Here is a 48,320-nt window from a genome sequence, read left to right on the forward strand (position 1 = left end):
CGAACGGATCCGGTCGGCCTTGGCGTTGGCGTCGGCCACGATGTCCTCGGACTGGCGCTGCGCCGTCTCCACGGTCTGACGGGCCCGGCGCTCGGCGTCCGTGCGCAGCTTCTCCGCCTCCAGGCGCAGCTGCTCCGCGCGGTGCTCGATCTCCGCGAGCCGCTTCTCGGCCTTGGCCTGACGGGAGGCCAGGTCGCGCTCGGACTGCTCGCGGCGCTTGGCGAGGTTCGTCTCGAAGTCGGCGGCGGCCTGCGCGGCCTTCGCGCGGGTCTCCTCGAAGAGGGCGTCGGCCTCGTCCCGCTTGGACTGCGCGTCCTTCTGCGCCTCGGAGCGCAGCTGGGAGGCGTCGCCCTTGGCCTTCTCGACGATCCGGACGCCCTCGTCCTCGGCCTTGGCCTTGCGCTCGGCGGCGTACGACTCCGCGTCGTTGCGCACCTGCTGGGCGGCCGACTCGGCCAGCTCGCGGTGCTGCTCGGCCGCGCGCCGGGCCTCCTCGCGCAGGTCCTTCGCCTCTTCCTCGGCGAGCCGCAGGATCTTCTCGACCCGGGCACCGAGACCGGCGTACGACGGCTCGGCGTCGTTGACCTGGGCCTGGGCGTTCTGAGTCTCGAGGTGGAGCTCCTCGATGCGCTTTTCCAGAGCGGTGATGCGGGTGAGAGCGCTGTCACGGTCGGAGACGAGCTTGGAGATGCGTTCGTCCACCTGAGCGCGGTCGTACCCACGCCGCACAAGCTCGAAGCCGTAGGGGGAAGTGTCGCTCATGGGGTTCCTGTCGAAAGAGACCGGGTGAGGTGATAGAGGGAATCCTAGGCGCCGATGCGGTGTGTCATCGAGCGGATGCGCGTTTGATACGGAGAATGACACCTCTTTTGGGTGGCTCACCCGTGGATGGCTTGCCAAAGCCGGCGCGGAGGAGCCCGCCGTGATCCGGTCAAAGATCTCCAGCAGACACCGAATCCGCGCCGGACGCTAGCTCTCTGACGACTTGCCACCCGAACGTGGGGCGCCCACCGTCGCTCCGGCCTTCACCCCGTTGTCCTTCGCGCCCCCGGGCGCCTCGAAGGACTCCAGAGCCTCCAGCACGTCCTGCACCCGGGAGATCTCCGCGTTGATGTCCTCGCGGCGCCTCACCAGGACCTCCAGCTCGCGCTTGCCCTCGTCGACCGTGCGCCGGGCCTCGCGGACCGCCTCGGCCTTCAGCTCCTCGGCCTCGCGGACCAGCGTGGCCTTCTTCTGCTCGGCCTCCTTGAGCAGTCCCTCGGCCTTCTTGACGGCGGCGATGCGCACCTTGCCGGCCTCGGAATTGGCCTCCGACACCAGCTCCTTGGCCTTGGCCTCCGCCTTGGCGAGCTGCTCCTCGGCCGCCTTGACAAGTGCGTCGCAGCGGTCGCCGGCCGACTTCATCGTCTCGGCGGCCTCGCGGCGGGCCCGCTCGTGCAGCTCCTCGATCTCGGAGGTGAGGCGCTCGCGCAGCTCCTCCGCGCGCTCCCTGATGGCGGTCGCGTCCCGGCGGGCACCCACCAGCAGCTCGTCGGCGTCCGTGCGGGCCTTCTCCACCCGGGTGTTGCCCTCGACGGTCGCCTCCGAGACGATCCGGTCGGCCTCCGTGCGGGCCGCGCCGACCATCGTGTCGGCCTGCGACTCGGCGTCCGCGGTGGTCTTCTGGGCCTGCTGCCGCGCCTCGGACAGCAGCTTGTCGGCCTCCGCCGCGGTCTCCGTGATGAGCTTGTCGACCTGCTCGGCCGCCTCCGAGCGCCGCTTGTTGGCGTCCTTGCGGGCCTCGTCCAGGGTGCGCTCGGCCTCCTCGCGGGCGGCCGTGGTGACCCGCTCGGCCTCCGCCGCCGCCTCGGTCCGCACCCGGTCCGCCTCGGTGCGCAGCCGCTCCGCGTGCTGCTGGGCCGAGCCGACCGTGTCGGCGGCCTCGGCCCGCAGCCGCTCCGCCTCCCCGGTGGCGTCCGAGACCAGCTGGTCGGCCCGGGCGCTCGCCTCGGCCCGTACCCGGTCGGCCTCGGCGATCGTCTCGGTGCGCAGCCGCTCCGCCTCGGTGGCCGCCTCGGACCTGACCCGCTCGGACTCGCTCGCCGCCTCGGCGGTGACGCGCTCGGCCTCCGCGAGCGTCTCCGTGCGGATCCGGTCGGTCTCGGCCGCCGTCTCGGTGGTGAGCCGCTCGGCCTCGGAACGCGCCTCGGTGATCAGGGTGTCCGCCTGCGTCGCCGCGTCGGACCTGATGCGGTTGGCGTCCTCACGGGCGTCGGCCCGGGTGCGCGCCGCGGACTGCTCGGCCTCGGCGATGGCGTCGGAGGCCTCGGTGCGCACCCGCTGGGCGTGCTCGGACACGTCCGCGCGGATCCGGTCGGCCTCCGTGATGGCCTCGGACACCGTGCGCTCGGCCAGCGACTTGGCCGCCTCGGTCTCCTCCTGCGCCTCGCGCCTGAGGCGTCCGGCGTCCTCGCTCGCCCGCTCCCGCTCGGCGTAGGCGTCGGCGCGGACCCGGTCCGCCTCCTCCTGGGCCTCGTGCCGGGTGCGCTCGGCGGCGTGCTCGGCGGCGCTGCGCAGGCCGGTGATCTCCTCCTGGGCCTGCTCGTGCAGCCCGGCGACCGACTCGCGCACCTGCGCCGCGTGCTGCTCGGCCGCCGACACCATCTCGGTGGCGCGCCGGTCGGCCTCCTCGACCAGCCGTACCGCCTCGGCCTGCGCCTCCTCCACGCGGTTGCGCGCCGAGGCCAGCAGCTCCTCGCTCTGCTCGCGGGCCCGCTCGCGCTCCTGGTCGGCCTCCTGCCGGGCGGAGCCGAGCAGCTCCTCCGCCTCGCGGCGGCGCCGGGCGGCCTCCTCCTGGGCGGCGGCCAGCGCCTCGGACGCCTCGGCCGCGATGCGCTCGGCGGCGGACTGCGCCTCCGCCCGCACCCGGTCGGCGCTCTCCTGCGCCTCCGACCTCAGCCGCTCCGCCTCGCTCGCGGCCTCGGAGCGCAGCCGTACGGCGACGTTCTCGCCCTCCGCGCGGAAGGCGGACGCGTCGGCGGCGGCCTCGGTGCGCAGCCGCTCGGCCTCCGTCTCGGCCTGCTGCTGGAGGGTACGGATCCGCTCCGCGGCCTCGGTGCGCAGCCGCTCGCTCTCCTCGGCGGCCTCGCGGCGGATCCGCTCGCCCTCCTCGCGGGCCCCGCTCAGCGCCTCCTCGGCGGCGGTACGGCGCTCCTCGGCCTCGGTGTGCAGCCGCGTCAGCTCCTCGGCGGCCTCCGCCTGCCGGGCCTCGACGGCGCGCTCGGTCTCCTCGCGCAGCTCGCGGGCGGCGCGCTCGGCCTCCGCCTGGAGCTCCTCCACCCGCTCGGCGGCCTCCGCGCGGTGCCGCTCGGCCTCCGCACGGGTGCGCTCCAGGGTCTCCTCGGCCTGCCGGCGCAGGGTCGTCGCCCGCTCGATGGCCTCGGTGCGGACCTTCTCGCTGTCCGCCGTCGCGCTCTGCCGCAGCTCGTCGGCGTCCGCCTTGGCCTTGGCAAGCAGCTCCTCGGCGGTCTTCGCCGCCTCCTCGATCTGCGCCACGGCCTCCTTGCGGGCCTCGGCGCGGATCTTCTCGCCCTCTTCGACCGCGTCGGCCCGCAGCTGCTCGGCCTCGCCGCGCAGCCGGCGCGCCTCCTCCTGCAGCTCGACCGTCTTGGCGCGGTACTCCTTGGTGTCGTCCTTCGCCGCGCCCTTGAGCTGCTCGGCGATGTCGTGCGCCTCGCCGCGCAGCCGGTCCGCCTCGGCCTCGGCCTCGGTGCGGATCCGCTCGGCCTCCTCGGTGGCGGCCTTCGTGGTCCGCTTGGCGTCCTCGGCCGCCTTGTTCAGCACGTCCTCGGCGGTCTTGGCCGCCTTGGACAGCTGGGTGGCCGACTCCTCGGCGGTGATCGTGCGGGCCTTCTCGGCGGCCTCGGCGAGGAGCCGCTCGGCCTCGGCGCGGGCGTCCGCGACCACCTGCTCGGCCTCGGACCTGGTGCTCTCGGCGTCCTTGGTGGCCTCGCCGACCAGCCGGGCGACCTGCTCCTTGGCGGTACGGGTGCGCTGCTCGTTGGTCGCCTCGGCGCTCGACAGCGCCTTGGACGCGGCCTCCTGGGCCTCGGCGACCACCTTCTCGGCCTCGGCCTGCGCCTTGCGCAGCGCCTCCTCGGCCTCGGACATGCGCTGCTCGGCGGCCCGGCTCAGCTCCTGGGCCTCGCGGCGGGCGGACTCCGCCTCGGTGGCGGTGGAGCTGCGCAGCCGCTCCGCGTGGTCGGTGGCCTCCTGCGCCTGCGTGGAGGCGGCGTTCAGCAGCCGCTCGGCGTCGGTGCGGGCCCGGCGCAGGATCTGCTCGGCCTCCGTGCGGGCGCTCTCCGCGTCGCTGCGCAGCCGCTGACGGGCCTCGGAGGTCAGCCGCTCCGCCTCCGCGCGGGCCGCGCTCAGGGCCTGCTCGGCCTCCGCGCGGGACTCGTCGAGGAGCCGGCGGGCCTGCTGCTCGGTGCGGGCGCGCAGCTGCTCGGCCCAGGCCACGTTCTCGTTGACGTGCGACTCGACGGTCTGCCGGCGCTCGGCCAGCTCCTGGTCCAGCTGCTGGCGGCGGGTCACCGCCTCCTGGTGCAGCTCGGCCTGGAGCCGGGCGGCCTGCTCGGCGTGCTCCTGGAGGATGCGCTGGGTCTGCGCCCGGGCCTGGCTCAGCTCACGCTCCGCGTCGGCGCGCAGCTGGTCGGCCTGGGTCTGCGCGTTGCGCAGCAACTGCTCGGCCTGGTACCCGATGTCGCCGCCGTCGAAGGCGGGCCGGGACATGATGGTGCGCCGCGCCTCGTGCAGCTTGGCGCGCAGCACCTCGACCTGGTAGCCGAGGTCCTCGGCGTGCTGGATCGCCTTTTCCCGCTCGGTCTTCAGCCGCTTCATCTCGGCCTCGAACCGAGAGAGGTGGTCGACGTCAGCCGCCGGCTCTCGCTCCTGGCTCTCGTAGCCCCGCACTGCGCGGTCCCATCCGTCCCCTGGTCGCAAATCTTCCCGAACGAGCTCCGTCCGTACGCCGGACGGTGCCCCCGGGGAATGGTGTCAGATCAACGGCGGAGCATGTGCTGCTGCCCCGTCGCCGACCCCCCGAAACACGACCCCGGCGGTCCCGTCGTCGCACGATGACAGGACCGGGTCACCCTGGACTGAGCGGCGACCGCACCCAACCCTACCGGCCCATATGTACGAGGGTCAGTGCTCAGGTGACTCAACAGCCGCCGATGTGACCAGTTCTGTCAGTACGCCATGGCAGTCCTTGGGGTGCAGGAAGGTGATCCGCGACCCCATCGAACCGCGCCGGGGCTCGTCGTACAGAACGCGTACGCCCTTCCCGCGGACGTCCGCGGCGTCCGCGTCCACGTCCGCCGTGCCGAAGGCGATGTGGTGGACACCCTCGCCGTTCTTCGCGAGCCACTTGCCGACCGCGGAGTCCTCGCGGGTCGGTTCGAGGAGCTGCAGGTACGAGGCGCCGCCGTCCGAGGTCTCGTTGATCTTGAGCATGGCCTCCCGGACACCCTGCTCCTCGTTGACCTCGGTGTGGAACACCTCGAAGCCGTAAGTGGCACGGTAGAACTCGACGGTCGTGTCGAGGTCGTGGCAGGCGATTCCGATGTGGTCGATTCGCGTCAGCATGGATTCAGTGCAGCGCCCCGGAGGTGGTTACGCAACGTGCGCGCGATCACACCGACCGCCGGGTGACGGGCGGCATACCGCTCAGTACATTCGAGTAAACCCTCGTTCACTCCGCGGCCTGTGCGGGCCGGAAAAGGGGATCGCAGCCCATGTCTTCTGCAGCTTCTGGAAAGTCCGGAACCTCTGGTACGAACGGCACCACGTCCGTCATCGTCGCGGGTGCCCGCACCCCGATGGGGCGGCTGCTCGGCTCCCTGAAGTCCTTCTCCGGGGCCGACCTCGGCGGCTTCGCGATCAAGGCCGCCCTCGACCGCGCGGGGATCGGCGGCGACCAGGTCCAGTACGTGATCATGGGGCAGGTGCTCCAGGCCGGTGCCGGGCAGATCCCCGCGCGCCAGGCCGCCGTCAAGGCCGGCATCCCCATGAACGTCCCGGCCCTCACGATCAACAAGGTCTGCCTCTCGGGCCTCGACGCCATCGCGCTCGCCGACCAGCTCATTCGCGCGGGTGAATTCGACGTGATCGTCGCCGGCGGCCAGGAGTCCATGACCAACGCCCCGCACCTGCTCCCCAAGTCCCGCGAGGGCTACAAGTACGGCGCCGTCCAGATGATCGACGCCATGGCCTACGACGGCCTGACCGACTCCTTCGAGAACGTCGCCATGGGCGAGTCCACGGAGAAGCACAACACCCGGCTCGGCATCGACCGCGCCGCCCAGGACGAGATCGCCGCCCTGTCCCACCAGCGCGCCGCCGCCGCTCAGAAGAACGGCGTCTTCGACGCGGAGATCACGCCGGTCGAGATCCCGCAGCGCAAGGGCGACCCGGTGCTGTTCGGCAAGGACGAGGGCATCCGCGGCGACACCACCGCCGAGTCGCTGGGCAAGCTCCGCCCGGCCTTCGCCAAGGACGGCACCATCACGGCGGGCTCCTCCTCGCAGATCTCCGACGGCGCGGCCGCCGTGGTCGTGATGAGCCGGGCCAAGGCCGAGGAACTGGGCCTGGAGTGGATCGCGGAGATCGGCGCCCACGGCAACGTCGCGGGCCCGGACAACTCTTTGCAGTCGCAGCCGTCGAACGCCATCCAGCACGCCCTGAAGAAGGAGGGCCTGGAGGTCGGCGACCTCGATCTCATCGAGATCAACGAGGCGTTCGCGGCCGTCGCCGTCCAGTCAATGAAGGACCTCGGCGTATCCACCGAAAAGGTGAACGTCAACGGCGGCGCCATCGCCCTGGGGCACCCGATCGGCATGTCCGGCGCCCGCCTGGTGCTGCACCTGGCGCTGGAGCTGAAGCGGCGCGGCGGCGGCATCGGCGCGGCGGCGCTGTGCGGCGGCGGCGGCCAGGGCGACGCGCTGATCGTGCGGGTCCCCGGCGCCTGAGGGCGCGGCAGGCCTGAGAACGTCGCGGCAGGCCTGAGAACGTAGCGAAACAGAGCTGAGCGGAGCTGAACGGAGCTGTGATGCAGGACGTCTCCTCACTGGTGGCCCAGGCCCGGGAAGGCCGGCCGCGTGCCGTGGCCCGGCTGATCTCCCTGGTGGAGGGGGCGTCCCCGCAGCTCAGGGAGGTCATGGAGGCCCTCGCACCGCTGACCGGCGGGGCCTACGTGGTCGGTCTGACCGGCTCCCCGGGCGTCGGCAAGTCGACGTCCACCTCGGCGCTGGTGACGGCGTACCGCAAGCAGGGCAAGCGGGTCGGGGTCCTCGCCGTCGACCCGTCCTCGCCCTTCTCCGGCGGTGCGCTGCTCGGCGACCGCGTCCGGATGTCGGAGCACGCCTCCGACCCCGGCGTCTACATCCGCTCCATGGCGACCCGGGGCCACCTGGGCGGCCTCGCCTGGGCCGCGCCGCAGGCGATCCGGGTGCTGGACGCGGCCGGCTGCGACGTGGTCCTCGTCGAGACGGTGGGCGTGGGCCAGTCGGAGGTGGAGATCGCCTCCCAGGCCGACACCTCGGTCGTCCTGCTCGCCCCCGGCATGGGCGACGGCATCCAGGCCGCCAAGGCCGGAATCCTGGAGATCGGCGACGTCTACGTCGTCAACAAGGCCGACCGGGACGGCGCCGACGCCACCGCCCGGGAGTTGAACCACATGCTGGGCCTCGGCGAGGCGCGCGCCGCCGGTGACTGGCGCCCGCCCATCGTCAAGACGGTCGCCGCGCGCGGCGAGGGCGTCGACGAGGTCGTCGAGGCGCTGGAGAAGCACCGGGCGTGGATGGAGGAGCGGGACGTCCTCACCGAGCGCCGCCGCGCCCGCGCCGCCCGCGAGGTGGAGACGATCGCCGTCACCACGCTGCGCGAGCGCATCGGCGACCTGCACGGCGACCGGCGGCTCGGCGCGCTGGCGGAGCGGATCGTCGGCGGCGAGCTGGACCCCTACGCCGCGGCGGACGAACTGGTGGCGGGGCTGACGGAGGGGTGAGCGGGGCGGGGTGGCGGTCCGCGGGGAGTTCTCCGCCCCCGCCGCCCCTTCCCTTCCCGTCCCTGGGGGCCGTGCCCCCAGACCCCCCTCCGGCCTGAACGGCCTCGTCCTCGAACGCCGGACGGGCTGGGGAGCCTCGGGCGGGCTGGGACGCTTCGGGCGGGCTGGGGAGCCTCGGTCGGCTGGAGAGGCTCAGGCGGCTTGGGGAGCTTCGGGCGGGCCGGAAAAGGCCGCGCCGCCGGACGGGCCGCGCTGTACATTGACCCGCATGTTCCTCCTCTTGGCATAGGGCCCGCCCCGCACGCGACCGCCGCATCCGGCCGTCGCGCGCTTCGGCGTCCCCTTGTCGCCTTCTTCCGAGGAACCCTTCCGTGTCCACGCCATCGCCGCGGCCCTCGTACGCCGCCGTGCTCCGTGTCCCCCATGCCCGCCGTACCTTCGCCGCCGCCCTCGTCGGCCGGCTGTCGTACGGCACGGTCTCCCTTGCCCTGATGCTCTCCCTGACCCGGTCCACCGGGTCGTACGCCGTGGCCGGCCTGGTCATGGCGCTCTTCGGTGCGACGAGCGTCTTCCTGTCGCCCTGCCGCGCCTCCCTCGTCGACCGGCTCGGTCCGCGCCGGGCCCTGCTTCCCATGGCCACGCTGTACGCCGTCCTGCTCTGCGCGCTGGCGGCGGCCTGCCGGCAGCCCGGCACACCCGAGGCCGTCCTCGCGGTGACCGCCGCCTGCGCCGGAGCCTGCACGCCGCCCCTCGGCCCCACCATGCGGGCGCTGTGGGCGGAACTGCTGCCCGACCGGGCCCTGCTTCAGCGCGCCTACAGCCTGGACGGCGTCGCCGAGGAACTGCTCTTCGTCTCCGGCCCGCTCCTGGTCGGCGGTGTCGTCACCGTCGCCCCGCCGACGGTCGGTGTCGTGCTGAGCGCGGTGCTGGTGGCGGTCGGCACCCTCGCCTTCGCCACCTCACCGGCGACCGCCGCGCTGTGTCCTGCGCCACGGCGGAAGGACGCCGCCCCCGCGACCCGGGGCGGCACCGGACAGGCCCGGTCCCTGCTCCAGCCCGTCGTCGTCGCCGCGGCCGTCGGCGTCTCGGTGAGCGCCGTCGACCTCCTCGTCGTCGCCTACGCGGGGGAGCGCGACCTCGGGGACGGAGCCGTCGCCTGGGTGCTCGCCGCGCTGTCGGTGGGCAGCGCGGTCGGCGGTCTCGTCAACGGCGCCGTCGCCTGGACTTCGTCCACCCGGACCCGGCTCCCGTTCTTCGCGGCCGGTCTCGGTGTCTGCCTGGCCGCCGCGGGCCTCACGCCCGGACTCGGCACGCTGCTCCTGGCCGTCGTGTGCGCCGGGCTGTTCGTGGCCCCGGCGCTGACCACGGCGTACCTGATCGCCGACGAGAGCGTGGAACCCGGGTTCCGGGTCCGGGCGGGTGCCTGGTGCAACACCGCCGTGAACGCCGGGGGTTCCGCCGGGGCCGCCGCCGTGGGCCTGCTGGTGGAACGGCTGCCCCTGCCGGTGTGCTTCGCGGTGTCCGGCGCGGTCGCCGCGGCGGCGGCACTGGTGCCGGGGCGGCGCCGCGGGCCGGCCCGGTCCGGCGGAGGGGCCGCTCAGTCGTCGTCGGAGGTGCCGGAGTCGTCGGCGTCGTCCGCGTCGTCCGGGTCCTGAGAGCCCTGCGCGTCCTGTGCGCGGTCGGCCGTGACCTTGCCGGTCCCCGGGTCGACCCGCCAGTCCTGCCCGTCCTTGCCGGCGGCCCGCGTCTCGACCTCCCAGGCGGGCTTGCCGTCGCCGTGGTGGCCGTCCTCGTCCAGTTCGACCGAGAGGACGGTCCCGTGGCGGGCCGCCGCCTTCGCGGCCTCGGCGGCGTCGACGGAGGTGCCCTTCAGCGCCGCCCGCACCTCGGCCGTCTCGTCCTCGTCGTCGTCCCGCTCCGAGCCGAGGACCTTGCCGGTGGCCGGGTCGACGCGGACGCTGTGCCAGGTGCCGCCGCCGGAGAGGACGTCGACCTCCCAGGCCGCGCGCTCCCGGCCGCCGTCGTCGCCGTCGTCGTCGTCCGAGGCGTCGTCCCCGTCGTCCAGCTCGGCGGCGACGGCGGTGCCCGGGGTGTCCGCGAGGGCGGAGGCGACGGCCCCGGCGGCCGTCACCTTCGCGGCGGCGGCCCCGGAGTCCTCCGACGCCTCGCGCCGGTCGTCGTCCGCCGTCGTCGCCAGCGCCGTCGCCGTACCGCCTCCGATCAGGGCGGCGGCGGTGACGGCGGCGATCACGATGTTGCGCTTCATGCGGTGTCCTCCGAGTCGTCCAGAGTCCGGCGGTTTCCGGTGACCTCACTGTCGCGGACCGACGCTGAGGCCAGGCTGAAGCCGCCTGAAGGGATCTTCAGCCGGGCTTTGCCACTCTTGACGCATGCGCCCACCCGTCGCCCACCACCCCGCCCGAGGCGCTTCGCGCCGCCCCTGCCGCATCCTGATCGTGGAGGACGAGAAGCGCCTCGCCGTGTCGCTCGCCAAGGGCCTCACCGCGGAGGGATACGCCGTGGACGTCGTCCACGACGGCCTGGAGGGACTGCACCGGGCGAGCGAGGGCGGGTACGACCTCGTCGTCCTCGACATCATGCTGCCCGGCCTCAACGGCTACCGGGTCTGCGCCGCCCTGCGCGCCGCCGGGCACGACGTGCCGATCCTGATGCTCACCGCCAAGGACGGCGAGTACGACGAGGCGGAGGGCCTGGACACGGGCGCCGACGACTACCTCACCAAGCCCTTCTCCTACGTCGTCCTCGTCGCCCGTGTGAAGGCCCTGCTGCGGCGGGGGCAGGGCGCCGGGTCGCCGCCCGTGCACGTCCACGGAGACCTCAAGGTCGACGCCGCCGCCCGCCGGGTCTTCCTCGGCGAGGACGAGGTCACCCTCACCGCCAAGGAGTTCGCCGTCCTGGAGCAGCTCGTGCTGCGGGCCGGGCAGGTGGTGTCCAAGGCGGAGATCCTGGAGCACGTCTGGGACTTCGCCTACGACGGCGACCCCAACATCGTCGAGGTGTACGTCAGCGCGCTGAGACGCAAGCTGCGCGCCGAGCTGATCCGCACCGTGCGCGGCGCCGGCTACCGGCTGGAGACCGGGCGGTGAGCCGCCTCTTCGGCTCGGTGCGGGCCCGTGCCACGCTCGCCGCGACCCTCGTGGTCGCCGTCGCCCTCGTCGCGGCCGGCACCGCCGTACTGCTGTCCCTGCGCTCCAACCTGCTCGGCGAGGCGGGCACCCAGGCGGAGCGCTCGGCGCGGGAGGTGGCGACGGAGCTGGCCGTCGGGACGCCGTACGCCGACCTGTCGCTGGACGTGGACGACCGGCCCGTGCAGGTCGTCGACGACGACGGCGTGCTGGTCGCCGCCAGCGAGGACCTGGAGCGGATCAGCGGCACCGGCACCGGGGCGGTCAAGCCGCGGCCCGCCGCCTCCCCGAGCACGGAGGACGACGACGACGCCGACGCCGACGACGACTCAGGCGAGTCCCTCGACCCCGGTGAGATCGGCGACCGGATCACCGTCAGCGACGGCTCGGCGACCGTCGGCGGGGACACGGAGGACTACCGCTTCGCCGCCGTCCCGGTGGAGACCGACGACCGGGGCCGGCTCACCGTCTACGCCGGTGCCCCGCTGTCCGCCGAACACGGCGCCGTGAACACCGCGCTGACCGTGATGCTGATCGGCTTCCCGCTGCTGCTCGCGGTCGTGGCGTGGGTGACCTGGCTGGTCACCCGGCGTGCGCTGCGCCCGGTGGAGGGCATCCGGCGCGAGATGGCCGCGATCACCGCCAGCGAGGACCTGGCCCGCCGCGTCCCGGTGCCGGGCACCCACGACGAGGTGGCGAGGCTCGCCTCGACCACCAACGAGACGCTGGCCGCGCTGGAGTCCTCGGTGGAGCGGCAGCGCCGGTTCGTCGCCGACGCCTCGCACGAGCTGCGCAGCCCGATCGCCTCGCTGCGCACCCAGCTGGAGGTGGCCGCCGCCCACCCCGAGCTGCTGGACCTCGACGGCGCCGTGGAGGACACCGTCCGGCTCCAGCGGCTCGCCGCCGACCTGCTGCTGCTGGCCAGGCTGGACGCGGGGGAGCGGCCCGCCGACGGCCGGGTCGACCTCGCGGCGCTCGCGCGGGAGGCCGCCGAGGGCCGCAGCGGGGTGAGGGTGCGGGGCGAGGCCGCGGTGGAGGTGACCGGGTCGCGGGGGCAGCTGGCGCGGGTGCTGGCCAATCTGCTGGACAACGCCCAGCGGCACGCCCGCTCTGCGGTGGAGGTGTCCGTGCGGCGGGACGGGACGGCGGCGGTGGTCGCCGTGGCCGACGACGGCGAGGGCGTGCCGGCGGCCGACCGGGAGCGGATCTTCGAGCGGTTCGTACGGCTCGACGCCGCCCGCAGCCGGGACGACGGCGGGGCCGGTCTCGGGCTGGCCATCGCCCGCGACGTGGCCGTACGGCACGGCGGCACGCTCACGGTGCACGACGCACCGGCAGGCGGCGCCCGTTTCGAGCTCCGCCTGCCGAGTGCCTAGGCCCTGTCGTCACCTTCCCGTCCCCGGGGCTCCGCGCCCCCCGAGGACGTGATCAGGAACGTCCCCGCTGGGTGCGCAGGTGCTCCGCGATGGGCCTGAGCGCCTTGTCCAGCTCCGTCAGGTCCTCGGGGGCCAGCAGGTCGATGAAGTGCCTGCGCACGGAGGCCACGTGGTGCGGCGCGACCTTCCGCATCGTCGCCATGCCGTGCTCGGTCAGCACGGCGAAGAGCCCGCGGCGGTCGGACTCGCAGTTCTCACGCCGGACCAGGTTCGCGTTCTCCATGCGGGTGATCTGGTGGGAGAGGCGGCTCTTGGACTGCATCGTGGCGGTGGCCAGGTCGCTCATCCGCATTCTCTCGCCCTCCGACTCGGAGAGGTTCACCAGGATCTCGTAGTCGTTCATTGTCAGGCCGAACGGCTGCAGGTCCTTCTCGAGCTGGTGCGTCAACAGCCTGTTGACCTCCAGGTGGGTGCGCCAGGCACACTGCTCCGTATCGGTCAGCCAGCGAGTGGCCGTCTCGGTCTCCATGAATGAAGTCTACCTAAAATGTTGAAAGGCGAACTAGTGAGGGGTTTGCCGTGACGGTGACGGTGCGCACGCGTTCGATGTCACACTCCGCAGGTTACCGCTCACAGCCCGAAGCGGCGTTGGAGGTCCCCCAGCTGTCCGGGAAGCCCCGGTACCCCGGAGCGGCCCGCCGGCGCTCCGGGAGCCCCGCCGCCGGGCACCCCCGCCTGCTGCGGAGGAGCCCCCGTGTCCTGCTCGGGCATCAGTGCCTCGCTGGACTGCAGCAGCACCGTCCCCGCGCCCACGAACTCGAACTGGTGCTCCTCCCCGGAGGCCCCGCCGAGCCCCGTCATCGCACGTAGACCGCCCAGGAGGCCGGTCATGTACCCATGGTCGTAGTGGTGGCACGGGGACGGGCAGTCCGCCCAGCCGACCAGGGCCTGGGGGTCGACCCGGATCGGCGGTTCCATGAACACCACCGGACCGTTCGACGCGGCCACGAACTTTCCGGTTCCGATCAGTGTCAGAAAGCCCGGCACGATCGACTGCTTGAGTGCGAGGCTTGGCTGAAAAGCGAGCAAGTTGCCCGAGCGAATGGTCAGGTTGCCGTCTTCGAGGTCGTACGAATTCACGTCGAAGGCCCGGTCGGCGAGGAGCATCTTGCCCGAGCCCTCCGCCACGACCCAGTCGCTCGCGTGCAGAGGCGAATGGAACGAGGTACGCATCAGACGGTCCAGCCGGCCGTGCCCGATCCCGTTGAAGTCGATCGTCCCGTAGTAGGCGATCATCTTCCCCTTCTGCAGGAACCACTGGCTGCCCTTGAGCTCCACGCAGAAGGTGTACGCGTTGACGTTGTCGTCGGCCGGCAGCGTCGCCGGGTCGTGGTGGACCGTGCTCACAGCTTCTCCTCCGAGGCCTGGACGAACACCGTGCCGCTGCCGCTCAGCTCCAGCTGGAACGCCTCGCCGGAGCCGCGTCCCACCATGTCCCGCCAGCCCACGGCGGTGGACAGCTTGTTGCGCACGTCGCCGTAGTGGGCGACATAGGCCTGCGGGTCGACGCGCACCGGCCGCTGCGGGGTGACGGGCACCTCGAAGACGCCGCCGTGGGCCATCACCGCCACCGAGCCGTGGCCCTTGAGGGACGTGGTGAACAGCCCCTGCCCGCTCACCTGGCCCCGCACCATGCCCATGACCCCGCCCTGCGAGCCCAGGAACACGGTGCTCTGCTCCAGGGTGCCCTCGAAGGCGAGGAGGCGGTCCGCCTCCACGTACAGGGTGTCGCCGGCGAGGCTGATCACCTGGACGTGGTGGCCGCCGTGCCCGAAGAACACGGTGCCGCTGCCCTCGACGGTCATCAGCGGCGTGTCCTCGTTCGCCACCCGGCGGCCGATCATCGACACGATCCCGCCCTGTCCGCCCCGCAGGTTCGGGGTGAAGGACACCTCGCCCTGGTAGGCGAGCATCGCCCCGCGCTGGCTGAACAGCCGCTGCCCCGGCGCGACGGTCGCCCGGACCATCTTGGAATTGATCTCCTCGAAGGCCATCTCACACATCCCCCGCGATCGTGTTCCGCTCGCTCGGCTGCACGTACACCAGTCCGTCGCCCTCGAAGCGGATCTGGAAGGCCTCCCCGCCGCCCTCACCGAAGAGGGTGCGGAAGGTCACACCCGACTGGAAGGACTGCCGCAGGTTCCCCTGGTGCGCGACGTACGCCCCCGGGTCGACGGTCAGGGGGTACTGCGCGCTGACCCGGAGCACCACCGCGGGGCCGTCCGACATGATCGCGACCTGTCCGTGCCCCTCGACGGTCGTGGTGAACAGACCGTTGCCCTGCGACGCGCCGCGCGTGCCCGTGAAGCTGGTACCGGTGCGCAGCCCGGCGTCGGCCGCCAGGAAGTTGCTCGACTCGACGTACAGCTTGTCGCCCCGGAGCTCCACCAGGGTGATCTCCGAGGCCCGGTCCGCGAACCAGCAGGTCCCCTGCCCCCTCACCTCCATCACCGTCATCTGCTCGCCGGTGAGCCGCCGGGTCACCATGCCCCGGATGCCCTCACCGCCACCGCTCAGCTTCTTGAAGGTCATCTCCCCGTCGTACGCGACCATCGAGCCGTTCTTCGCCTTCACGGCGTCTCGGGTCATGTCGACGGCGAGCACCTTGCTGCCTTGAAGTCGGAACATCGCCACGTTGTGAAAGTAGCCCCGCCACGGGTGGACGGAACAGGGCCCATGGGTGGAGAACGACCCTGAGTCCACCCCTGGGGGCACCGTTTGCCACAATGGGCGCACGATTGTGCTTCCGTTCACAAGGCGGAGCGCACGCCGCCCGCGCCGTCAGCGACTCTCTCCCTTCCGAAGGTGACCCGTGGACCTCAAGACCGCCAGCGCCCTCCGCCGACTCCGCCTGGTCTCGGCCCCCGAGGCGATCTCGTTCCTCCTCCTGCTCGTCTGCTCCGTGCTGAAGCGGACCACCGACTTCAACGCGGTGCCGGCGATGGGCATGATCCACGGTGTCCTCTTCGTGCTGTACGTGATCTTCTGGGCGGACGCCTGGAACCGCGCCAAGTGGCCGCTGAAGACGGCCGCCCTCTACTTCGTCCTCTCGGTGCTGCCCACCGGCGGCTTCTTCGCCGAGCGCAAGCTCAAGCGCGAGGCCGAGAACGCGGTCATCGCCACCCGCGCCCGCCAGGAAGGGATCGTCAACGCATGATCGTCGCCTTCTCCGTGACACCGCTCGGCGTCGGCGAGGACGTGGGGGAGTACGTCGCCGACGCGGTCCGGGTGGTCCGCGAGTCGGGGCTGCCGAACCGCACCGACGCCATGTTCACCTCGGTCGAGGGCGAGTGGGACGAGGTCATGGACGTCGTCCGGCGGGCCGTCGCCGCCGTCGAGGCGCGCGCGCCGCGGGTCTCCCTGGTCCTGAAGGCGGACATCCGCCCCGGCGTGACGGACGGCCTCACGTCGAAGGTCGACACCGTCGAGCGGCACCTGGCCGGATGAGCCGCCGGGCGGGGCGGTGGTATCGAAAGGCGAGACGGGGCTGACCGGCATATGACCGGCCGGTAAGGTCTGTTGCCGTGCCGAAGCCCCTCAGTCTCTCCTTCGATCCCATCGCCCGAGCCGACGAACTCTGGAGGCAGCGCTGGGGCGCTGTGCCCTCCATGGCGGCGATCACCTCCGTCATGCGGGCCCAGCAGATCCTGCTCGCCGAGCTCGACGCCGTGGTCAAGCCGTACGGGCTGACGTTCGCGCGGTACGAGGCGCTGGTGCTGCTCACCTTCTCCAAGTCGGGGGAGCTGCCGATGTCCAAGATCGGCGAGCGCCTCATGGTGCACCCCACCTCCGTGACGAACACCGTCGACCGGCTGGTGCGGTCCGGCCTGGTGGCCAAGCGCCCCAACCCGAACGACGGCCGCGGCACGCTGGCCACCATCACCGACAAGGGCCGCGAGGTCGTCGAGGCGGCCACCCGCGAGCTGATGGCGATGGACTTCGGCCTGAGCGCGTACGACGCCGAGGAGTGCGGCGAGATCTTCGCCATGCTCAGGCCGCTGCGGGTCGCCGCGGGCGACTTCAAGGAGGACTGAGCCGGGGCGGACGGGCGGGCCGCGCAACCCGGCGAGTCGCCCGACCCGGTCGAAGATCGCGCGAAACGGACGGCTACGCTCGGAGCCATGAAAAAGAGCGTGCTGACCCGCTACCGGGTCATGGCGTACGTCACCGGTGTGCTGCTGATCGCGCTGTGCCTTGGCATGATCGCCAAGTACGCCCTGGACATGGACGGCGCCGCCGACTACACCCAGGTCGTCAGCATCGCCCACGGCTGGCTGTACGTGATCTACCTCGTCTTCGCCTTCGATCTGGGCTCCAAGGCGAAATGGCCGGTGAAGAAGCAGCTGTGGGTGCTGCTCGCCGGGACCGTTCCGACGGCGGCCTTCTTCGTGGAGCGACGCATCAGCCGCGAGCTGGACGCCAAGGTCGCCGCGACCGAGGCGCCCGCCGCCGTCAAGGCGTAACCGGCCGGCTCGGGAGCCGTCCCGCCGCCGTGCGTACACCCGTACGGCGGTAGCCCATCGACATTTACTTGGACGTCCTAGTAAATTCGTGGGTATGGACGCTCACGCCATAGAAGAGGGCCGCCTTCGCTGGCAGGCCCGGTACGACGCGGCGCGCAAGCGCGACGCGGACTTCACCACGCTCTCCGGAGACCCCGTGGAGCCGGTGTACGGGCCCCGGCCGGGGGACGAGTACGAGGGCTTCGAGCGGATCGGCTGGCCGGGCGAGTACCCCTTCACCCGCGGCCTGCATCCGACCGGGTACCGAGGGCGTACGTGGACCATCCGGCAGTTCGCCGGGTTCGGCAATGCCGAGCAGACCAACGAGCGCTACAAGATGATCCTCCGCAACGGCGGCGGCGGGCTCTCCGTCGCCTTCGACATGCCGACCCTGATGGGCCGCGACTCCGACGACCCGCGCTCGCTGGGCGAGGTCGGGCACTGCGGGGTGGCCATCGACTCGGCCGCCGACATGGAGGTCCTCTTCAAGGACATCCCGCTCGGCGACGTGACGACCTCCATGACGATCAGCGGGCCCGCCGTGCCCGTGTTCTGCATGTACCTGGTCGCAGCCGAACGCCAGGGCGTCGACGCGTCCGTGCTGAACGGCACGCTGCAGACCGACATCTTCAAGGAGTACATCGCCCAGAAGGAGTGGCTCTTCCAGCCCGAGCCCCACCTGCGGCTCATCGGCGACCTCATGGAGTACTGCGCGGCCGGCATCCCCGCCTACAAGCCGCTCTCCGTCTCCGGCTACCACATCCGCGAGGCCGGGGCGACGGCCGCGCAGGAGCTGGCGTACACGCTCGCCGACGGCTTCGGGTACGTGGAGCTGGGTCTGTCCCGCGGCCTGGACGTGGACGTCTTCGCGCCCGGCCTCTCCTTCTTCTTCGACGCGCACCTCGACTTCTTCGAGGAGATCGCCAAGTTCCGCGCGGCCCGGCGCATCTGGGCCCGCTGGATGCGCGACGTGTACGGCGCGAAGACCGACAAGGCGCAGTGGCTGCGCTTCCACACCCAGACCGCCGGGGTGTCGCTGACCGCCCAGCAGCCGTACAACAACGTGGTCCGTACGGCCGTGGAGGCGCTCGCCGCGGTGCTCGGCGGCACCAACTCCCTGCACACCAACGCGCTCGACGAGACCCTCGCCCTGCCCAGCGAGCAGGCCGCGGAGATCGCGCTGCGCACCCAGCAGGTGCTGATGGAGGAGACCGGCGTCGCCAACGTCGCAGACCCGCTGGGCGGTTCCTGGTTCATCGAGCAGCTGACGGACCGCATCGAGGCCGACGCCGAGAAGATCTTCGACCAGATCAAGGAGCGCGGGCAGCGCGCCCACCCGGACGGGCAGCACCCCGTCGGCCCGATCACCTCCGGCCTCCTGCGCGGTATCGAGGACGGCTGGTTCACCGGGGAGATCGCCGAGTCCGCCTTCCGCTACCAGCAGGCTCTGGAGAAGGACGACAAGAAGGTGGTCGGCGTCAACGTCCACACCGGCTCCGTCACCGGTGACCTGGAGATCCTGCGGGTCAGCCACGAGGTCGAGCGCGAGCAGGTGCGGGTCCTGGGCGAGCGCAGGGCCGCCCGTGACGACGCGGCCGTACGCGGCGCCCTGGACGCCATGCTGGCCGCGGCCCGCTCCGGCGGCAACATGATCGAGCCGATGCTGGACGCGGTGCGCGCGGAGGCGACGCTCGGGGAGATCTGCGGAGTGCTCCGCGACGAGTGGGGGGTGTACACGGAGCCGGCGGGGTTCTAGGGCTCCGCCCCCTGGACCCCCGGGCCTGGCGCCCGCCACCCGACTCGGCCGGCCGAGAGGTCACCCGCCCCCGTCGGCCGACTCGGCCGGCCGGGACGTCACCCGTCACCCGTCACCCTCGGCCGACTCGGCCGGCCGGGAGGTGAGCCCCCACAGCAGGACCTGGGTGAAGCTCCGCACCCAGTCCCCGTTCGCGACCTCCGCGCTGACCAGGGTGCGGTGCACCACCGCCCCCGCGACCATGTCGAAGATCAGGTCCGCGGTGCGGGCCGCCTCCGTGGGGTCCGGCTCCGGCGGCAGCTCCCCCCGGGCCTGGGCCCGCGCCCGGCCCTCCAGCACCATGCGCTTCTGGCGCTCGACGATCGAGGTGCGGATGCGCTCGCGCAGTGCCTCGTCGCGGGTGGACTCCGCGACCACCGCCATCAGGCCGCTCCTTGCCTCCGGACGGGCCAGGATCGCCGCGAACTGGAGCACCACGCCCTCGATGTCGGCGGCGAGCGAGCCGCGGTCGGGCAGCTCCAGCTCGTCGAAGAGCTCCGCCACCGCGTCCACGACCAGTTCGTTCTTGCCCGCCCAGCGGCGGTAGAGCGTCGTCTTGGCAACCCCGGCCCGGGTGGCGACGTCTCCCAGGGTGAGCTTCGACCAGCCGAGGTCGACCAGGGCGGCCCGCGTCGCGGCCAGGATCGCGGTGTCCGCCGCGGCACTGCGCGGGCGTCCGGCACGGCCGGCGGGGCTGCTGCTCTGCATGTCCCGACCCTAACCGGCGGGTAACACGCGGTCCGTCGTGAGACAGATCACCGGGGCGGGGTGTCGCGAGGAGCCCTCCTGGTATTACGCTACGACGCGTAGCGAAAGCGCGGGACCGTCCGCGCCCAGCGACGACCACGGGCGTGGGGTGGGGACCCGGCGCCGAACAGCACACACGCCGAACAGCACACATCCGGGCGGGCTTTCGACCCGCTTTTCACACGCGCGCGCCGTACGGGGGAGGATAGACCCATGCAGCCACGGAACATGTCCATGAGCGGGGTCGTCGACCTCGCCGCGGTGAAGCAGGCCCAGGAGGCCAAGGCGAAGGCGGAGCAGGCGCGCGCCGAGGCGGCCCGCCACGGGGGCGCGGGCGCCGTCTCCCCGGCCGACCTCGTCATCGACGTCGACGAGGCGGGCTTCGAGAGCGACGTCCTGCAGCGGTCCACCGAGGTCCCGGTCGTCATCGACTTCTGGGCCGAGTGGTGCGAGCCCTGCAAGCAGTTGAGCCCGGTCCTGGAGCGGCTCGCCGTCGAGTACAACGGGCGCTTCCTCCTCGCCAAGATCGACGTCGACGCCAACCAGATGCTGATGCAGCAGTTCGGCGTCCAGGGCATCCCGGCCGTCTTCGCGGTCGTCGCCGGTCAGGCGCTGCCCCTCTTCCAGGGGGCCGCGGGCGAGGCGCAGATCCGCCAGACCCTGGACCAGCTGGTGCAGGTCGGCGAGGAGCGCTTCGGGCTGACCGGCCTCGTCGTCGACCCGGAGGCCGAGCCGGGTGCCGCGCAGGCCGCCGCCCCCGAGCGCCCGGCCGGGCCGCACGACGCGGCGCTCGAGGCCGCCGTGCGGGCGCTGGACGCGGGCGACCTGGGCGGTGCCGTCCAGGCGTACAAGAACGTGCTGGCCGAGGAGCCGGGCAACACTGAGGCCAAACTGGGTCTGGCCCAGGCTGAGTTGCTCCAGCGGGTGCAGACCGCCGATCCGCAGAAGGTCCGTCAGGAGGCGGCCGACAACCCGGGCGACGCCCGGGCGCAGATCGCCGCCGCCGACCTGGACCTGGTGGGCGGTCACGTGGAGGACGCCTTCGGGCGTCTCATCGACACGGTCCGCGTCACGGCGGGCGACGACCGGGACGCCGTGCGACTGCGGCTCCTGGAGCTGTTCGAGGTGGTCGGCGCCGATGACCCGCGGGTGACCGCGGCGCGCCGGGCGCTCGCCCGCGCCCTGTTCTAGCCGGCGTTCCAAGTCGGCGTACCGGTCGACCCTTCAAACACCACCGACGTGTGGCACGTGTGAAGGAGCTGTCTCAGAGGCGTCACTGCGGCCGCGCTTTACCAAAACTTGGTAATCGCGGCCGCTGTTACTTCCAGTAAGTCCACGCCGCCGATCTGTCGGACTCTGTCCATCGATCAACAGTTTTGTTCCGCACGAGTGGCATACCCAGCGTCGCCGTTCGCGTTCGGTGGGTCGTCCCCCGATCGCGCGGGCGCTACTAGCGAGTAACGAACCCCCTTGTGCCGACGGCGAGAATGCACCACGATCGGCGACGCTCGGTCCATTCCCGTACCCCGACATCCGGTCGGGTCGCGGGGGTTCCTGGGTCCCCACCGAGCAGGGCCGGCGGCAGTGATGCCGGCCTTTGGGCAGGGGGGTCTTCGCTCCATCGGGCGAAGCCTGTCCAGCAGGGTTGTGCGTGATGCGTGTCAGGCGCGACCAGTGGTTGTCGCTCGGGGGTGATCGCCGGTTATTCGGGCGCGTTGTACGTGCCGCCGAGTGCGGGCGCTCTCCTTCCCGAGGACGTAGCACTTCTCCCATCCCTGCCAGACCGGGCCGCCGAACCGGCGGCCGGCCGAGGCCAGGAGATGTACGTCCGAGAAGGAGGAAATATGGAGTCCCAGGTGCGTGGCGGGACCAGATGGAAGCGGTTCGCCGTGGTGATGGTGCCCAGCGTGGCCGCCACGGCTGCGATAGGCGTCGCGCTCGCGCAGGGCGCTCTCGCCGCGTCGTTCAGCGTGTCGGGCCAGTCGTTCAAGGTGACGGCTGACCAGCTCGACGGCACCGGCTTTATGCAGTACGGCGCGATCGACTCGGGTTACACGCTGAAGGGCGAGAAGACGGCTCACCCCGTCGCGGTCTCGGCGTTCAAGTCCGCGTCGATCCAGAACATGTGCCAGTCCGTGGTCACCCCGGACATCCCGCTGATCGGCTCCGTCAGCCTCATGCTGAAGGCGGGCGGCGGCGACAGGCCGGTCGAGGCCGACAACCTGTACATCGACGTCGAGGACCTCTCGGCCGATGCCACGTTCCGCGGCATCGACATCGGTGTGGCCGCCAAGGACGCCGACAAGGGTCCCGGCATCAAGAAGGGCGACACCACCAACCCGTACGGGTTCTCGCAGCAGGCCGACTCGGCCACGCTGAAGAACGTGAAGCAGACGGCGTGGGCCACCACTGCCGGAACCTTCAAGCTCAGCGGTCTGAAGATGTCGCTGTCCAAGGGTGTCAAGGAGTGCTACTAAGCACTCCTTGACGGGCGGGGGAGCCGACGGCGCCCCCGCCCGTCCCCTCTCCGGCCGCGCCTTCACGCCCGGCCCACATCTCCACCACAGCAAAGCCGTACCAGGGAGCTGTTTTCCATGAGCGCCGAGACTCCTGCCGCCGCCGGCCAGTTCACCCGCCGCAGGCTGCAGTTCCGCGCCTGGCGAGGCGCGCGGCCGTTCTGGGCCGGCCTGTTCGTCGCGCTCGGCGGACTCCCCATCGCCTACTTCCCGTACGCGAACCTCCAGATCGGTCACCTGACGCTGGCGATGTCCACCACCGCGGGCGCCGGGTCCCTGATCATCGGCGTGCTGCTGGTCGTCCTGGGCATCAGCCTGTGGTTCCAGAAGCACGTCCGGGTGTTCGCGGGCGTCGCGGCGATCCTGCTGGCGCTGGTGTCCATCCCCGTGTCCAACCTCGGCGGCTTCCTCATCGGCTTCCTGCTCGCGCTGGTCGGCGGGGCCATGGCGGTCTCGTGGGTGCCGGGCGAACCGCCGCGGACCGAGCCGCCGCTGGAGGGCAAGGGGGCGGACGACGCGCCCCAGGGCGTGGTCCCCCGCGCCGCGGCCGACGACACCGCGTTCCCCGGCTTCCCGGGGTCCGGGAAGCACGCGGCCGACCCCACGGTGCCGGGGCCGCGCGGCGGGATGGACGACGGGAAGCCCTCCCAGGCCTTCATGGCTCCGGGAGCGCACGATCTGTCAGGAACGAGCCCGGCCAACGGGGCGAACGGGAGGCACAGTGCCGGCTGACGAGGTGACCCGCGGGACTGACGTGGAGTCGTCCCGTGTGAGAACCGGGCCGCGCCACGCGGCACCCAAGAAGCCGTTGTTCACCAGGTTCCACATGCCGGCCGGCAAGGCGATAGCCATCGCGGCGATGCCCACGGCCGTCCTCATGGGGATGGGGTTCACGCCGACGCTGGCCCTCGCCGACGGCAACGACGCGGCGCCGCCCTCCAACAGCCTGACGGCCGACGAGTACAAGGACTGCGTGGCGGCCCTGGAGGACGCCGAGAAGGACCCGTCCGAGTCGCCCACCCCCTCGCCTTCGGCGAGCGACGAGGCCGGCAAGGACGACGAGGCCAAGGACGACGCGAAGGAGCCCGACCCCTCGGCCACCACCGGGGACGCGGGCGAGGACGCCGGCACGGACCAGGACGACTCCTCTTCGCCGGATTCAGGTTCCGACGACAAGGGCGCCAAGGACGAGCAGGACGCCCCCGCCCCGAGCCCCTCCGCCTCGCAGAGCCAGGAGCCTTCCGGCTCGACCGCGACTCCGTCCCCCTCCGAGTCCGAGGAGAAGGGCGGGTTGCTGGACGGCCTCGGCGACGCCATCGAGGGCATCTTCACCGGCGGCAAGAAGGCCGAGGACAGCCCGAGCCCGACGCCGACCCCCTCGGCGTCCGAGGGCGCGGACGACGCGGCCGGCGCGGTGAAGGACACGGCCGACAAGGTCACCGGCACCGTCGAGGACACCGTCGAGGGTGCGACCGACGCGGCGTCGAAGGCGGCCGAGGACACCGGCGAGACGGTGGACAAGGCGGCCGAGGCGGCCAGGAAGGCGGCCGAGAAGGCCGAGGAGGACGCCGCGAAGGCGACGGACGAGGCCACCGCCACGCCCGGCCCCAGCGCCTCCGAGAGCGCCGACGAGGCCGGCAAGGGCACGGAGGACTGCCCGGTCGCCACCGACGACGAGGGCGGCGTCGACAACAAGGTGCCGCTGCCCGACGACCCCTGGTACCTCAACGCCAGTTCGCTGCTGCTGAAGGGCGCCTCCTACAAGGGCGTCGTCGAGGTGAAGACGGCCAACGGCACCACCAAGAAGGTGCTGAAGTACGTCATATCCAGCGGCACCGACATCGGCGACCTGCACCAGACGGTGAAGGACAAGCAGGCCGGCAAGACGTACCACGTGCAGGCGGCCGAGGGCTCCACGTCCACGATCCGCGACGGCGAGACGGTGATGTACACCGAGAGCATCTCGGGCAACCTGCTCGGGCTGATCCCGATCACCTTCGACCCGGAGAACCCGCCGCCGCTGGACATCCCGCTGATCTACTTCACCAAGGTGACGGTCGTCCAGGCCGGACAGTTCGGCGGCACGCTCCACATCCCGGGGCTGCACCAGTACACGACCGACTGACGCCTCCGTCCCCGGCCGGGCGCGCCCGGCCGGGAGCCGCACAACGCCCGAGGGCGCCCCCTGCGACACAGGGGGCGCCCTCGGGCGTTGTGCACCGGCCCCGCGGGGCAGGTGGGGTCAGTGGCGCCGGGTCTCGCCCAGGTGGAGCACCCGCACCATGTTGGTGGTGCCGGGCACGCCGGGAGGCGAACCGGCGGTGATCACGACGATGTCGCCGTCGTTGAACCGGCCGAGGCGGGCCGTCTCCTGGTCCACCAGGTCCACCATCTCGTCGGTGGAGTTCACGAACGGCACCACGTGCGGCTCCACGCCCCAGCTGAGCGCCAGCTGGTTGCGGGTCGACTCGTCGGTGGTGAAGGCCAGGATCGGCTGGGCCGCGCGGTAGCGGGAGAGCCTGCGGGCGGTGTCGCCGGACTGGGTGAAGGCCACCAGGCCCTTGCCGCCCAGGAAGTCGGCGATCTCGGCGGCGGCACGGGCCACCGAACCGCCCTGCGTGCGCGGCTTCTTGCCCGGCACCAGCGGCTGCAGGCCCTTGGACAGCAGCTCCTGCTCGGCCGCCGTGACGATCTTCGACATCGTCTTGACGGTCTCGATCGGGTACGCGCCCACGCTCGACTCCGCCGACAGCATGACCGCGTCGGCGCCGTCCAGGATCGCGTTGGCCACGTCGGAGGCCTCGGCGCGGGTCGGACGGGAGTTGGTGATCATCGACTCCATCATCTGGGTCGCCACGATCACCGGCTTGGCGTTGCGCCGGCACAGCTCGATCAGGCGCTTCTGCACCATGGGGACCTTCTCGAGCGGGTACTCGACGGCCAGGTCGCCGCGGGCGACCATGACGGCGTCGAAGGCCGCGACGACGTCCTCCATGTTCTCCACCGCCTGCGGCTTCTCCACCTTGGCGACGACGGGGACGCGGCGGCCCTCCTCGTCCATCACGCGGTGGACGTCGGCCACGTCCTTGGCGTCCCGGACGAAGGAGAGGGCGACCAGGTCGCAGCCCATCCGCAGCGCGAACCGCAGGTCCTCGACGTCCTTCTCGCTCAGCGCGGGGACGTTGACCGCCGCGCCGGGCAGGTTGATGCCCTTGTGGTCGGAGATGACGCCGCCCTCGATGACGATCGTCTTCACCCGGGGGCCCTCGACCTCGGTGACCTTCAGCTCGACGTTGCCGTCGTTGATGAGCACCTGGTCGCCCTTGCCGACGTCACCGGGCAGGCCCTTGTACGTCGTGCCGCAGATCGTCCTGTCGCCCGGGACGTCCTCGGTGGTGATGGTGAACTCGTCACCGCGCACCAGCTCGACGGGGCCCTCCGCGAAGGTCTCCAGGCGGATCTTCGGGCCCTGCAGGTCGGCGAGGACACCGATGGCCCGGCCGGTCTCCTTGGCGGCGGCCCGCACCCGGTCGTAACGACCCTGGTGCTCGGCGTGGGTGCCGTGGCTGAAGTTGAAGCGGGCCACGTTCATGCCGGCTTCGATCAGCGAGACGAGCTGCTCGTGGGAGTCGACCGCGGGGCCGAGAGTACAGACGATTTTGGAACGGCGCATGGGGGCCATCCTATCGGTTTGTTTCGGCGCGGAATATTCCGTCTGGCGGAAAATACAAAAGGGCGGGATGCCGCTCAGGTGAGATCGGGATTCTCTGAATCAATTACCAGTGCGTAACTCTGCGCGGCGATCTCCATTTCCTCGTCCGTGGGCACCACCGCCACCGCCACCCGCGCGTCCGCGGGCGAGATCAGCCGGGCCGCGTCGCCGCGTACGGCGTTCAGCCCGCCGTCGACGGCCAGGCCGAGCCCTTCCAGTCCCGCCACGGCCGCCTCGCGCACCGGCGCCGAGTTCTCCCCGACCCCGGCCGTGAACGCCACGGCGTCCACCCGCCCGAGAACGGCGTAATAGGCGCCGATGTACTTCTTGAGCCGGTGAATGTAGATGTCGAAGGCCAGCCGCGCCCGCTCGTCACCGGAGTCGACACGGCGGCGGATCTCCCGCATGTCGTTGTCGCCGCACAGTCCGATCAGACCGCTCCTCTTGTTGAGGAGAGTGTCGATCTCGTCGGCGGACATTTCACCAACGCGCATCAAATGGAAGATGACGGCCGGGTCCATGTCTCCCGAGCGCGTACCCATCACGAGTCCCTCCAAAGGCGTCAGCCCCATGGAGGTGTCCACGCACCGGCCGCCCCGCACCGCCGAGGCGGACGCCCCGTTGCCCAGGTGCAGCACGATCACGTTGACGTCCTCGGGCGCCCGGCCCAGCAGCCGGGCGGTCTCGCGGGAGACGTACGCGTGCGAGGTGCCGTGGAAGCCGTAGCGCCGGATGCGGTGCGCGTCGGCGGTCTCGACGTCGATCGCGTAGCGGGCCGCGGACTCCGGCATCGTCGTGTGGAAGGCGGTGTCGAACACGGCGACCTGCGGCAGGTCCGGGCGCAGCGCCTGCGCGGTGCGGATGCCGGTGAGGTTGGCCGGGTTGTGCAGCGGGGCGACCGGGATGAGCCGCTCGATCTCGGCGAGCACGGTGTCGTCGATCACCGTCGGCTCGGTGAAGTGCTTCCCGCCGTGCACCACCCGGTGACCGATGGCGGCCAGCTCGGCGGAGTCCAGGCCGAGGCCGTCCTTGGCCAGCTCGGCCGCCACGGCCTTCAGCGCCGCCTCGTGATCGGGCACGGCCCCGTCCCACTCGCGGCTCTCGCCGCCGGCCGGGGTGTGCTTCAGACGCGAGGACGCCTCGCCGATCCGTTCGACGAGGCCCACGGCGAGGCGTTCCCCGTCGCGCATGTCGATCAGCTGGTACTTCACCGACGAGGAGCCGGAGTTCAGGACGAGGACACGGGTGCCGCTCACAGGTCGGACGCCTTTTCGCTGGGGGACTGCTGGGCCTGGATCGCCGTGATGGCGACGGTGTTGACGATGTCCTGCACGAGCGCGCCCCGGGACAGGTCGTTGACCGGCTTGCGCAGACCCTGGAGCACCGGGCCCACCGCGATGGCACCCGCCGAGCGCTGCACCGCCTTGTAGGTGTTGTTGCCGGTGTTCAGGTCGGGGAAGATCAGCACGCTGGCCTGCCCGGCGACCGCCGAGCCGGGCAGCTTGGTGGCGGCCACCGACGGTTCGACCGCCGCGTCGTACTGGATCGGCCCCTCGATGCTGAGGTCCGGGCGGCGCGAGCGGACCAGCTCGGTCGCCTCGCGCACCTTGTCGACGTCCGCGCCGGTGCCGGAGGTGCCGGTCGAGTACGACAGCATCGCGATCCGCGGCTCCACGCCGAAGCGCGCCGCCGTCGCCGCCGACTGGGTCGCGATGTCGGCGAGCTGCTCCGCGTCCGGGTCCGGGTTGACCGCGCAGTCGCCGTAGACCAGCACCTTGTCGGCCAGGCACATGAAGAAGACCGAGGAGACGATGGCCGCGTCCGGCTTGGTCTTGATGATCTCGAAGGCGGGCCGGATGGTCGCCGCCGTGGAGTGCACGGACCCCGAGACCATGCCGTCGGCGAACCCCTCCTGCACCATCAGCGTGCCGAAGTAGTTCACGTCGCTGACCACGTCGTACGCCAGTTCCACGGTCACGCCCTTGTGGGCGCGCAGGGCGGCGTACTTCTCCGCGAAGGTGTCGCGCAGCTCGCTCGCCGCCGGATCGATCAGCTCGGCGCCGGCGAGGTCGATGCCCAGGTCGGCGGCCTTCTTGCGGATCTGCTCGGCCGGGCCCAGCAGTGTCAGCTCGCACACGCCGCGGCGCAGCAGCACCTCCGCGGCGTGCAGCACCCGCTCCTCGGTGCCCTCCGGCAGGACCACCCGGCGCAGGTCGGAGCGGGCCTGTTCGAGGAGCTTGTGCTCGAACATCATCGGCGTGACACGGTCGCTGCTGGGCGCCGAGACGCGCCGGTTCAGCTCGGCGGTGTCCACGTACCGCTCGAAGAGGCCGAGGGCCGTCTCCGCCTTGCGCGGGGTGGCCGCGCCCAGCTTGCCCTCCAGGGAGAACAGGCGCTCGGCGGTGGGGAAGCTGTTGCCGGTCACCGAGAGCACCGGCGTGCCGGGGGCCAGCCGGTCGGCGAGCTTGAGGATGCCCTCGCCCGGCACCTCGTCCAGGGTCAGCAGCACACCCGCTATCGGCGGGGTCCCGGCGCTGTGCGCGGCCAGCGTGCCGATCACCAGGTCGGCACGGTCGCCGGGCGTGATGACCAGGCAGCCCGGGGTCAGCGCGGCCAGCAGGTTGGGGAGCATGGCCCCGCCGAAGACGAAGTCCAGCGCGTCACGGGCCAGCCCGGAGTCGTCGCCGAGGACGATCTCGGCGCCCAGGGCGTGCGCGATCTGCGAGACCGTCGGCGCGGACAGGGCGGGCTCGTCCGGCACCACCCAGCACGGCACCGGCAGCCGGTGCGCGAGCCGCTCGGCGATCTCGTCCCGGTCCTCGCGCGCGACCCGGTTGGTCACCATGGCGAGGACGTCGCAGCCCAGGCCGTCGTAGGCGCGGAAGGCGTTGTGCGTCTCGGCCAGCACCGACTCGGCACTCTGCCTGCGGCCCCCGACCACGGGCAGGACCGACGCACCGAACTCGTTGGCCAGCCGCGCGTTCAGCGACAGCTCGTCCGGGAACTGGGTGTCGGCGTAGTCGGTGCCGAGGACGAGGACGACGTCGTAGTCCCGCGCCACCAGGTGGAACTTGTCGACCAGCGCGGAGACCAGCTCGTCCACGCCCTGCTCGGCCTGGAGCAGGGAGGCCTCCTGGTAGTCCATGCCGTAGAGCGTCGCCGGGTCCTGCGAGAGCCGGTAGCGGGCGCGCAGCAGCTCGAAGAGCCGGTCGGGCCCGTCGTGGACCAGAGGACGGAAGACGCCGACCCGGTCGACCTGCCGGGTCAGGAGCTCCATCACCCCCAGCTCGACGACCTGGCGGCCGTCGCCGCGGTCGATACCGGTCACGTACACGCTGCGCGTCACGCGTGCTCTCCGTTTCGTTCGGTCCGTCGTGCTGAGCGTTTGTCGGGGTGGGCGTTTGCCGCGGTGGGCGTTTTGTCGGGGGGTGCGGGACCCTCTTGACAGTACCTCCGGCCGCGGATAAGGCGCCCGTCAACGTCTGCCGTCGTCCATCGCCGTCCGGGCCGTGGAACAATTGGAGCGGCTCACCGGTGTCAACAGCGAGCAGGAGACACAGCACGATGCGTATCGGAGTTCTCACCGCAGGCGGCGACTGCCCCGGCCTGAACGCAGTGATCCGGTCGGTCGTGCACCGAGCGGTCGACAACTACGGCGACGAGGTCATCGGCTTCGAGGACGGCTACGCCGGGCTGCTGGACGGCCGTTACCGCACCCTCGATCTCAACGCGGTCAGCGGCATCCTCGCCCGCGGCGGCACCATCCTCGGCTCCTCCCGCCTGGAGCGCGACCGGCTCCGCGAGGCCTGCGAGAACGCCGGCGACATGATCCAGAACTTCGGCATCGACGCCCTGATCCCGATCGGCGGCGAGGGCACCCTCACGGCCGCCCGGATGCTGTCCGACGCGGGGCTCCCGGTCGTCGGTGTGCCGAAGACCATCGACAACGACATCTCCTCCACCGACCGCACCTTCGGTTTCGACACCGCCGTCGGCGTGGCCACGGAGGCGATGGACCGCCTCAAGACCACCGCCGAGTCCCACCAGCGCGTGATGGTCGTCGAGGTCATGGGCCGGCACGCCGGCTGGATCGCCCTGGAGTCCGGCATGGCCGCCGGCGCCCACGGCATCTGCCTGCCCGAGCGGCCCTTCGACCCCGCCGACCTGGTCAAGATGGTCGAGGAGCGCTTCGCGCGCGGCAAGAAGTTCGCCGTCGTCTGCGTCGCCGAGGGCGCCCACCCGGCGGAGGGCTCCATGGACTACGGCAAGGGCGCCATCGACAAGTTCGGTCACGAGCGCTTCCAGGGCATCGGCACCGCGCTCGCCTTCGAGCTGGAGCGCAGGCTCGGCAAGGAGGCCAAGCCGGTCATCCTGGGCCACGTCCAGCGCGGCGGCGTGCCCACCGCGTACGACAGGGTGCTCGCCACCCGCTTCGGCTGGCACGCGGTGGAGGCCGCGCACCGGGGCGACTTCGGCCGGATGACGGCGCTGCGCGGCACGGACGTCGTGATGGTGCCGCTGGCGGAGGCCGTCACCGAGCTGAAGACGGTGCCGAAGGACCGGATGGACGAGGCGGAGTCGGTCTTCTAGACACGGGCCGCCTTCCCGGCCGCCCGCCCGACACCCCCTAGGGATGCTTCTCGACCGCCGTCCAGAAGTGGTCCACGATCCGGTCCAGGAAGTCCCGGCCCCGGGCGCTGGAGTCGGCCGAGCCGCCGCCCCAGCTGAGGGTGGCGGTCATCCGTCCCTGGTAGTCCTGGTGCAGCACCTGGAGGACGTTCTCCAGGACCCGCCGGTCCAGCGGCGCCAGCTTGGCGATCGGGCGGACACACCCCTGCCAGCGTGTGGTCACCGCGCTCGTCAGCAGTTCGGCCAGCTTCTCCTCGCGTCCGGTGACGGTCACGAAGTCGGGCAGCGTGAGACCGAGCACCTCGGCGAGCTGGGCCGACTGCCGGTCGGTGCCGCGCCAGTCGTCCGTCTCCTCCATCCGCTGATAGGCGGGGAGCCCGAGCCCGACCGCGCGCGCCACGTCCTCCGGCGCCAGACCGCGGGCGACGCGGTGCTCGCGCAGGGACTGCGGACGCCCGATCAGCTCGCCCGGCGAGCACCACAGCACCCCCGCGAGGGCGGTCAGCTCCGGGCCCTCGGGGGAGGACGCCCCCCGCTCCCAGGCGATGACGAGGTCGGGGGTGACGTACGGCAGGCCGTACGAGACCCGTATGCCGTGGGCGACGTGCTCGGGCCTCATGTTGAGGGCGGCACGCAGCCGGCGGGCGGCGAGGGCGTTGAACGGAGGACCCGACTGGCTCGGGCCGGATGAGGGTCGGCGCACGCGCCACACCGTAGGGGTCCGGGGCCACGCTGACTACGGGCTGTTCGGCCAGCGATACGGATTGTAGGAACGTACGGGCGCGTCCCGCCTCCCACGCGCCCCGCCCGGGGCTCTCACCCCTTGACCGCCCCGCCGAGCGCGAACCCGCCGCCCAGCCGCCTGGAGATCAGCACGTACAGCAGCACGACCGGCGTCGAGTAGACGATCGAGAACGCCGCCAGCTGCCCGTACGCCACCATGCCCCGGTTGCCGAAGAAGTCGTTGATGCTGACCGAGGCGGGCATCTGGTCCGGGGAGAGCAGCAGCATGAAGGGGACGAAGAAGTTCCCCCACATCATCACGAACGAGAACACCGTCACCACCGCGACCCCGGGCCCCATCAGCGGCAGCACGATCCGCAGCAGCGACTGGAACGACGACGCCCCGTCCGTCCACGCCGCCTCCTCCAGTTCCCTGGGCACGCCGTCCATGAAGTTCTTCATCAGCCAGATGGCGAAGGGCAGCTGCGAGGCGGCGAAGAAGAAGATCGTCCCCTGCATGGTGTCGATCATGTTCACCCGGACGAACAGGGCGTACACCGGCACCATGATCGCGGTGATCGGGAGGCTGGTCGCGAAGAGGATCGTGAGCAGGAACGGCCGGTTGAGCCGCGAGCGGAAACGGGAGAGCGGGTACGCCGCGAGCGCCGCGCACGCCACCGTCAGCAGGGTCGCCCCGCCGCACAGGATCAGGCTGTTGAGCAGCGGGGTGAAGGTGATCTCGGAGGTGAGGACCGCGTCGAAGTTCTCCAGCGTCACCCCGTCGGGGACCTTGACCCTGAGGCCGGCGTGCGGGTCCAGGGCGGACAGCACCACCCAGGCCAGCGGCAGCACGAAGGCCGCCGCCACCACCAGCAGCCCGGCGTCGGCGGCCGTCCGGCGCCGGTTGCGCCGGGCGGCGGGGGCCGTACGGCGGGCTGTCCGGGACGCCGGGCGGGATGTGAGCGTGTCCGTCATCTCAGACCTCCGTCCGCAGCAGGCGCAGGTACACGACCGAGAACAGCGAGCCGATCAGCAACAGCAGCAGCGCCACCGCCGTGCCGTACCCGATCAGGCTGTTCTGGAAGGCCTGCTCGTACATGAACAGCGGCAGCGTCTGGCTCCTGCCGCTCGGTCCGCCCCGCGTCATCACCCAGATCAGCCCGAAGACCGACAGGGTCTGCAGCGTGTTGAGCATGAGGTTGGTGCCGATGGAGCGCCGGATCATCGGCAGCGTGATGTGCCACATCCGGCGCCAGCCGCTCGCGCCGTCCACCTCGGCGGCCTCGGTGACCTCCTTGGGGATCTCGTTCAGCGCGGCCGAGTACACCAGCATCGAGAACGCCGTGCCCCGCCACACGTTGGCGAAGGACACCGCCAGGATCGGCAGTGTGAACAGCCAGTTCTGCGCGGGCAGATGGAGCCAGTCCAGGATGGCGTTGAGGGTGCCCTCGCGCCGGAAGAACGCGTAGAGCAGGAAGCCCGCCACCACCTCCGGCAGCACCCAGGCCGTGACAACGATGCCACCGGTGAGCGTGCGGACCGGCTTCGAGGCCCGCCGCATCAGGGAGGCGAGCGCGAGCCCCAGGGTGTTCTGCCCGATCAGCGAGGACAGCACGGTGAACACCAGCGTCAGCCATACCGCGTTGAGGAACGCCTCGTCCCGGAAGGCGCGGGTGAAGTTGTCGAAGCCGACGAAGGACTCCTCGGCCTGCCCGGTGAGCTGGAGGTCGGTGAAGGCGATGACCACGCAGTAGACGATCGGGCCGGCCAGGAAGAGCAGCAGCAGGACGACGGCGGGGGAGAGCGGGAGGGCGCGGAGGAGGGAGCGGCGGACGGTGCCGGACCGCCCGCCGGGGGCGGCCGGGGAGGCGGGAATTTTGCGGACCTCCGGTCCCGTGTGCCCCGGCGCGGTCGCCGTCACTTGCTCACCACCTGGTTGTCGGTGGCCTCCTTGAGCGCCTCGTCGTAGTCGCGCGCCGCCTCCTCGACCGACTTGTCGCCGGTCGTCACGCCCTCCATCGCCTCCTGGACGGCGACGGACACCTTCGGATACGCCGGGTAGGCCGGCCGGTAGTGCGTGTCGGCGACGAGGTCGGTGAAGAACTTGATGCCGGGCTGGGCCGCGACGTAGGCGGGGTCCTGCGCCACGTCCTCACGGACCGCGATGCCGGAGTTGGCGATGTACCACTTCTGGGCGTTGGCCTTGGTCTGCATCGTCTTGACGAACTCGAAGGCCAGGTCGGGGTTGCCTGCCTTCGCCGGGATCGACCAGGTCCACCCGCCGGACATGCTCACCCGGCCGGGCGCCTGCCCGTGCTGCGTGGGCATGGCGGCGAGCCCCAGCTCCTTCGACCACTCGGGCCACTCGTGCCCGCTGCCCTCCAGCCAGTCCTGCGGCAGCCAGGAACCGTCGAGCGCTATCCCGAGCTTGCCCTGCGGCAGCAGCTCGCCGCGTACCTTCGTGCCGAAGTTGGGGTCGAGCGCGTCGGAGACCTCCGGACCGAGCTTCTCCTTGTACACCGTCTCGACGAAGCGGAGGGAGTCCTCGAACCCCTGCCCCGCCGTGATCCACTTCTTGGCGTCCTTGTCGTACAGCGGGTCCGCACCGCCGTCCCCGGTCCCGTACAGCAGCATCTCGAAGCCCTGCATGGTGGCGGCCTCGCCGGCGGGCTTGCCGGTGTAGACGTTGAGCGGCGTGACACCCGGCACCTTCTCCTTGATGGCGCGGGCGGCGTCGAGGACCTCGTCCCAGCTTTTGGGCTGCCAGTCGGCGGGCAGCCCGGCCTCGGCGAACACGTCCTTGCTGAACCACAGTCCGCGCGTGTCCGTGCCGTCCGGCACACCGTACGTCTTGCCGTCCTCGCCCTGGGCGGCCGCCTTCGCCGTGTCGATGAACCGGTCCCAGTCCTTCCAGTCGGCCAGGTAGTCGTCGAGCGGCTTCAAGTACCCGCTGGTGATGTCGGAGTTGATGAGGAACGTGTCCTCGTAGACCAGGTCGGGGGCGGTCTTGGGGGAGCGGAGCATCTGCTGGAGCTTGGTGTAGTACTCCGCGTCCGGCGCCTTGATCGGCACCAGCTCGACCTTCTTGCCCGGGTTGGCCTTCTCGAACTGCTTCTTGACGTCGCCGAGATAGGTGTCCATCACCTTGATGGAGTTGTCCGTCGACTGCTTGAAGGAGACCTTCACCGTGTCCGGATCACTGCCGGATCCGCTCCCGCAGGCGGCGAGTGAGGTGGCGGCGAGCGCGGTGAGGGTGAACAGGGCGGTGAACCGGACGGTGGGACGCACGGGCATGACCTCCTACGGGCACACGACACTGTGGCCTGGACGGCTGCGTGGCGAACGTAAGAGGAGTGGTCTAGTCAGGTCAATGCCCCTGCGAGTGGTGATTCGGGGGAGCCCGGGGACGGGTGACCAGCACTCCCGCACCGTCAGGTTCGACGACCGGGAGGAGGGAACCGCATGCCGGAACGGGCCGTCACCGTCGGGCAGTTGCTGCTCGCCGAGTTCGGGGGCGCGAAGGGCGAGCCCGCGCGCTCACCGCCCCCGCACCCACCGGTACACCAACTCCGGCCGCCCCACCTGCCCGTACTGCGGGCTGCGTCCCGCCCGGCCCGCGTCCACCAGGTGTTCCAGGTAGCGCCGGGCCGTGATGCGGGAGATGCCCACCGCCTCCGCCACCCCGGCCGCGGTGAGGCCCTCGGCCGCGTCGCGCAGCGTGCTCGTGACCCGTTCCAGGGTCGGGCCGCTGAGGCCCTTGGGCAGGGCCGCGGGGCCGGGGGCGCGCAGGGTGGCCAGGGCGCGGTCCACCTCGTCCTGGCCGCTCGCCTCCCCGGCGGCGCCCCGGAACTCCGCGTAGCGCACCAGCCGGTCGCGCAGGGTGGCGAAGGTGAACGGCTTCAGCACGTACTGCACGACGCCCAGCGACACCCCCTCCCGTACCACCGTCAGGTCCCGCGCCGACGTCACCGCTATCACGTCGGTGTGATGCCCCGCCGCCCGCAGCGAGCGGGCCAGCTGCAGGCCGTGCCCGTCCGGCAGGTGCAGGTCGAGCAGGAGCAGGTCCACCGGCGTACGGTCCAGCAGACGCCGCGCCTCCGCGGCCGTGTGCGCCTTGCCGACCGCGACGAAGCCCGGCACCCGCCCGACGTACATCACGTGCGCGTCGGCGGCGACCGGGTCGTCCTCGACGACCAGGACCCGGATGGGCTGCGGGCCGGCGGTGCTCACACCGCACCCCCGGCGCCCGGTCTGCCCGCCGCGGAGACCGGCGCCGTCCCGCCGCCCCCGCCGTCGCCCAGCGGCAGCCGGGCCTCGAAGCGGGCGCCGCCGCCCTCCGCCTCCGTCACGGTCAGGGCGCCGCCGTGCCGCCGCACCGCCTGCCGGACCAGGGCCAGGCCCAGACCGCGGCCGCCCTCACCGGCCGGCTTGGTCGAGTAGCCCCGCTGGAAGACCAGGTCGGCTCGGGCGGGATCGACCCCGGTGCCGGTGTCCGACACCCGCAGCACCAGCACGGAGCCGTCGGCCCCGGAATCCTCCGTGTACGCCGCCACCGTCACCCGGGACGGCACCGCGCCCTGGGCCGCGTCCACCGCGTTGTCCACCAGGTTGCCCAGGATCGTCACCAGATCCCGGGCGGGCAGCGACGGCGGCAGCAGTCCGTCGTCCAGTCGGCTGTCCTGCGACACCACCAGCTCCACTCCCCGCTCGTTGGCCTGCGCCGTCTTGCCCAGCAGCAGGGCCGCCAGCACCGGCTCGCTCACCGCCGCCACCACCTGGTCGGTGAGCGCCTGCGCCAGCTCCAGCTCCGCCGTCGCGAACTCCACGGCCTCCTCCGCCCGCCCCAGCTCGATCAGCGAGACGACCGTGTGCAGCCGGTTCGCCGCCTCGTGCGCCTGCGAGCGCAGCGCCTGCGTGAAACCGCGCTCCGAGTCCAGCTCGCCCGTCAGCGACTGCAGCTCCGTCACGTCCCGCAGCGTCACCACCGTGCCCCGGCGCTCACCGCCGGAGACCGGCGAGGTGTTGACCACCAGCACCCGCTCCGCCGCCAGGTGCACCTCGTCCACCCGCGGCTCCGACGCCAGCAGCGCCCCCGTCAGCCGCGAGGGCAGCCCCAGCTCCGCGACCGAGGCACCGACCACGTCACCGTGCACGCCGAGCAGCTCCCGTCCGCCGTCGTTGATCAGCGCGACGCGGTACTGCCCGTCCAGCATCAGCAGCCCCTCCCGCACCGCGTGCAGCGCCGCCTGATGGTAGTCGTGCATCCGGCTCAACTGGTCCGCGTTCATGCCGTGCGTGTGCCGGCGCAGCCGCGCGTTGATCACGTACGTCCCGACCGCGCCGAGCAGCAGCGCCCCGGCCGCCACCCCCGTCAGCGCCGTGAGCTGCTCCTGCGCCCGCTTGCTGATCTCCTCGACCTTGATCCCGGCACTGACCAGACCGACGATCCGGCCGTCGTCCACGATCGGTGTGACCGCCCGGACCGAGGGGCCGAGGGTGCCCGTGTAGGTCTCGGTGAAGGTCTGACCCCGCTGCGCGCGCTCGATGTGGCCCTGGAAGGGATGGCCGATCTGCTCCGGGTCGGGGTGGGTCCAGCGGATGCCCTCGGGACTCATGATCGTCACGAAGTCCACGTCGGTGTCCCGCATCACCCGCACCGCGTACGGCTGGAGGCGCACCGTCGGGTCCTGGGTGCGGACCGCCTCCGCCACGGACGGCGAGTCGGCGATCGCCAGCGCCACCGACCTGGCCTGACGCCCGGCGGCGTCCTGCGCCTGCCCCTGGTCGCTGAGGTAGGTGAACACCGCGTACCCGACCACGACGACCGCTATCAGTACGGCCTGCATGGCGAAGAGCTGCCCGGCCAGACTGCGGGGCCGGGGGATGCGGAGGTGCATGCCGCCAGTCTCCCTCGTGGCTGGATTGTGAACTAAATGAACGCAAGGGTGACCGCGCTCACACGCCGGGAGATAGTCACCCAGTCCCCGAACCACACCCCCGGACGTGAGCCGCACGCCGGTGATGCCGACGACGTCGTCAAGGAGGGCCGCCGTGACCAGCAAAGCCGCTACGGCACCTGCCGCACCCCCAGCCAAGCGCGACCGCACGCACTACCTCTACATCGCCGTGATCATCGCGGTCGCCCTCGGTATCGCGGTCGGTCTGATCGCCCCGGACTTCGCGACCGAGCTGAAGCCGCTCGGCACCGGCTTCGTGAACCTGATCAAGATGATGATCTCGCCGATCATCTTCTGCACGATCGTGCTGGGCATCGGCTCCGTCCGCAAGGCCGCCAAGGTGGGCGCCGTCGGCGGCATCGCCCTGGTCTACTTCTTCGTGATGTCGCTGGTGGCGCTCGCCATCGGCCTGATCGTCGGCAACATCCTCGACCCGGGCACGGGCCTCGCGGTCACCGACGCCGTCAAGGAGACCGGCCAGGCGCAGGTCGACGCCGAGGCCAAGGGCACCACCGAGTTCCTGCTGGGCATCATCCCGACCACGATCGTCTCGGCGTTCACCGCGGGCGAGGTCCTGCAGACCCTGCTGATCGCCCTGCTCTGCGGCTTCGCGCTGCAGGCCATGGGCGGCGCCGGCCAGCCCGTGCTGCGCGGCATCGAGCACATCCAGCGGCTGGTCTTCCGCGTCCTGGCGATGATCATGTGGGCCGCCCCGATCGGCGCCTTCGGTGCCATCGCCGCCGTCACCGGCTCGGCGGGCGTCGACGCCCTCAAGAGCCTGGCCGTGCTGATGCTCGGCTTCTACGTGACCTGTGCCCTCTTCCTCTTCCTGGTCCTCGGCACGGTGCTGCGCGTCGTCTCCGGGGTCAACGTCTTCTCGCTCTTCAAGTACCTGGGCCGCGAGTTCCTGCTGATCCTGTCCACCTCCTCCTCGGAGTCGGCGCTGCCGCGCCTCATCGCGAAGATGGAGCACCTGGGCGTCAGCAAGCCGGTGGTCGGCATCACCGTCCCGACCGGCTACTCGTTCAACCTCGACGGCACCATGATCTACATGACCATGGCCTCGCTGTTCATCTCCGACGCCATGGGCACGCCGATGTCCATCGGTGAGCAGATCCCGCTGCTGCTCTTCCTGCTGGTGGCCTCCAAGGGCGCCGCCGGTGTCTCCGGCGCCGGGCTCGCCACGCTGGCCGGCGGCCTGCAGTCGCACAAGCCCGCCCTGGTGGACGGCATCGGTCTGATCGTCGGCATCGACCGCTTCATGAGCGAGGCCCGCGCGCTGACCAACTTCGGCGGCAACGCGGTGGCCACCGTGCTGATCGGCACCTGGACCAAGGAGATCGACAGGGACCGGGTGAACGAGGTGCTCGCCGGCCGGGTCCCGTTCGACGAGAAGACCCTCCTGGACGACGGCCACGGCGCCGTCGACGACGGCACCCCCGACCTGCCCGAGCAGGGCGGCGAGAAGGAGCTGGCGAAGGCCTGACGGGTCCTGCGGCGCCCCGGCGCCCGCACACCCCGGGCGGCCGAGGTGCTCCCCCCGTTGCTCGGCCGCCCGGTCCCCCCACCAAGAAGCCCCGCGTCCCCCGGCGCGGGGCTTCGGGGTTCCGCCGCCCGCCCGGCCGCTTGCCTTGACGTCCGGGTCAAGGCTTACGTTCGTCCGCATGCGAATCGGCGAGCTGGCCGCACGGGCCGGGACCACCACGCGGACGCTGCGGTACTACGAGTCGCGGGGGCTGCTGCCCGCACGGCGGGGCGACAACGGATACCGGACCTACGACGAGGAGGACCTGAGACTGCTGCGGCAGATCAGGACCCTCCAGGACTTCGGGTTCGACCTGGAGGAGACCCGCCCCTTCGTGGAGTGCCTGCGCGCCGGGCATCCCGAGGGCGACTCCTGCCCCGCGTCCCTGGTGGTCTACCGGCGCAAGCTGGCGGAGCTGGACACGCTGATCGAGCAGCTCACGTCGGTACGCGCGCAGGTCGCCGCACAGCTGACGCGGGCCGAGGCGGCGGTTCCGGGGGGTCCGGAGCCCAAGTGCGAACTGGGAGGACACGCATGACGAGCAACGGGGTGCCCGAGGTGACGGACGCGGACTTCGCGGCGGAGGTGATCGGGTCGGACCTGCCCGTGCTGGTGGAGTTCACCGCCGACTGGTGCCCGCCGTGCCGGCAGATGGCGCCGGTGCTCAGCGCCCTGGCCGAGGAGGAGGGCGACCGGCTGCGGGTCGTGCAGCTGAACGTCGACCGGAACCCGGCGACCACGAACGCGTACAAGGTGCTGTCGATGCCGACGTTCCTGGTGTTCCGCGGGGGCGAGCCGGTGAAGTCGATGGTCGGCTCCCGGCCCAAGCGGCGGCTCCTGGAGGAACTGGCCGACGTCGTCTGACCGGCCCGGAACCGGGCCGGGCCGGGCATCGGCCTGGCCCGTCCGGCGCACAAGAAATCCCCCGAGCAATTGCGCTCGGGGGATTTCTCTGCGTATATTTGTTGATTCGCGACTTCAGAAGAATGCAATCGCGAAGAAGTTCAGTAGGCACAGTATATGCGGCCGGGAGTGGAATTGTCAAACACCGAATTTCCGGACGATGAATTGCTGCACGAGCAGGAATTCATCGACGGACTGTACGCGCGCGTGGACGCGCTGCGCGGCGACGCCGAGGTCTCCGTCACCGAGGCGCTCGCGCAGGGCAACACCCCCCAGCAGGCACGCCTGGAGCGGGACATCCTGGTCGCCGAGCGCTCCGGGCTGCTCGCCGCGCTCAACGCGGTGGACGGCTCCCTCTGCTTCGGACGGATCGACCTCACCTCCGGGGACGCCCACCACATCGGCCGCATCGGACTGCGCGCCGACGACGCCGAACGCACGCCCCTCCTCGTCGACTGGCGGGCCGGTGTCGCCCGCCCCTTCTACCTGGCCACCGGCCACACCCCGATGGGACTGCGCCGCCGCCGGCACATCACCAGCGAGGGCCGCACCGTCACCGCGCTGCACGACGAGATCCTCGACCTCGGCGACGAGACCCGCACCGGCCACGAGGACCCGTCCGGCGACGCCGTACTGCTGGCCGCGCTGAACTCCGCGCGTACCGGCCGCATGGGCGACATCGTGCAGACCATCCAGGCCGACCAGGACCGCATCATCCGCGCCCCGCACCGCGGCGTGCTGGTCGTCGAGGGCGGCCCCGGCACCGGCAAGACCGCCGTCGCCCTGCACCGCGCCGCCTACCTGCTCTACGAGCACCGCGAACTGCTCGCCAAGCGCGCCGTCCTCATCGTCGGCCCCAACCCGGCCTTCCTCGGCTACATCGGCGAGGTGCTGCCCTCGCTGGGCGAGACCGGCGTGCTCCTCGCCACCGTCGGCGAGCTGTTCCCCGGCGTGAAGGCCACCGCGGCGGACACCCCCGAGGCGGCGGCCGTGAAGGGCCGGGCCGACATGGCCGACGTGCTCGCCGAGGTGGTCCGCGACCGGCAGGCGCTGCCCGACCCGGTGATCACGATCGAGCACGACCGTGACGTCCTCATGCTCGACGACGACCTGGTCAACGTCGCCCGCGAGCGCACCCGGGGCGCGAAGCTGCCGCACAACGCGGCCCGCGAGCACTTCGAGGGCCACATCCTCAACACCCTCACCGACATGGTCGCCGAGCGCATCGGCACCGACCCCTACGACGGCAGCAACCTCCTCGACCCCAGCGACATCACCCAGATCCGCGACGAACTCGCCGAGAACCCCGAGGTCTGGTCCGCCATCGACCGGCTGTGGCCCCGGCTCACCCCGCAGCGCCTGGTCGCCGACTTCCTCGCCGCCCCCGAGGCGTTCCTCCCCGCCGAGGACGCCGCCGCCGTCCGCCGCCCGGTCACCCGGCGCTGGACCGTCGCCGACGTGCCGCTGCTGGACGAGGCCGCCGAACTGCTCGGCGTGGACGACCGGGTGGCCCGCTCCCGGGCCGAGCGCGAGCGCGAGGAGCAGATCGCCTACGCGCAGGGCGTGCTGGACGTGTCGTACGCGTCCCGGACCTACGAGTTCGAGGACAAGGACGAGGACGACGCCGAGGTTTTGTCCGCGCACGACATCATCGACGCCGAGCGCTTCGCCGAGCGCCAGGAGGAGGACGACCACCGCAGTGCCGCCGAACGCGCCGCGGCGGACCGCACCTGGGCCTTCGGGCACATCATCGTGGACGAGGCGCAGGAGCTGTCCCCGATGGCCTGGCGGCTGCTGATGCGGCGCTGCCCGACCCGCTCGATGACCCTGGTCGGCGACCCGGCGCAGACCGCGGAGGCGGCCGGTGTCGGCTCCTGGTCGAAGATCCTCGCCCCGTACGTCGAGGACCGCTGGGAGCACACCCGGCTCGGGGTCAACTACCGCACCCCGGCCGAGGTCATGGACCTGGCGGCCGCCGTCGTCCGCGCCGGCGACCCGGAGTTCACACCGCCGAGTTCGGTGCGCTCCACGGGCGTACGCCCCTGGGTCCGCGCCACCGGCGACCTTCCCGCGGCCGTCGCCGAGGCCGTCCGGGAGCTGACCCCCCAGGAGGGGCGCCTCGCCGTCATCGCACCGCGGGAGCTGCACCGCTCCCTGGCGGCCCGGCTCGACGGCGTGACGGCGGACGCCGAGCCGGACCTGACGCACCGGACGGTCCTCCTCGACCCCCGCCAGTCCAAGGGCCTGGAGTTCGACTCCGTCCTGGTCGTCGAGCCCGGCCGCTACGGCACCAGCGACCTGTACGTGGCCCTCACCCGCGCCACCCAGCACCTCGGCGTCCTGCACAGCGAGCCGCTGCCGGAGGGTCTCGCGGACGCCGGGTGACGGTCAGGCCGGGCGCAGCCACACCGTCGCCAGGGGCGGCAGGGTCAGCCGGATGCTCGCCGGACGGCCGTGCCACCCCTGCGGCTCCGGCTTGACCGGGTCCGGGTTCACCACGTCGCCACCGCCGTACCGGGCGGCGTCGGTGTTCAGCACCTCGTGCCAGGCCGGGACGTCGTCGGGGACGCCGAGACGGTAGTCGGAGCGGACCACCGGGGCGAAGTGGGAGACCGCGAGCAACGGGGTGCCGTCGGCGTCCAGCCGCAGGAACGCCACTACGTCGTCCTCGGCTGCGTCGCCGACCACCCACGCGAACCCGGAGGGGTGGGTGTCGCGCCGCCACAGCGCGGGCGTGTCCCGGTAGACCGTGTTCAGGTCCCGCACCAGGTCGCGCACGCCCCGGTGGTCCGCCGACGCGCCGTACTCCGGGTCGAGCAGCCACCAGTCGGGACCGTGCGCCTCCGACCACTCGGCGCCCTGCGCGAACTCCTGCCCCATGAAGAGCAGCTGCTTGCCGGGGTGGGCCCACATGTAGCCCAGGTACGCCCGCTCGTTGGCACGCTGCTGCCACCAGTCACCGGGCATCTTCGACACCAGCGACTTCTTGCCGTGCACCACCTCGTCGTGCGATATCGGCAGCACGTAGTTCTCGCTGTACGCGTACACCATGGAGAAGGTCAGCTCGCCGTGGTGGTACGTGCGGTGCACCGGCTCGTGGCTCATGTACGCGAGCGAGTCGTGCATCCAGCCCATGTTCCACTTCAGCCCGAACCCGAGCCCGCCGAAGCCGCTCGGCCCCTTGTGGTGCGTGGCCCGCGTGACCCCGTCCCACGCCGTCGACTCCTCGGCCACGGTCACGACGCCCGGCACCCGCCGGTAGACCGTCGCGTTCATCTCCTGGAGGAACGCCACCGCGTCCAGGTTCTCCCGGCCTCCGTGCTCGTTGGGCGTCCACTGGCCCGGCTCGCGCGAGTAGTCCAGGTAGAGCATCGAGGCGACCGCGTCCACGCGCAGCCCGTCGATGTGGAACTCCTCGCACCAGTACACGGCGTTGGCGACCAGGAAGTTGCGCACCTCCCGGCGGCCGAAGTCGAACTCCAGCGTCCCCCAGTCCGGATGGGCGGCCCGCAGCGGATCGGAGTGCTCGTACAGCGGCCGCCCGTCGAACTCGGCGAGGGCCCAGTCGTCGCGCGGGAAGTGCGCCGGAACCCAGTCCATGAGGACGCCGATGCCGGCCTGGTGCAGCCGGTCGACCAGGTACTTGAAGTCGTCGGGGTCGCCCAGACGCGCGGTCGGGGCGTAGAAACCGGTGACCTGGTAGCCCCACGAGCCGCCGAAGGGGTGCTCGGCGACCGGCATCAGCTCGACATGGGTGAAGCCCAGGTCGGCTACGTACGCCGGGAGTTGCTCCGCCAGCTCGCGGTAGGTCAGGCCGGGGCGCCAGGACGGCAGGTGGACCTCGTACACGGACATCGGCGCCTCGTGCGCGGGCGCGTCCGCGCGGCGGGCCAGCCACTCCCCGTCGCCCCAGGTGTAGTCCGAGGCGTGCACGACGGAGGAGGTGGCCGGCGGCACCTCCGTACGCCGGGCCAGCGGGTCGGCGCGGAAGGTGCGCGAACCGTCGGGGCGGGTGATCTCGTACTTGTACAGCTCGCCGGCGCCGATGCCGGGCAGGAACAGCTCCCACACGCCGGTCGAGCCGAGGGAGCGCATCGGATGAGCGGTGCCGTCCCAGAAGTTGAAACCGCCGGCCACCCGGACCCCGCGGGCGTTGGGCGCCCACACCGCGAACCGGGTGCCCGCCACCCCGTCCTGGGTCGTGGGATGCGCGCCGAGCGCCCGCCACAGCTCCTCGTGCCGGCCCTCGCCGATCAGGTGCAGGTCCAGCTCGCCCAGGGTGGGCAGGAAGCGGTACGGGTCCTCGGCCTCCAGGACCGTCTCCTCGTACGCCACCAGGAGGCGGTGGACCGGGACCTCGTCGAGCGGCACGAGAGCGGAGAAGAAGCCGTCCCCGTCGTCGTGCAGTTCGAGCCGCAGCCCCGTGGACAGCACGGTCACCGCCCGGGCGTGCGGCCGGAACACCCGGAACGCGACTCCGCCGGGCACCCGGTGGGCACCGAGCACCGCGTGGGGGTCGTGGTGCGTGCCGGCGAGCAGCCGCTCCCGGTCGCCGGCGCCCAGTGCGGGGGAGACGGCCACCTCGGCCACCTCGGCCACCTCGGCCACCTCGGCCACCTCGGCCGCCGCAGGGGCCTCGGCCCCGGCCGGCGGGGAGGGCACGGCGGCCTTCCGGGGGGCCTTCCCGGGGGCCTTCCGGGCCTCGGCCGCCTTGCCGGCGGAGATCGTCTCGGCCTCGGCCGTCGCCTTGGCCCGGGCCGTCTTCTTGGCCTCGGCTGTCTTCCCCACAGCCGTCTTCTCGGCTTCGGTCGTCTTCTTCCCGGGCGTCTTCTTCGCTCCGGTCGTCTTCTTCCCGGCTGTCTTCTTGGCCTGGGCCGTCTTCTTCCCGGTCGTCTTCTTCGGATCGGGGCCGCTGGACGGGGGGCGGGGGGTCACGGGCGGGGCCTCCTGGGCGAAGTGGGAGGGAGCTGGGGCGTCATGCCGGTTCGGGTGCGGACAGGCGGCGCACCGCGGCCAGCGGTACCGGGAGCCAGTCGGGACGGTGCCGGGCCTCGTACAGCACCTCGTAGACCGCCTTGTCCGTCTCGTAGGCGCGCAGCAGTACCGGATCGGTGCGCGGATCGTGGCCGCCCGCCTCCGCGTACCCGGTGCAGTACGCGGCCCGGCAGGAATCGGCCCAGCCCGGCACGCGCACCCCGGCCGAGTGCGCGGCGTAGTCGAAGGAGCGCAGCATCCCCGCGACGTCCCGCACCGCAGGCTGCGGCAGGCGGCGCTCGGCCAGCGGTTTCGCCGGCTCCCCCTCGAAGTCGATCAGCGACCACTGCCCGCCGGGCGAGCGCAGGCACTGGCCGAGATGCAGGTCGCCGTGGACGCGCTGCGCCGTCCAGGCACGGCCCTCGGCGGCCAGGTCCGCCAGCGCGGTGAACGCCGTCCGCAGCGCGGGCGCGTACGGCCGCAGCAGGGGCACGGCCGCCGCGGCCTCCTCCAGGCGTCCGATCATGCCGTCGGCGAGCTGCCGCGCCTGGGCGTGGCCGAGGGTGACCGTCGGCAGCGCGCGGGCCAGTGCCGTGTGCACCTCGGCGGTGGCCCGCCCGAGCGCCCGCGCCTCGGCGGCGAAGTCCTCGCCCTTGGCCAGCTCGCGCAGCGCCAGCTCCCAGCCGTCGGTCGCGCCCTGGAGGTAGGGCTGGAGCACGCCCAGCACCCAGGACCGGTCGGCCAGGTCCGCCAGCATCCATCCCGCGGGCGCCGGTACCCGGGGGCAGCCCTCGCGGGCCAGGGCCAGCGGCAGCTCCAGATCGGGGTTGACGCCGGGCACGATGCGGCGCAGCAGCTTGAGAATAAACGTATCTCCGTACACGACCGAGGAGTTGGACTGCTCGGCGGTCATCAGCCTCGGTACCAGCCCCGTGCGTATCTCCTGGTCCGGTGCCCGCTCGAAGCGCAGTCCCCCGACCCGGGCGCCGGTGCGCAGCGCCTCGAGCAGCACCTCGGCGGAGCGGGGGTCGTGCAGGGCGTCGTACGCAGTGCGTCCGGCCTCCGGGCCCTCGGTCACATGGCCGATCAGCGCGGGTGCGAGCCGGGGCGGCAGCGCCTCGCGCGTGCCGACCAGGAGCTGGTAGCAGTCGCCGGGGTCCTCGGCCGCTCCCCCTGCCGGTGCGTGCTGCTGATGGGCGCGCACCAGGACGTGGTGCAGGCCGAGGCGGGAGTCCGCGGGGAGCAGTTCGGTGGCGGCGACCAGCGAGAAACCGGTGACCGGGCGGCCCTTGCCGGCGAACCAGCGCTGCCGCGGCAGCCACTCCCGCAGGAGTGGGTCGAGTGACGCAAGAAGGCCCCGGGGGCTCGTATCGGTGCGTATGACGGCTTCCGACATGGCGTCGCGTCCTTTCCCCGGATCGTCGGGGTGGTTACTGATGCGTGCCCCGGGCGGGGCGGTGGAAACCGGCCCACCCGGGGACGGGGCCGGTGTCTAGACGGGTTCCCCGCGAAGCCGGAACCAGTAGAAGCCGTGACCGCCCAGTGTCAGCAGGTACGGCAGGTCGCCGACGGCAGGGAAGCGGACCCCGCCGAACAGCTCGACCGGATGGCGTCCGCCGAAGGCGCTGAGGTCGAGTTCCGTGGGCTGCGCGAACCGGGAGAAGTTGTGGACGCACAGCACCAGGTCGTCCCCGTACTCCCGCAGGAAGGCCAGCACCGCCGGGTTCGACGACGGCAGCTCGGTGTACGTGCCCAGGCCGAAGGCGGGGTTCTGCTTGCGGATCTCGATCATGCGCCGGGTCCAGTGCAGCAGGGACGAGGGCGAGGCCATGGACGCCTCGACGTTCGTCACCTGGAAGCCGTAGACCGGGTCCATGATCGTGGGCAGGAACAGGCGCCCCGGGTCGGACGACGAGAAGCCGGCGTTGCGGTCGGGCGTCCACTGCATGGGGGTGCGCACGGCGTCGCGGTCGCCGAGCCAGATGTTGTCGCCCATGCCGATCTCGTCGCCGTAGTAGAGGATCGGCGAGCCGGGCAGGGACAGCAGCAGGGCGGTGAACAGCTCGATCTGGTTGCGGTCGTTGTCGAGGAGCGGGGCCAGGCGCCGGCGGATGCCGATGTTGGCCCGCATGCGCGGGTCCTTGGCGTACTCCGCGTACATGTAGTCGCGTTCCTCGTCGGTGACCATCTCCAGGGTCAGCTCGTCGTGGTTGCGCAGGAAGATGCCCCACTGGCAGCCGGACGGGATGGCCGGGGTCTTGGCGAGGATCTCGGAGACCGGGTAGCGCGACTCCCTTCTGACCGCCATGAAGATGCGGGGCATGACCGGGAAGTGGAAGGCCATGTGGCACTCGTCGCCGCCGGCCGCGTAGTCGCCGAAGTAGTCGACGACGTCCTCCGGCCACTGGTTGGCCTCCGCCAGCACGACCGTGTCCGGATACTGCGCGTCGATCTCCTTGCGCACCCGCTTCAGGAAGTCGTGGGTGCGCGGCAGGTTCTCGCAGTTGGTGCCCTCCTCCTGGTAGAGGTACGGCACCGCGTCCAGACGGAACCCGTCGATGCCCAGGTCCAGCCAGAACTTCAGCGCGGAGATCATCTCCTCCTGCACGGCCGGGTTCTCGTAGTTGAGGTCCGGCTGGTGGGAGAAGAAGCGGTGCCAGAAGTACTGCTTGCGCACCGGGTCGTAGGTCCAGTTGGACGCCTCGGTGTCGACGAAGATGATCCGCGCGTCCTGGAACTGCTTGTCGTCGTCGGCCCAGACGTAGTAGTCGCCGTAGGGGCCGTCCGGGTTCTTGCGGGACTCCTGGAACCACGGGTGCTGGTCGCTGGTGTGGTTCATGACGAAGTCGATGATCACGCGCATGCCGCGCTGGTGGGCGGCGTCCACGAACTCCACGAAGTCGGCGAGGTCGCCGAACTCGGGCAGGACGGCGGTGTAGTCGGAGACGTCGTAGCCGCCGTCGCGCAGCGGCGACTTGAAGAAGGGCGGGAGCCACAGGCAGTCCACACCCAGCCATTGCAGGTAGTCCAGTTTGGCGGTCAGGCCCTTGAGGTCGCCGACGCCGTCGCCGTTGCTGTCCTGGAAGGAGCGGACGAGGACCTCGTAGAAGACGGCTCTCTTGAACCAGTCCGGGTCCCGGTCCTTGGCGGGGGTGTCCTCGAAGGTGTCCGGCACGGGCTCGTTGACGATCATGTGGTGGGTGACCCTCCGATCTGCGGGTGGGACGGTCGCAGAACCGTGCAGACGTGCGCGGGCGAACGGCCCGGCTCCAGGCGCACATAGTTGGCCCTGCCCCAGTGGTAGGTCTCGCCGGTCAGCTCGTCGCGGACCGGCACCGACTCGTGCCAGTCCAGGCCGAGTTGCGGCATGTCCAACGAGACCGTCGCCTCCTGGGTGTGGCGGGGGTCGAGGTTCACGACCACCAGAACCGTGTTCGACCCCTGCCGCTTCGAGTAGGCGATCACCTCCTCCTTGTCCGTGGTGTGGAAGTGCAGATCGCGCAGTTGGCGCAGAGCCGGGTTCTCGCGCCGGATGGTGTTGAGGCGGGTGACGAGGGGGGCGATGGTGGTGCCCTCGCGGGCGGCGGTGGCCCAGTCGCGGGGTTTGAGCTGGTATTTCTCCGAGTCGAGGTATTCCTCGCTGCCCTCGCGCAGCGGGGTGTTCTCGCACAGTTCGTAGCCGCTGTAGATGCCCCAGGTGGGGGAGAGGGT

Annotated in this window: 40 protein-coding genes and 1 pseudogene (1 of these 41 only partly in view); 19 read left to right on the top strand and 22 right to left on the bottom strand. The window is 71.7% G+C overall.

Going from position 1 to position 48,320, the window contains the following annotated elements:
• The 3 genes from EV562_RS15725 to mce form a co-directional block, all read right to left on the bottom strand.
• A protein-coding gene (locus EV562_RS15725; protein ID WP_133887409.1) for a cellulose-binding protein crosses the window boundary here: on the bottom strand, positions 1-762 show its 5' portion. The gene continues 171 nt to the left of window position 1, outside the view; 762 of the gene's 933 nt are visible here — the first part of the coding sequence; it begins with the start codon at positions 760-762; its stop codon lies beyond the left edge, outside the window.
• Between the two features lie 207 nt (positions 763-969).
• A complete protein-coding gene (scy, locus tag EV562_RS15730; RefSeq protein WP_133887410.1) occupies positions 970-4,950 on the bottom strand; it encodes a polarized growth protein Scy in 3,981 nt (1,326 codons plus the stop codon).
• Positions 4,951-5,184: 234 nt separating this feature from the next.
• A complete protein-coding gene (gene mce / locus EV562_RS15735; RefSeq protein WP_133887411.1) occupies positions 5,185-5,625 on the bottom strand; it encodes a methylmalonyl-CoA epimerase in 441 nt (146 codons plus the stop codon).
• Positions 5,626-5,774: 149 nt separating this feature from the next.
• On the opposite strand from mce, the gene EV562_RS15740 reads away from it, so the two are divergent.
• The 3 genes from EV562_RS15740 (at position 5,775) to EV562_RS15750 (ending at position 9,699) form a co-directional block, all read left to right on the top strand.
• Positions 5,775-7,007 (top strand): acetyl-CoA C-acetyltransferase, encoded by a 1,233-nt coding sequence (locus EV562_RS15740; RefSeq protein ID WP_133887412.1) that lies wholly within the window; start codon positions 5,775-5,777, stop codon positions 7,005-7,007.
• Between the two features lie 80 nt (positions 7,008-7,087).
• A complete protein-coding gene (meaB, locus tag EV562_RS15745; RefSeq protein ID WP_133887413.1) occupies positions 7,088-8,044 on the top strand; it encodes a methylmalonyl Co-A mutase-associated GTPase MeaB in 957 nt (318 codons plus the stop codon).
• 371 nt (positions 8,045-8,415) lie between these two features.
• Positions 8,416-9,699: an MFS transporter gene (locus EV562_RS15750; protein WP_133887414.1), complete on the top strand. Its 1,284-nt coding sequence runs from the start codon at positions 8,416-8,418 to the stop codon at positions 9,697-9,699.
• On the opposite strand, the gene EV562_RS15755 is transcribed toward EV562_RS15750, so the two are convergent.
• Positions 9,642-10,310 (bottom strand): PepSY domain-containing protein, encoded by a 669-nt coding sequence (locus EV562_RS15755; protein ID WP_133887415.1) that lies wholly within the window; start codon positions 10,308-10,310, stop codon positions 9,642-9,644. The genes EV562_RS15750 and EV562_RS15755 overlap by 58 nt on opposite strands.
• Positions 10,311-10,434: 124 nt before the next feature.
• On the opposite strand from EV562_RS15755, the gene EV562_RS15760 reads away from it, so the two are divergent.
• Together EV562_RS15760 and EV562_RS15765 are read left to right on the top strand one after the other, a co-directional pair.
• Positions 10,435-11,151: a response regulator transcription factor gene (locus EV562_RS15760; protein ID WP_133887416.1), complete on the top strand. Its 717-nt coding sequence runs from the start codon at positions 10,435-10,437 to the stop codon at positions 11,149-11,151.
• Complete coding sequence (locus tag EV562_RS15765) at positions 11,148-12,566, top strand: HAMP domain-containing sensor histidine kinase (protein ID WP_133887417.1); 1,419 nt, start codon at positions 11,148-11,150, stop codon at positions 12,564-12,566. The genes EV562_RS15760 and EV562_RS15765 overlap by 4 nt, the downstream gene beginning before the upstream one ends.
• Before the next feature lie 52 nt (positions 12,567-12,618).
• Here EV562_RS15765 and EV562_RS15770 read toward each other — a convergent pair whose 3' ends face one another.
• The 4 genes from EV562_RS15770 to EV562_RS15785 form a co-directional block, all read right to left on the bottom strand.
• The gene (locus EV562_RS15770; protein ID WP_133887418.1) at positions 12,619-13,095 is read right to left on the bottom strand and encodes a MarR family transcriptional regulator; all 477 of its coding nucleotides are present in this window, start codon (positions 13,093-13,095) and stop codon (positions 12,619-12,621) included.
• Between the two features lie 101 nt (positions 13,096-13,196).
• A complete protein-coding gene (locus EV562_RS15775) occupies positions 13,197-13,973 on the bottom strand; it encodes an AIM24 family protein (RefSeq protein ID WP_133887419.1) in 777 nt (258 codons plus the stop codon).
• The gene (locus EV562_RS15780; protein ID WP_133887482.1) at positions 13,970-14,620 is read right to left on the bottom strand and encodes an AIM24 family protein; all 651 of its coding nucleotides are present in this window, start codon (positions 14,618-14,620) and stop codon (positions 13,970-13,972) included. Before EV562_RS15780 ends, EV562_RS15775 begins: the two co-directional genes overlap by 4 nt.
• 1 nt (position 14,621) lies before the next feature.
• Entirely contained in the window at positions 14,622-15,254 is a 633-nt protein-coding gene (locus EV562_RS15785; protein WP_133887420.1) for an AIM24 family protein, read from the bottom strand.
• 184 nt (positions 15,255-15,438) lie between these two features.
• Here EV562_RS15785 and EV562_RS15790 point away from each other — a divergent pair, with 184 nt between their 5' ends.
• From EV562_RS15790 to EV562_RS15810, 5 genes are all read left to right on the top strand, one after another.
• Positions 15,439-15,783, top strand: coding sequence for a DUF3817 domain-containing protein (locus EV562_RS15790; protein ID WP_133887421.1), 345 nt, complete (start codon positions 15,439-15,441; stop codon positions 15,781-15,783).
• The gene (locus EV562_RS15795) at positions 15,780-16,073 is read left to right on the top strand and encodes an MTH1187 family thiamine-binding protein (protein WP_053137231.1); all 294 of its coding nucleotides are present in this window, start codon (positions 15,780-15,782) and stop codon (positions 16,071-16,073) included. The genes EV562_RS15790 and EV562_RS15795 overlap by 4 nt, the downstream gene beginning before the upstream one ends.
• A 77-nt stretch (positions 16,074-16,150) precedes the next feature.
• Positions 16,151-16,660 carry a MarR family transcriptional regulator gene (locus EV562_RS15800; protein WP_133887422.1) on the top strand — a complete coding sequence of 170 codons (510 nt, stop codon included), beginning with the start codon at positions 16,151-16,153 and terminating at the stop codon, positions 16,658-16,660.
• A gap of 87 nt (positions 16,661-16,747) precedes the next feature.
• The gene (locus EV562_RS15805) at positions 16,748-17,089 is read left to right on the top strand and encodes a DUF3817 domain-containing protein (RefSeq protein ID WP_166661809.1); all 342 of its coding nucleotides are present in this window, start codon (positions 16,748-16,750) and stop codon (positions 17,087-17,089) included.
• Positions 17,090-17,183: 94 nt separating this feature from the next.
• Positions 17,184-18,884, top strand: a complete 1,701-nt coding sequence (locus EV562_RS15810) for a methylmalonyl-CoA mutase family protein (protein WP_133887423.1) — start codon at positions 17,184-17,186, stop codon at positions 18,882-18,884.
• A 105-nt stretch (positions 18,885-18,989) separates the two neighbouring features.
• On the opposite strand, the gene EV562_RS15815 is transcribed toward EV562_RS15810, so the two are convergent.
• Complete coding sequence (locus EV562_RS15815; protein ID WP_133887424.1) at positions 18,990-19,631, bottom strand: TetR/AcrR family transcriptional regulator; 642 nt, start codon at positions 19,629-19,631, stop codon at positions 18,990-18,992.
• A 252-nt stretch (positions 19,632-19,883) separates the two neighbouring features.
• Between EV562_RS15815 and EV562_RS15820 the strand changes: the two genes are divergently transcribed.
• The 4 genes from EV562_RS15820 (at position 19,884) to EV562_RS15840 (ending at position 24,311) form a co-directional block, all read left to right on the top strand.
• The gene (locus EV562_RS15820) at positions 19,884-20,861 is read left to right on the top strand and encodes a tetratricopeptide repeat protein (RefSeq protein WP_166661810.1); all 978 of its coding nucleotides are present in this window, start codon (positions 19,884-19,886) and stop codon (positions 20,859-20,861) included.
• A 653-nt stretch (positions 20,862-21,514) separates the two neighbouring features.
• Complete coding sequence (locus tag EV562_RS15830) at positions 21,515-22,147, top strand: DUF6230 family protein (protein WP_133887425.1); 633 nt, start codon at positions 21,515-21,517, stop codon at positions 22,145-22,147.
• Between the two features lie 117 nt (positions 22,148-22,264).
• Positions 22,265-22,918: a DUF6114 domain-containing protein gene (locus tag EV562_RS15835; RefSeq protein WP_133887426.1), complete on the top strand. Its 654-nt coding sequence runs from the start codon at positions 22,265-22,267 to the stop codon at positions 22,916-22,918.
• Positions 22,908-24,311 (top strand): hypothetical protein, encoded by a 1,404-nt coding sequence (locus EV562_RS15840; protein ID WP_166661811.1) that lies wholly within the window; start codon positions 22,908-22,910, stop codon positions 24,309-24,311. The genes EV562_RS15835 and EV562_RS15840 overlap by 11 nt, the downstream gene beginning before the upstream one ends.
• A gap of 117 nt (positions 24,312-24,428) precedes the next feature.
• Here EV562_RS15840 and pyk read toward each other — a convergent pair whose 3' ends face one another.
• The 3 genes from pyk to pta all read right to left on the bottom strand — a co-directional run bounded on the left by pyk (position 24,429) and on the right by pta (position 29,244).
• The gene (gene pyk / locus EV562_RS15845) at positions 24,429-25,859 is read right to left on the bottom strand and encodes a pyruvate kinase (RefSeq protein WP_133887428.1); all 1,431 of its coding nucleotides are present in this window, start codon (positions 25,857-25,859) and stop codon (positions 24,429-24,431) included.
• Positions 25,860-25,933: 74 nt separating this feature from the next.
• Positions 25,934-27,154, bottom strand: a complete 1,221-nt coding sequence (locus tag EV562_RS15850) for an acetate kinase (protein WP_133887429.1) — start codon at positions 27,152-27,154, stop codon at positions 25,934-25,936.
• On the bottom strand, positions 27,151-29,244 hold the full coding sequence (gene pta, locus EV562_RS15855; protein WP_133887430.1) for a phosphate acetyltransferase: 2,094 nt from the start codon (positions 29,242-29,244) through the stop codon (positions 27,151-27,153). The genes EV562_RS15850 and pta overlap by 4 nt, the downstream gene beginning before the upstream one ends.
• Positions 29,245-29,462: 218 nt before the next feature.
• Here pta and EV562_RS15860 point away from each other — a divergent pair, with 218 nt between their 5' ends.
• A complete protein-coding gene (locus tag EV562_RS15860; protein ID WP_030187401.1) occupies positions 29,463-30,488 on the top strand; it encodes an ATP-dependent 6-phosphofructokinase in 1,026 nt (341 codons plus the stop codon).
• 37 nt (positions 30,489-30,525) lie between these two features.
• Here the strand turns inward: EV562_RS15860 and EV562_RS15865 are convergent, their stop codons facing one another.
• The 6 genes from EV562_RS15865 to EV562_RS15890 all read right to left on the bottom strand — a co-directional run bounded on the left by EV562_RS15865 (position 30,526) and on the right by EV562_RS15890 (position 37,147).
• Positions 30,526-31,239, bottom strand: a complete 714-nt coding sequence (locus EV562_RS15865; protein WP_133887431.1) for a helix-turn-helix transcriptional regulator — start codon at positions 31,237-31,239, stop codon at positions 30,526-30,528.
• Positions 31,240-31,343: 104 nt separating this feature from the next.
• A complete protein-coding gene (locus tag EV562_RS15870) occupies positions 31,344-32,225 on the bottom strand; it encodes a carbohydrate ABC transporter permease (protein ID WP_133887432.1) in 882 nt (293 codons plus the stop codon).
• A 1-nt stretch (position 32,226) separates the two neighbouring features.
• Positions 32,227-33,171, bottom strand: a complete 945-nt coding sequence (locus EV562_RS15875; RefSeq protein WP_133887433.1) for a sugar ABC transporter permease — start codon at positions 33,169-33,171, stop codon at positions 32,227-32,229.
• Positions 33,168-34,544, bottom strand: coding sequence for an extracellular solute-binding protein (locus EV562_RS15880; RefSeq protein WP_208298359.1), 1,377 nt, complete (start codon positions 34,542-34,544; stop codon positions 33,168-33,170). The genes EV562_RS15875 and EV562_RS15880 overlap by 4 nt, the downstream gene beginning before the upstream one ends.
• A 243-nt stretch (positions 34,545-34,787) precedes the next feature.
• Positions 34,788-35,480, bottom strand: coding sequence for a response regulator (locus EV562_RS15885; RefSeq protein WP_133887435.1), 693 nt, complete (start codon positions 35,478-35,480; stop codon positions 34,788-34,790).
• Positions 35,477-37,147 carry a sensor histidine kinase gene (locus tag EV562_RS15890; RefSeq protein ID WP_133887436.1) on the bottom strand — a complete coding sequence of 557 codons (1,671 nt, stop codon included), beginning with the start codon at positions 37,145-37,147 and terminating at the stop codon, positions 35,477-35,479. The genes EV562_RS15885 and EV562_RS15890 overlap by 4 nt, the downstream gene beginning before the upstream one ends.
• A 154-nt stretch (positions 37,148-37,301) precedes the next feature.
• Here EV562_RS15890 and EV562_RS15895 point away from each other — a divergent pair, with 154 nt between their 5' ends.
• From EV562_RS15895 to EV562_RS15910, 4 genes are all read left to right on the top strand, one after another.
• The gene (locus EV562_RS15895) at positions 37,302-38,693 is read left to right on the top strand and encodes a cation:dicarboxylase symporter family transporter (protein ID WP_133887437.1); all 1,392 of its coding nucleotides are present in this window, start codon (positions 37,302-37,304) and stop codon (positions 38,691-38,693) included.
• 178 nt (positions 38,694-38,871) lie between these two features.
• Positions 38,872-39,270: a MerR family transcriptional regulator gene (locus EV562_RS15900; protein WP_133887438.1), complete on the top strand. Its 399-nt coding sequence runs from the start codon at positions 38,872-38,874 to the stop codon at positions 39,268-39,270.
• 11 nt (positions 39,271-39,281) lie between these two features.
• Positions 39,282-39,596, top strand: a complete 315-nt coding sequence (locus tag EV562_RS15905) for a thioredoxin (RefSeq protein WP_133887485.1) — start codon at positions 39,282-39,284, stop codon at positions 39,594-39,596.
• Positions 39,597-39,752: 156 nt separating this feature from the next.
• A complete protein-coding gene (locus tag EV562_RS15910) occupies positions 39,753-42,020 on the top strand; it encodes an AAA family ATPase (protein ID WP_133887439.1) in 2,268 nt (755 codons plus the stop codon).
• 3 nt (positions 42,021-42,023) lie between these two features.
• On the opposite strand, the gene glgB is transcribed toward EV562_RS15910, so the two are convergent.
• The 4 genes and pseudogenes from glgB to EV562_RS15930 all read right to left on the bottom strand — a co-directional run.
• Positions 42,024-44,570 carry a 1,4-alpha-glucan branching enzyme gene (glgB, locus tag EV562_RS15915; RefSeq protein ID WP_166661812.1) on the bottom strand — a complete coding sequence of 849 codons (2,547 nt, stop codon included), beginning with the start codon at positions 44,568-44,570 and terminating at the stop codon, positions 42,024-42,026.
• Positions 44,571-44,610: 40 nt separating this feature from the next.
• The gene (locus tag EV562_RS15920; RefSeq protein ID WP_133887440.1) at positions 44,611-46,005 is read right to left on the bottom strand and encodes a phosphotransferase; all 1,395 of its coding nucleotides are present in this window, start codon (positions 46,003-46,005) and stop codon (positions 44,611-44,613) included.
• A gap of 96 nt (positions 46,006-46,101) precedes the next feature.
• Positions 46,102-47,802: a maltose alpha-D-glucosyltransferase gene (gene treS, locus EV562_RS15925; RefSeq protein ID WP_133887441.1), complete on the bottom strand. Its 1,701-nt coding sequence runs from the start codon at positions 47,800-47,802 to the stop codon at positions 46,102-46,104.
• Positions 47,799-48,320, bottom strand: a pseudogene (locus EV562_RS15930) (DUF3459 domain-containing protein); the annotation flags it as partial. The pseudogene EV562_RS15930 and the gene treS, both read right to left, overlap by 4 nt.

The organism is Streptomyces sp. BK208, assembly GCF_004364245.1.
Taxonomy (GTDB): domain Bacteria; phylum Actinomycetota; class Actinomycetes; order Streptomycetales; family Streptomycetaceae; genus Streptomyces.

Bases quoted from the DNA above. Each gene is read 5' to 3' on its own strand.
- pyk (WP_133887428.1), bottom strand. From the start codon at position 25,859: ATGCGCCGTTCCAAAATCGTCTGTACTCTCGGCCCCGCGGTCGACTCC.
- treS (WP_133887441.1), bottom strand. From the start codon at position 47,802: ATGATCGTCAACGAGCCCGTGCCGGACACCTTCGAGGACACCCCCGCC.
- EV562_RS15755 (WP_133887415.1), bottom strand. From the start codon at position 10,310: ATGAAGCGCAACATCGTGATCGCCGCCGTCACCGCCGCCGCCCTGATC.
- EV562_RS15900 (WP_133887438.1), top strand. From the start codon at position 38,872: ATGCGAATCGGCGAGCTGGCCGCACGGGCCGGGACCACCACGCGGACG.
- EV562_RS15870 (WP_133887432.1), bottom strand. From the start codon at position 32,225: ATGACGGACACGCTCACATCCCGCCCGGCGTCCCGGACAGCCCGCCGT.
- meaB (WP_133887413.1), top strand. From the start codon at position 7,088: ATGCAGGACGTCTCCTCACTGGTGGCCCAGGCCCGGGAAGGCCGGCCG.
- EV562_RS15880 (WP_208298359.1), bottom strand. From the start codon at position 34,544: ATGCCCGTGCGTCCCACCGTCCGGTTCACCGCCCTGTTCACCCTCACC.
- EV562_RS15795 (WP_053137231.1), top strand. From the start codon at position 15,780: ATGATCGTCGCCTTCTCCGTGACACCGCTCGGCGTCGGCGAGGACGTG.
- EV562_RS15920 (WP_133887440.1), bottom strand. From the start codon at position 46,005: ATGTCGGAAGCCGTCATACGCACCGATACGAGCCCCCGGGGCCTTCTT.
- EV562_RS15890 (WP_133887436.1), bottom strand. From the start codon at position 37,147: ATGCACCTCCGCATCCCCCGGCCCCGCAGTCTGGCCGGGCAGCTCTTC.
- mce (WP_133887411.1), bottom strand. From the start codon at position 5,625: ATGCTGACGCGAATCGACCACATCGGAATCGCCTGCCACGACCTCGAC.
- EV562_RS15810 (WP_133887423.1), top strand. From the start codon at position 17,184: ATGGACGCTCACGCCATAGAAGAGGGCCGCCTTCGCTGGCAGGCCCGG.
- EV562_RS15805 (WP_166661809.1), top strand. From the start codon at position 16,748: ATGAAAAAGAGCGTGCTGACCCGCTACCGGGTCATGGCGTACGTCACC.
- EV562_RS15770 (WP_133887418.1), bottom strand. From the start codon at position 13,095: ATGGAGACCGAGACGGCCACTCGCTGGCTGACCGATACGGAGCAGTGT.
- EV562_RS15785 (WP_133887420.1), bottom strand. From the start codon at position 15,254: ATGTTCCGACTTCAAGGCAGCAAGGTGCTCGCCGTCGACATGACCCGA.
- EV562_RS15815 (WP_133887424.1), bottom strand. From the start codon at position 19,631: ATGCAGAGCAGCAGCCCCGCCGGCCGTGCCGGACGCCCGCGCAGTGCC.
- EV562_RS15780 (WP_133887482.1), bottom strand. From the start codon at position 14,620: ATGGCCTTCGAGGAGATCAATTCCAAGATGGTCCGGGCGACCGTCGCG.
- EV562_RS15835 (WP_133887426.1), top strand. From the start codon at position 22,265: ATGAGCGCCGAGACTCCTGCCGCCGCCGGCCAGTTCACCCGCCGCAGG.
- EV562_RS15760 (WP_133887416.1), top strand. From the start codon at position 10,435: ATGCGCCCACCCGTCGCCCACCACCCCGCCCGAGGCGCTTCGCGCCGC.
- EV562_RS15740 (WP_133887412.1), top strand. From the start codon at position 5,775: ATGTCTTCTGCAGCTTCTGGAAAGTCCGGAACCTCTGGTACGAACGGC.
- EV562_RS15820 (WP_166661810.1), top strand. From the start codon at position 19,884: ATGCAGCCACGGAACATGTCCATGAGCGGGGTCGTCGACCTCGCCGCG.
- EV562_RS15910 (WP_133887439.1), top strand. From the start codon at position 39,753: ATGCGGCCGGGAGTGGAATTGTCAAACACCGAATTTCCGGACGATGAA.
- EV562_RS15830 (WP_133887425.1), top strand. From the start codon at position 21,515: ATGGAGTCCCAGGTGCGTGGCGGGACCAGATGGAAGCGGTTCGCCGTG.
- EV562_RS15860 (WP_030187401.1), top strand. From the start codon at position 29,463: ATGCGTATCGGAGTTCTCACCGCAGGCGGCGACTGCCCCGGCCTGAAC.